Annotated in this window: 39 protein-coding genes and 1 pseudogene (2 of these 40 running past the window's edge); 21 read left to right on the top strand and 19 right to left on the bottom strand. The window is 45.2% G+C overall.

Features of this window, described 5'->3' with window-relative positions:
• The 5 genes from AC3CH4_RS08555 to AC3CH4_RS08535 form a co-directional block, all read right to left on the bottom strand.
• Nucleotides 1-153, bottom strand: the 5' end (the start) of a protein-coding gene (locus AC3CH4_RS08555; protein WP_488542815.1) for an ABC transporter permease. Its footprint begins 1,002 nt before the window's first position; the window shows 153 of its 1,155 coding nt (coding positions 1-153); its start codon is at nucleotides 151-153; the stop codon falls past the left edge of the window.
• The gene (locus AC3CH4_RS08550) at nucleotides 150-1,520 is read right to left on the bottom strand and encodes an ABC transporter permease (RefSeq protein WP_488542814.1); all 1,371 of its coding nucleotides are present in this window, start codon (nucleotides 1,518-1,520) and stop codon (nucleotides 150-152) included. Before AC3CH4_RS08550 ends, AC3CH4_RS08555 begins: the two co-directional genes overlap by 4 nt.
• Before the next feature lie 7 nt (nucleotides 1,521-1,527).
• Nucleotides 1,528-2,502, bottom strand: a complete 975-nt coding sequence (locus AC3CH4_RS08545; protein ID WP_004733580.1) for an HlyD family secretion protein — start codon at nucleotides 2,500-2,502, stop codon at nucleotides 1,528-1,530.
• Between the two features lie 3 nt (nucleotides 2,503-2,505).
• Nucleotides 2,506-3,960: a TolC family protein gene (locus tag AC3CH4_RS08540; RefSeq protein ID WP_473575489.1), complete on the bottom strand. Its 1,455-nt coding sequence runs from the start codon at nucleotides 3,958-3,960 to the stop codon at nucleotides 2,506-2,508.
• A 215-nt stretch (nucleotides 3,961-4,175) separates the two neighbouring features.
• A complete protein-coding gene (locus AC3CH4_RS08535; protein WP_004733582.1) occupies nucleotides 4,176-4,403 on the bottom strand; it encodes a hypothetical protein in 228 nt (75 codons plus the stop codon).
• A 617-nt stretch (nucleotides 4,404-5,020) separates the two neighbouring features.
• On the opposite strand from AC3CH4_RS08535, the gene AC3CH4_RS08530 reads away from it, so the two are divergent.
• From AC3CH4_RS08530 to gnd, 5 genes are all read left to right on the top strand, one after another.
• Complete coding sequence (locus AC3CH4_RS08530; protein ID WP_488542813.1) at nucleotides 5,021-6,673, top strand: sensor histidine kinase; 1,653 nt, start codon at nucleotides 5,021-5,023, stop codon at nucleotides 6,671-6,673.
• Between the two features lie 69 nt (nucleotides 6,674-6,742).
• Nucleotides 6,743-7,438 (top strand): response regulator, encoded by a 696-nt coding sequence (locus AC3CH4_RS08525; protein ID WP_004733584.1) that lies wholly within the window; start codon nucleotides 6,743-6,745, stop codon nucleotides 7,436-7,438.
• Between the two features lie 437 nt (nucleotides 7,439-7,875).
• Entirely contained in the window at nucleotides 7,876-9,378 is a 1,503-nt protein-coding gene (gene zwf / locus AC3CH4_RS08520; protein ID WP_181257720.1) for a glucose-6-phosphate dehydrogenase, read from the top strand.
• The gene (gene pgl, locus AC3CH4_RS08515; protein ID WP_012603788.1) at nucleotides 9,375-10,091 is read left to right on the top strand and encodes a 6-phosphogluconolactonase; all 717 of its coding nucleotides are present in this window, start codon (nucleotides 9,375-9,377) and stop codon (nucleotides 10,089-10,091) included. The genes zwf and pgl overlap by 4 nt, the downstream gene beginning before the upstream one ends.
• Nucleotides 10,092-10,120: 29 nt before the next feature.
• Nucleotides 10,121-11,569, top strand: a complete 1,449-nt coding sequence (gene gnd / locus AC3CH4_RS08510; protein WP_004733587.1) for a decarboxylating NADP(+)-dependent phosphogluconate dehydrogenase — start codon at nucleotides 10,121-10,123, stop codon at nucleotides 11,567-11,569.
• A gap of 135 nt (nucleotides 11,570-11,704) precedes the next feature.
• Here gnd and AC3CH4_RS08505 read toward each other — a convergent pair whose 3' ends face one another.
• The gene (locus tag AC3CH4_RS08505; RefSeq protein WP_114633608.1) at nucleotides 11,705-12,865 is read right to left on the bottom strand and encodes an HD-GYP domain-containing protein; all 1,161 of its coding nucleotides are present in this window, start codon (nucleotides 12,863-12,865) and stop codon (nucleotides 11,705-11,707) included.
• Between the two features lie 425 nt (nucleotides 12,866-13,290).
• Between AC3CH4_RS08505 and AC3CH4_RS08500 the strand changes: the two genes are divergently transcribed.
• A complete protein-coding gene (locus tag AC3CH4_RS08500; protein ID WP_054547682.1) occupies nucleotides 13,291-13,704 on the top strand; it encodes a VF530 family protein in 414 nt (137 codons plus the stop codon).
• Nucleotides 13,705-13,878: 174 nt separating this feature from the next.
• Here AC3CH4_RS08500 and AC3CH4_RS08495 read toward each other — a convergent pair whose 3' ends face one another.
• The 5 genes from AC3CH4_RS08495 to AC3CH4_RS08475 form a co-directional block, all read right to left on the bottom strand.
• A complete protein-coding gene (locus AC3CH4_RS08495) occupies nucleotides 13,879-14,070 on the bottom strand; it encodes a hypothetical protein (protein ID WP_004733590.1) in 192 nt (63 codons plus the stop codon).
• Between the two features lie 226 nt (nucleotides 14,071-14,296).
• Entirely contained in the window at nucleotides 14,297-15,055 is a 759-nt protein-coding gene (locus AC3CH4_RS08490) for a sulfite exporter TauE/SafE family protein (protein WP_488542812.1), read from the bottom strand.
• A 191-nt stretch (nucleotides 15,056-15,246) separates the two neighbouring features.
• Nucleotides 15,247-16,767, bottom strand: coding sequence for a tripartite tricarboxylate transporter permease (locus AC3CH4_RS08485; RefSeq protein ID WP_004733593.1), 1,521 nt, complete (start codon nucleotides 16,765-16,767; stop codon nucleotides 15,247-15,249).
• A 10-nt stretch (nucleotides 16,768-16,777) separates the two neighbouring features.
• On the bottom strand, nucleotides 16,778-17,278 hold the full coding sequence (locus tag AC3CH4_RS08480; protein ID WP_171308697.1) for a tripartite tricarboxylate transporter TctB family protein: 501 nt from the start codon (nucleotides 17,276-17,278) through the stop codon (nucleotides 16,778-16,780).
• A gap of 245 nt (nucleotides 17,279-17,523) precedes the next feature.
• Nucleotides 17,524-18,495, bottom strand: coding sequence for a tripartite tricarboxylate transporter substrate binding protein (locus AC3CH4_RS08475; protein WP_488524389.1), 972 nt, complete (start codon nucleotides 18,493-18,495; stop codon nucleotides 17,524-17,526).
• A gap of 449 nt (nucleotides 18,496-18,944) precedes the next feature.
• Between AC3CH4_RS08475 and AC3CH4_RS08470 the strand changes: the two genes are divergently transcribed.
• A complete protein-coding gene (locus AC3CH4_RS08470) occupies nucleotides 18,945-22,115 on the top strand; it encodes an HD domain-containing phosphohydrolase (RefSeq protein ID WP_488542811.1) in 3,171 nt (1,056 codons plus the stop codon).
• 31 nt (nucleotides 22,116-22,146) lie between these two features.
• Here the strand turns inward: AC3CH4_RS08470 and AC3CH4_RS08465 are convergent, their stop codons facing one another.
• Nucleotides 22,147-22,911, bottom strand: a complete 765-nt coding sequence (locus AC3CH4_RS08465) for an AraC family transcriptional regulator (protein WP_171308695.1) — start codon at nucleotides 22,909-22,911, stop codon at nucleotides 22,147-22,149.
• A gap of 98 nt (nucleotides 22,912-23,009) precedes the next feature.
• On the opposite strand from AC3CH4_RS08465, the gene AC3CH4_RS08460 reads away from it, so the two are divergent.
• The 11 genes and pseudogenes from AC3CH4_RS08460 (at nucleotide 23,010) to AC3CH4_RS08410 (ending at nucleotide 36,935) form a co-directional block, all read left to right on the top strand.
• Nucleotides 23,010-24,131: a multidrug effflux MFS transporter gene (locus tag AC3CH4_RS08460; RefSeq protein ID WP_488542810.1), complete on the top strand. Its 1,122-nt coding sequence runs from the start codon at nucleotides 23,010-23,012 to the stop codon at nucleotides 24,129-24,131.
• Nucleotides 24,132-24,508: 377 nt separating this feature from the next.
• Complete coding sequence (locus tag AC3CH4_RS08455) at nucleotides 24,509-25,228, top strand: GntR family transcriptional regulator (protein ID WP_054547688.1); 720 nt, start codon at nucleotides 24,509-24,511, stop codon at nucleotides 25,226-25,228.
• Between the two features lie 100 nt (nucleotides 25,229-25,328).
• Entirely contained in the window at nucleotides 25,329-26,225 is an 897-nt protein-coding gene (gene prpB / locus AC3CH4_RS08450; RefSeq protein WP_488542809.1) for a methylisocitrate lyase, read from the top strand.
• A 146-nt stretch (nucleotides 26,226-26,371) separates the two neighbouring features.
• On the top strand, nucleotides 26,372-27,574 hold the full coding sequence (prpC, locus tag AC3CH4_RS08445) for a bifunctional 2-methylcitrate synthase/citrate synthase (protein WP_488542808.1): 1,203 nt from the start codon (nucleotides 26,372-26,374) through the stop codon (nucleotides 27,572-27,574).
• Between the two features lie 101 nt (nucleotides 27,575-27,675).
• Entirely contained in the window at nucleotides 27,676-30,312 is a 2,637-nt protein-coding gene (acnD, locus tag AC3CH4_RS08440) for a Fe/S-dependent 2-methylisocitrate dehydratase AcnD (RefSeq protein WP_488542807.1), read from the top strand.
• Between the two features lie 9 nt (nucleotides 30,313-30,321).
• The gene (prpF, locus tag AC3CH4_RS08435) at nucleotides 30,322-31,494 is read left to right on the top strand and encodes a 2-methylaconitate cis-trans isomerase PrpF (protein WP_488542806.1); all 1,173 of its coding nucleotides are present in this window, start codon (nucleotides 30,322-30,324) and stop codon (nucleotides 31,492-31,494) included.
• 118 nt (nucleotides 31,495-31,612) lie between these two features.
• Entirely contained in the window at nucleotides 31,613-33,517 is a 1,905-nt protein-coding gene (locus AC3CH4_RS08430) for a propionyl-CoA synthetase (protein WP_488542805.1), read from the top strand.
• A gap of 147 nt (nucleotides 33,518-33,664) precedes the next feature.
• Complete coding sequence (locus AC3CH4_RS08425) at nucleotides 33,665-34,111, top strand: hypothetical protein (protein WP_488542804.1); 447 nt, start codon at nucleotides 33,665-33,667, stop codon at nucleotides 34,109-34,111.
• A 238-nt stretch (nucleotides 34,112-34,349) separates the two neighbouring features.
• Nucleotides 34,350-34,751 carry a YMGG-like glycine zipper-containing protein gene (locus AC3CH4_RS08420; protein WP_488542803.1) on the top strand — a complete coding sequence of 134 codons (402 nt, stop codon included), beginning with the start codon at nucleotides 34,350-34,352 and terminating at the stop codon, nucleotides 34,749-34,751.
• A gap of 221 nt (nucleotides 34,752-34,972) precedes the next feature.
• Nucleotides 34,973-35,452: a GNAT family N-acetyltransferase gene (locus AC3CH4_RS08415; RefSeq protein WP_488542802.1), complete on the top strand. Its 480-nt coding sequence runs from the start codon at nucleotides 34,973-34,975 to the stop codon at nucleotides 35,450-35,452.
• A 71-nt stretch (nucleotides 35,453-35,523) separates the two neighbouring features.
• Nucleotides 35,524-36,935: pseudogene (locus AC3CH4_RS08410) on the top strand (NUDIX domain-containing protein).
• Nucleotides 36,936-37,036: 101 nt separating this feature from the next.
• On the opposite strand, the gene AC3CH4_RS08405 reads toward AC3CH4_RS08410, so the two are convergent.
• Nucleotides 37,037-37,846, bottom strand: coding sequence for a Cof-type HAD-IIB family hydrolase (locus tag AC3CH4_RS08405; RefSeq protein WP_488542801.1), 810 nt, complete (start codon nucleotides 37,844-37,846; stop codon nucleotides 37,037-37,039).
• Nucleotides 37,847-38,030: 184 nt separating this feature from the next.
• Between AC3CH4_RS08405 and queE the strand changes: the two genes are divergently transcribed.
• Together queE and queC are read left to right on the top strand one after the other, a co-directional pair.
• Nucleotides 38,031-38,699: a 7-carboxy-7-deazaguanine synthase QueE gene (queE, locus tag AC3CH4_RS08400; protein WP_488542800.1), complete on the top strand. Its 669-nt coding sequence runs from the start codon at nucleotides 38,031-38,033 to the stop codon at nucleotides 38,697-38,699.
• Nucleotides 38,700-38,759: 60 nt separating this feature from the next.
• On the top strand, nucleotides 38,760-39,455 hold the full coding sequence (gene queC / locus AC3CH4_RS08395; protein ID WP_488542799.1) for a 7-cyano-7-deazaguanine synthase QueC: 696 nt from the start codon (nucleotides 38,760-38,762) through the stop codon (nucleotides 39,453-39,455).
• A gap of 7 nt (nucleotides 39,456-39,462) precedes the next feature.
• Here queC and AC3CH4_RS08390 read toward each other — a convergent pair whose 3' ends face one another.
• The 4 genes from AC3CH4_RS08390 to AC3CH4_RS08375 all read right to left on the bottom strand — a co-directional run bounded on the left by AC3CH4_RS08390 (nucleotide 39,463) and on the right by AC3CH4_RS08375 (nucleotide 43,980).
• Nucleotides 39,463-41,448, bottom strand: a complete 1,986-nt coding sequence (locus AC3CH4_RS08390; RefSeq protein WP_488542798.1) for a tetratricopeptide repeat-containing diguanylate cyclase — start codon at nucleotides 41,446-41,448, stop codon at nucleotides 39,463-39,465.
• 162 nt (nucleotides 41,449-41,610) lie between these two features.
• A complete protein-coding gene (locus AC3CH4_RS08385) occupies nucleotides 41,611-41,961 on the bottom strand; it encodes a DUF2750 domain-containing protein (RefSeq protein WP_004733613.1) in 351 nt (116 codons plus the stop codon).
• A 136-nt stretch (nucleotides 41,962-42,097) separates the two neighbouring features.
• Nucleotides 42,098-42,715: an OmpA family protein gene (locus AC3CH4_RS08380; protein ID WP_488542797.1), complete on the bottom strand. Its 618-nt coding sequence runs from the start codon at nucleotides 42,713-42,715 to the stop codon at nucleotides 42,098-42,100.
• Nucleotides 42,715-43,980, bottom strand: coding sequence for a TolC family outer membrane protein (locus AC3CH4_RS08375; RefSeq protein WP_032554927.1), 1,266 nt, complete (start codon nucleotides 43,978-43,980; stop codon nucleotides 42,715-42,717). Before AC3CH4_RS08375 ends, AC3CH4_RS08380 begins: the two co-directional genes overlap by 1 nt.
• Before the next feature lie 444 nt (nucleotides 43,981-44,424).
• Here AC3CH4_RS08375 and AC3CH4_RS08370 point away from each other — a divergent pair, with 444 nt between their 5' ends.
• Nucleotides 44,425-55,842: an Ig-like domain-containing protein gene (locus AC3CH4_RS08370; RefSeq protein WP_488542796.1), complete on the top strand. Its 11,418-nt coding sequence runs from the start codon at nucleotides 44,425-44,427 to the stop codon at nucleotides 55,840-55,842.
• A 72-nt stretch (nucleotides 55,843-55,914) separates the two neighbouring features.
• On the opposite strand, the gene AC3CH4_RS08365 is transcribed toward AC3CH4_RS08370, so the two are convergent.
• Nucleotides 55,915-57,108, bottom strand: a complete 1,194-nt coding sequence (locus tag AC3CH4_RS08365) for a class I SAM-dependent methyltransferase (protein WP_488542795.1) — start codon at nucleotides 57,106-57,108, stop codon at nucleotides 55,915-55,917.
• A gap of 129 nt (nucleotides 57,109-57,237) precedes the next feature.
• A protein-coding gene (locus tag AC3CH4_RS08360) for a methyl-accepting chemotaxis protein (RefSeq protein WP_488542794.1) crosses the window boundary here: on the bottom strand, nucleotides 57,238-57,671 show its 3' portion. The gene runs 970 nt beyond the window's last position; the window shows 434 of its 1,404 coding nt (coding positions 971-1,404); its start codon lies beyond the right edge, outside the window — the gene reads right to left on this strand; it ends in the stop codon at nucleotides 57,238-57,240.

The raw sequence follows: 57,671 nt of genomic DNA, 5'->3' as shown, positions 1-57,671 counted from the left end.
TACCGAGGCTCTAAGCTGCTGAGGAACTTGGTGCGCGTAAGGCAATGGATACAAGAATGAATAGAAGACCACACCACCAAATACCGTAAGAAGTACAACAGGGTTACGCAGTACCGCTAACAGTTCTTGCTTGAGCAGTTGAGTAAAGCTCATCGTTTTACTCCTTGTGGTGCTGATTGTTCAGATTTCTCTTGTTGTGTTGAAGGTGTTGCTTTTGCAGATAGGGCTGCTTGGGCTGTTAGATCCGTTTGTGCAGACAGATTCGATTGCGCCAAGTGTTTCTTAATCAACAACATCACCACGAAAGCAGGAATCGCATACCAAAACATTGAGGAGAGGCTGATAAGCGACTGTGCCGCGCTCGCGCCATAACTTGATTGTGCTGTTTGTACTTCGATGTAGTGACTCACGGGCAATAAGCTTCTCCAGATTTGCGCTGCTGTGTTCATGTCGGTTACTGGAAAGGTAATCCCCATGAACGCAAAGCTTGGTGCTGTAAAGGCGCCAGCGAAACTCATCGCCCTTGCAGGATCAAGCGTTAAGAAGAAAAATAAACAACCCATGATGATACAACTGATGACGGTAAGCAGTTGGGCGACAGTCAGTGCCACAAAACTGCCGTTAAACGGCCAGTCTAAGAGGACATAGAACCAAAAGCTAAACGCGATACCAAACATCAAAAACAAGACAAGGTAGGGCGCTAGTGTTGATGTTAGTGATTTCATCGGGGCGTTGGATAACCAAGCATGAAGACCACGAGCTCTAACGTTCGCCGTCAAAACCAATATCGTGCCCACCACAATCATGATCTGCCATAGTGCAGGAATAACCGCAGACACCAAGAACTGAGCATAACTGGTGTTCTTGTTGAACAGTGGCGTGATCTGGCTTTGCACTGTTACTGCTTGGCCTAATGCTGATTGCACCGTGGTATCACCGTGTGATAACTGCTTAACGACCTCAAGTTGCGCGTTAAAAGTCCCCTGAGCCTGCAACAACGCTGAATTCACTAGCTTACCTATCAAGATAAATTGGCTGTTGTAGAACACAGACACTTGCGGATTCAATCCGAGCAGAAGGTCTCGGTCAAAATGCCTTGGTATCACAACATAACCGTAGATATCGCGTTCAATCATCGCTTTCGCCGCTTCACTCGCCGAGCTGTATTTCTGAGTGACTTGCAGCGTTGGTGATGCATCAACAAGACGTGTGAACTGCTGCGAAATTTGGCTGTGTTCCAAGTCAACAACCGCAACCGGTAAGTCACGAGCGATCCCTTGCGAAAAAATCAGCCAAATACTGGCAGCAAGAAGCAAAGGTATCCAAGTTAGGCAAGACAACAACCATTTGTCTTTGCGGACAATCGCCCACTGCCTAAGCAAGGTATTCTTCGCTCTATGATGCTCAATTGATTGCGAGCCTCTAGATTGTGAGCCTGTAGATTGTGAGGCTGTAGATTGCGAGCCTCTAGATTGCGAGGCTGTAGATCGCGAGCCTATCGATCGAAAGTTAGCAGACATACGTCACCTAAAGCTCAACCACAAGGCTCATGCCCATACGCAGTGTTTCGCTAGTATTAACAGGGTGCGCTTCTACTTCAAAAGTACGTAAGTCGAAGCCTTGTGCTGCATCTGTTGAACGCCAAGTCGCGAAATCACCCATTACGGCGATGTGAGTCACTTGGAAAGTTAATGATTTATCCAGAGCCGGTAGGTACGCTTCAAACTGGCTGCCTTTCTCGAAATGCTTAAGCATATCTTCACGCACATTGAGCACGGCCCATGCATCCTTGGTGTCGATAACAGTCACAACAGGGAAACCTTGTGGTGCGAGCTCACCGCTGCTTAATAGCACCTGAGACACTTCGCCATTAAACCAACTGTGGATCTGTGTGTCTTTTGCGTAAGCTTCAACTTCCGCCACCGCACCTGCCGCCATTAATGCTTTTTGAGCGGCTGCCACTTTGGTTTCGTCACGAGCGCCTTCTCGTGCTAATTGATACATTTGGAACGCAGCACTTTCGGTGTACTTCGCCGCTTGCCACTGTGTTTTTGCTTCATCGCGTTTTTGCTCGGCAACGACACCATCGTTGTAAAGGTTGTTTACACGTTGGTAGGTTTTGTCCATAAGATCGGCTGCCGCTTTTGCTTTCAACCATTGGTCTTTAGCGGCTTGGATTTGCTGAGTACGGGCACCATTCTCTGCTTGTTTTGCTAATGCGCCAGCAGCTTTTTGACCTGCTTTTGCTTGTTCTAGCTTCGCGTCAATCTCAGGGCTAAGAAGAGAAAAGATCAATTCGCCTTTTTCAACTGAATCGCCTTTACGCACGAATATTTCATCAATTCTGCCAGGTACTTTCGATGAGATGCTGTATTGCTGCGCATCGATTTGACCTTGAAGCTTAACCGGCTGAGGTTGGTAAGCTTGGTAGAAACTGTATCCGACCCAGCCAATAACGCCGATACCAACTAAAGATAGAAGAAGGGGCTTAATAGGTTTCATGAATTATCCTTTTGACTGGCTATCGGTGTCTGTTTTTGAGTCGAAGTCAGACGGAACAGAAGAGGTTAAGTAACTCGAGTAAGCATTCATTTCGCTAGTTAGCGCTAATAGCTTGTTCAGAGAGATTAGGTATTTGAATCGCGCAGCAGATTGCTGGGTTTTGATGCTCGCAAGGTAGAGCTCTGCATCAACCACTTCTAGCGAGTTCGAAAGTCCTTGAGTGAAGGCTTTTTTACGGAGTAATAGGTTTTCTTGAGCCAAAGCCAAGCTTGAGTTGAGGCCTTGAACCTCTTCAATTGCTTGGTTTGCTTCAAGGTAAGTCTTCTGTACCAACACGGTTAAGTCTTGCTTAGCTTGCGACTTCAGGAATTGAACCTGTGATACCGCGCTGTGAGCGGCGGCTACTTTGTCTGAACGGCCAGAAGTATCAAGCAGCGGTACATTCACACCAATGCCAACTAACCAATCGGGTTTCATTTCGCTGGCTAGAGAGTCATCTTCATACAGGCTGTAATCACCGTAAAGGTATACCTCTGGATAGTATTTACCTTTCTCAGCTTTAATTAAGCTGCTTGCTTGTTTCTCTTTTGCATCAAGAATCTTAAGGCCGGGATAGGTCATGAGTGTTTGGTCAATGAACACATCCATATGAGGCAGGTTCTTATTGATAAACAGTTGCTCTGAGGGTTCTACACTTTGGCTCTGACCAAGGATTTGAGTCAGCGCTAATTGAGCAATCTTAAGATCGTTTTGAGCTTTAGTTCGCTCGACAACCGCTTTGTCTAGTGACGCATCCGCTTGCAAGCGTTCTACTCGTGCGATTTGCCCTTGTTGTTCAAGCTTGATGGCGAAATCACGATGCTGAGTTAAGCCAGCTTCAACGGCTTGACGCGTTTTCACGACGTCTTCCGCTAAGATCACCGAGAAGTAATATTTACTTAAGTCTTCGTAGCGAGCTTGTCTTTCCATCAACAGCTGGCTTTGCGCTTCTTCGCTTTTACCTTCAGCTGCATTTTGCGCAGCGGTAATTCGCCCGCCAGTGAAGATAGGCCAAACCGCGCGAATGGAAGAGCTAAAGATGTCTTGTTCTGTAATCGTTGAGGTAACGCCGCCAAGCCCACTTAATATAGGCTGAAGAATACCTCCAACTGCGCCTAAGTTTGGCACGCCACTTAAGCTGTCAGTGAACTGTTCGCCATTAATCGTCACGTCACTATCAAGGTGCGTGTAGTTAGCCCCTAAGGTGATAGAAGGCAAGTTGAGGCTACTCGTTGAGTTCTGAAGGTGTTGATAACGTTCAACGTTTGCTTGTTGAGCCGCAAGTGAGTTGTTGTTTTCTTGTAATATTTGCCACGCTTCAGAAAAAGTGAGCGGAGCTGCATAGCCTGGCGAAGCCATAGTGCCGAGAAGCATGCTGGCGATCGCAAGGTATCGAAATTTTGGTTTGGTCATCTGCATTAAATACCAATTAGAGTATTAACTCTAATGTTAACAGGGCAATAGTCATTTGTCTTGATTAGATTCTCTCACACTTAGAGAAAGTCTCATAACTCGTTAACCAAGTGTAAATAGGATTGAGTGATGAAGATATCAGAGATAAATGAAACTTAAAAAGCACGCATAAGCGTGCTTTTTAAGTTCAGTATAGAAGCGTTTTTACAAAATGAAGCGGCTTATTTAAAGCCAGGACAATGGTGATCGGCGCGCCACACCAATTGTCTTGAACCTTGCATTGTTTGTAATAAATCTCTGCCCGACATTTGCGGGAACGCTAACAATACCTTGAGATCGAGAGGGGAGGTACCGTCTTTCTCATAGGCTCTTACGTGAGTAAAAGTCGATTGCAAGTGTTTGAACAGCATGGTCTTAGTAAGACAAATTCCAAAATTATCGCGTTTCATTGCCTGGTTTCCTTTTCAACAATGTTTATACGTTATGTTTTTAATCCTGTTTCTATTGGACGTTGCCACTGATCGATACTTCCTGCTCATCAATGTTTTATTATTGGGCGCTGCTTTATCAGGCACCTCTGAGTTGTCATGCTGGCCTATAGTGTGAATAGAGATGTATGAATGAGGTTAGGTTGATAACCTGTTTGTTCAACAATCCTAGCGGCGAGCGTGCAACGTTTCGTTATAGATACGTCCAGTGAGCGAAGAGTTGTTGTCTTTTTGTTAACCGAAATTTCGATTTAAAGCAGAGTCTGAAAATCATGACTGATGGCTTGGCAACAATAAACTTCTTCATATGCAACTATTATAATTGTATTTATTTTAAACAACCTAAAAAACACCTAAAAGCTTAGTGATCTAGCTCAATATTTATTCGTTTATTTTGATTTTTAAGCTAATCCGTTCTAAAAGCGAACGATTAATCGAGGTGAACAACGTAAAGGATTATCAATTAATAATCTGCTCAATTATTTAGTTGAGTAACAGTCACAAATTCGCGTACGTAGAAAGGTCATCTAATTAACTTGGTGTTAACATTGCTCGTCTTACACTAGGGACGGTGGAATATGAAATGGAGTAGTATCAGCTTCCGTAAAAGGCTGCTGATTATCATGACGGTCACTGGTCTTGTTGAACTTTTGATACTTTCAGCGGCTGGTTTTTATTATATCAAACAATCTCAAGAGCAAGAGATGGGTTTGAAAGCGTTAGGTGTTGCTGAATTTCTGTCTGAATCGCCACTTGTCACCAGCATTATTCAAGAAAATGGAACGATGGGCCCTAATGGCGCTCCCTACGTTCTGTCTGAAGAAACTCAAGTTAAATTTCGAAACCTTACCCAGCTCATTGGCGCGGCGTTTATCGTTGTGGGAGATGATAAAGGTATCCGCCTGATTCACCCTTATGATGACAGGCTTGGTAAACCAATGCGCGGTGGTGATAACCAAAAAGCACTGGTGTTGGGTGAATCTTATGTGTCGACGGCCAAAGGATCACTTGGCTTCTCTGTCCGTGGGAAATCCGCGGTTAAAGACCCACAAGGCACTGTCATTGGCGTGGTGTCGGTTGGCTATTTGTTGGACTCGTTACAAGACCGAATCGAACCTTATTTAGCCTTTTTGATTGTGATGGCGTTGCTGGTGGTTGCGGTCAACGCTTTGATTTCAAGCTATGTGTCTCGTCGCTTTCAACGCGCTATTTTAGGCTTTGAACCCGAAGAGAACGGCCGACTGTATGTCGAGTTAGATGTGACTATGAGTACCGTGAAAGAAGGTATTCTGAGTATCGATAAGCACGGAATTTTACGTTCTATTAATAAGAGTGCCTGCGATATTTTGTCTATCGATAGAGAGTCTGCACTAAACCAGCAGCGCCTTTCAGATGTATTGGCCGGCAGTGATTTAGAGCAACTGTTATCCACTGGTGAAACCGATCACGACGTCGAGCTGTACCTGAACAATAAGCGAATCGTTGCCAACCGCAGCCCAATTATCGTGGCGGGTGAAGTCGTTGGGGCGGTATCCAGCTTTCGATTGCGAGATGAAATCAACGACTTAACAGACCAGCTCTCACAAACCAAAGAGTATGCTGATTTACTCCGTTCACAAACCCATGAGCATCAAAACAAGCTCAACACCATTAGTGGCTTGATCCAGATGGGCGAGTTGGATTCAGTACAGCAGCTGATTGGCCAAGAAACAGCACACTATCAAAGCTTGATCGAGTTCTTGCGTGAAACCGTTAAAGACCCGCTCATTGCAGGTATGCTCTTGGGGAAAACGGAGCGTGCGAGAGAAATAGGCTTAGAGCTCAAAGTCGAAGAAGGCTCAAGGCTTGAAGCATTGCCTAGCTGGCTGAACGCGGATGACGTTGTCACAATTCTTGGTAACCTGATAGATAACGCCTTTGATGCCACTATGACGGCTATTAAGCAAGAGGGTCAAATTACTCCAGCGCGTCGAGTTATTGAAGTTTCAATCAGTGATTTTGGTAATGAAATTATCGTAGAAGTAGAAGACAAAGGGTGTGGTTTGCCGAAAGACTTGGCGACGAAAGCACTCACCGAAAAAGGCGTATCAAGCAAAGCGAAACAGAATCGCGGCGTCGGTTTGTATTTAATAAAGCAACTGGCAGACCGATATCAAGGACAGCTTGAAATGGTCGACAACCACGATTTTGGTACGCGAATGACGGTTTATCTGCCAAAAGAAGCACAATAATAATTAAGCGCGAAGTGATCGAGTGAAGATCATCGTGACGGAAAAAGCATGGTTAAAGGAAGAACATAAATGAGCGCAATCACGAGAGTCATGGTCATTGAAGATGATATTGCGATTGCAGAGCTACACCATCGTTATTTAGAACAGATGGGTGGCTTTGATGTGGTGGGGATTGCGACCACGCAGTCTGAAGCGTTAATGCAATTAGACATATTAAAGCCTGACTTGGTTTTGTTGGATGTGTATCTGCCGGATGGATGCGGGCTTGATATTTTGAACCACGTTCGTGGTAGTAATCAGGGTTGTGATGTGATTTTGATTACTGCTGCGCGAGACGTCGATACCTTGCAACAGGCAATGCGCGGTGGAGTCGTGGACTATCTGCTGAAACCTGTGATGTTTCCTCGCTTAGAAGCGGCGCTGAAAAAATATCAATCGCAGCTGCAAGAGTTTGAAAGTGTGTCTGATTTGAACCAAGGTTTGGTCGATAAGATGCTGCAAGCCAACGCGAAAGCGGACTCAGGAAAAGTGTCAACATTACCCAAAGGAATTGATGGCGTAACGCTTGATAAAATTAGAGCCATTTTTCAACAAGCCGACATTGCTGATATTACAGCAGATGAAGCAGGTGAACGGATTGGAGCGAGTCGAACCACCGCTCGACGCTATTTGGAATTTCTAATCACGACTGGCGAGTTAGTGGCTGACTTAAATTACGGGTCAGTAGGCCGCCCAGAACGCTGCTACAACAAAGCTAGAAGATAGATTTAGCGACAACAAGTCACAAAGACAAACGCGATGCTGTCAAATAAATATAAAGCCAGTTGAATAGGCTGGTTTTGCCTTTCTCTCCATTTCCTATTATTCACTCCACCGACCAGATACCGTTCTTTCTTGACTACAATGTTTGAGAATACCGATTTGCTTCACTCTCGGGCTCGGCTAACTGAGCTATCGATTAGAATTTGTTCGAAATGAGTCAATATTTAATCGATTGCTTTCACAGTGGTTGATGTAAATCAAATACTCATAGACAATACTGTCCCGAATAGAGGTGATAGCTTTCACCCTCGTTTACCAAACGCATTCTCAAGTGTAATAGGCACTCGCTATTGATGTAATAGCCAAGACCTATTATCTATTTTCGTATGTCGCTGATACCTTTGGCGAATACTAAAAACCTTGTTTTTATAGGAAAGATGATGGTAATACCTGAAAACAGCAGCATCGTTATTTTTGGTGCATCGGGAGATCTAACTTACCGCAAGTTAATTCCTGCTTTGTACCACCTGTATGCTAGCAATCAACTACCAAAATCCTTTGCGATTCTTGGAGTGAGCCGTACTGAGTACAGCGATGAGTCTTACCGTGAGAAGCTGAAGAAGTCTCTTCAGGAAATGGAAAAAACTGAGCCAGAGACGCTGAATGCATTTATTGAACATCTGCATTACCAAGCGATCAACACTTCAGATGTAGACGACTACGCTCGTTTAGCACAACGTCTAGACAAGCTTGAGCAAGACTACCAATTCGAAAACCATAACACATTGTTCTACTTGGCAACCCCGCCAAGCCTATACGGTGTGATTCCAGCAAACCTTGCTGCGCATGGCCTGAACGATGAAAAGAACGGCTGGCGTCGTCTGATCATCGAGAAACCATTTGGTTACGACTTAGCATCAGCTCAAGCGTTAGATGAAGAGATCCATCATCACTTCCAAGAACACCAGATCTACCGTATCGACCATTACCTTGGTAAAGAGACGGTACAAAACCTTCTAGTGCTTCGTTTCTCAAACGCGATGTTTGAACCACTGTGGAACCGTAACTTTATTGAATACGTTGAAATCACAGGTGCTGAGTTCCTTGGCGTTGAAGAGCGCGGCGGATACTACGACGGTTCTGGCGCAGTTCGTGACATGTTCCAAAACCACCTGCTGCAAGTTCTAGCAATGGTTGGCATGGAGCCACCAGCTCAAATCAATGCGGATTCAATTCGTGACGAAGTGGTTAAAGTACTTCAGTGTCTGAAACCACTGGAAGAAGACGACCTGCGTAAAGATTTAGTATTAGGTCAATACACAGCATCAGACGTTCGTGGTCAGCATTTGCCTGGTTACCGTGAAGAGCATGGTGTCGCAGATGACTCTCGTACTGAAACGTACATCGGCTTGAAAGCTCATATCAACAACTGGCGTTGGAATGGGGTTCCTTTCTACGTACGTACAGGTAAACGTTTACCAACGCGCGTAACTGAAATCGTGATTCACTTTAAGAACACGCCACACCCAGTGTTTGGTCAAGATGCACCAGAGAACAAGCTGATTATCCGTATCCAACCGGATGAAGGTATTCAGATGAGCTTTGGTTTGAAAGAGCCAGGTGCAGGTTTCAAAGCAAAAGAAGTGAAAATGAACTTCTCTTACTCTGACTTGCCTGAAACTCAAATGCTAACGGCTTATGAGCGTCTTCTTCTTGATGCACTGAACGGTGATGCGACTCTGTTTGCACGTACCGATGCAGTAGAAGCGTGTTGGAAGTACGTTCAACCAATCTTAGACTTTAAACAAGATCCTCAAGCACTGTTTGGCTATGCTTGTGGTACTTGGGGCCCGCAAGAAGCGGATGAGCTTCTGCAACGTGATGGCCGCGCATGGCGTTTCCCATGTAAAAACCTAACAGACACGGATTACTGCGAACTATGATCAACCACAAGATCTTTGCAACGCCAGAATTGGTCGTTGAAAACCTAGCAAATGAAATGAAAGCATACAGCGAGCAGGGCAAACCTGTTCACATTTCACTGTCTGGTGGCAGCACGCCAAAAATGCTTTTCAAGCTTTTAGCCCAAGCTCCATACGCGGAAGGTATTCAATGGAATAACCTTCACTTCTGGTGGGGCGACGAACGTTGTGTTGCACCTGATGATGCAGAAAGCAACTTCGGCGAAGCGAACGCGCTACTTTTCTCGAACGTGAACCTTCCGGCAGAGAACATCCACCGCATCCGTGGTGAAGATGAGCCTAAAGCAGAAGCAGAGCGTTTCGCAAAAGAGATGGCAGACGTGATTCCAACTGAAAACGGCACGCCTGTATTCGATTGGATTCTGCTAGGTGTTGGCGCAGACGGCCACACAGCTTCACTATTCCCGGGTGTAACTGACTACCAAGATGAGAACCTATCTGTATTAGCTTCTCACCCAGAGTCGGGTCAGATCCGTGTTTCTAAAACAGCGAAAGTTTTAGAAGCAGCAAAACGAATCAGCTACCTAGTGCTTGGCGCAGGTAAAGTCGAGATCGTTAAAGAAATTCATACAACTCCTGCTTCAGAACTGCCTTACCCGGCAGCGAAAATCCAGTCTAAAACTGGCGAAACAGAGTGGTTCCTAGATTCAAATGCAGCAAGTGCTATCGCATAAGTGCGAATAGCCGCAAGGAGATATAAATAATGAAAGGTGATATCGGTGTAATTGGCCTAGCAGTAATGGGTCAGAACCTTATCCTAAACATGAACGACCACGGCTTCAAAGTTGTGGCTCACAACCGTACTGCTGCGAAAGTAGACGAGTTCCTAGAAGGCCCAGCTAAAGGTACTAACATTGTTGGTGCTTACTCTCTAGAAGAGCTAGTTGAGAAGCTAGAAGCGCCACGTAAAGTGATGCTTATGGTTCGTGCTGGTGACGTTGTAGATACGTTCATCGACAAGCTTGTACCACTTCTAGACAAAGGCGACATCATCATTGATGGTGGTAACACTAACTTCCCGGACACTAACCGTCGTGTTGCTGCTCTTCGTGAGAAAGGCATCCACTTCATCGGTACGGGTGTTTCTGGTGGTGAAGAAGGCGCTCGTTTCGGTCCTTCTATCATGCCAGGCGGTTCTCCTGAAGCTTGGGAAGCGGTTAAGCCTATCTTCCAAGGTATCTCTGCGAAAACTGACGCAGGTGAGCCTTGTTGTGATTGGGTTGGTAACGACGGTGCTGGTCACTTCGTTAAGATGGTTCACAATGGCATCGAATACGGTGACATGCAGCTTATCACTGAAGCATACCAGTTCATGAAAGATGGCCTAGGTATGAACCACGACGAAATGCAGGCTGTATTTGCTGACTGGAACAAAACTGAGCTAGACAGCTACCTAGTCGAAATCACTGCTGACATCCTTGGTTACAAAGATGAAGACGGTGAAGCGCTAGTTGAGAAGATCCTAGACACTGCTGGCCAAAAAGGTACGGGCAAATGGACAGGTATCAACGCACTAGACATGGGTATCCCACTGACTCTAATCACTGAGTCTGTATTCTCTCGTTGCCTGTCTGCACTTAAAGATCAACGTGTTGAAGCTGAGAAACTATTCGGCAAGACTGTTGCTCCAGTTGAAGGCGACAAGCAAGAGTGGGTTGATGCAATTCGTCAGGCTCTACTTGCTTCTAAGATCATCTCTTACGCTCAAGGTTTCATGTTAATGCGTGAAGCGTCGAACGAAAACGGCTGGGATCTAAACTACGGTAACGTTGCTCTTATGTGGCGTGGCGGTTGTATCATCCGTTCTGCATTCCTAGGCAACATTCGTGATGCTTACGAAGCGAACCCAGAGATCGCATTCCTAGGTTCAGATGCATACTTCAAAGGCATCCTAGACAACTGCATGGGCGCTTGGCGTAAAGTTGCAGCTAAGTCTATGGAATCTGGCATCCCAATGCCATGTATGACTTCTGCACTAACGTTCCTAGACGGCTATACAACAGCTCGTCTTCCAGCGAACCTTCTACAAGCTCAACGTGACTACTTCGGTGCTCACACTTACGAGCGTACTGACCGTCCACGTGGTGAATTCTTCCACACAAACTGGACTGGTACAGGCGGCGACACTGCTTCTACAACTTACGACGTATAATCGTTAGTTAGAATCAGTAGAGAACAAATTTGTTCTTTCAGCTGCAAACTAGAAAACAAAAGGATGCCTCAGTGGCATCCTTTTTTGTTGGTTTACGTTCTCTTACTTAGGCTTGAATAACAAAGAAGCCATAGTCTAAGCTGTCATTAAGTGCGGCTGAGCATCGTCATTGTATTGCTCCCGAATTGCCATAAAGCCGTCTAGGTTCTGTTTAAGAGCCACAACACACTCTGGGTCGAACATTGAACCGTTCTGCATTTCAATGTATTCCATCACTTCATCGAGTGTCCACGCGTGCTTATAAGCTCTTTTGCTCATCAGCGCATCGAATACATCGGCTAATGTCACTATTCGAGCTTCGAGTGGTATCGCTGTGTTACTCAAAGCATCAGGTAATCCAGAGCCATCAAACCGTTCATGATGGTGGCGCACAATATTCTTAATGAATTGAATCTCTTCACTGCACATCGAGCTGTGGTGGGAAAGGGCAACCACGTCATCAATCATCTCTTCGCCATACAAGGTGTGATTGTTCATGATGTTTCTTTCTTCTTCGTTGAAACGCGCGCTACTGAATAGCACCTTATCTGGAATTCGATATTTTCCTATGTCGTGAAAGGGCGCATACAACCGGATTCGATGAATGAATTGGTGGGTGATTTCTCTTTTGGTGTGCGACAGAGTGCGAGCAATTTTTTCACTGTATTTACCCATGCGAATTAGGTGTTCTTTGGTTTCTGGATCTCGAGCATGACCCATGTTTAAAGCTATCGCTAAAGAGGATTGAAAGTGACGTTGGCGCTCAAACCACTGAACGAAAAGGCTAGAGATGACTTGAGTGAGATAGGCGATATCACACTGAATAGTTTGGTTAGCAAAAAATCCTGTTGATGAAGCATTGATAAATACAAACCCAAGATTACTTTCTTGATGATGAATCGGTGTTGTATAACTGCTTTGATGACCGAGATCGAGCAGGTGAGATATTTGTTTGGTTGAGCTAATGGTGGTGAGGTCGTTGATGATCCGGGTATCTAAAGACTCAGCCATGCGCGACAAAGCCGATTCTGGCGTAAGTTCTTGCTCAACGTAGCGATGTTCGGCTTCTTGGCACAGAGTGTCCGAAACAAAGTAATTCGACGCTCTATTTTCGTTGCATAGCACAACCGAGAGCCTAGACAGAATGGGGTAATGTTCGCGAGCTAGCCGAAAGAGATCATCAACGATGGCGATAATGTCTTTATCTTGGGCGGCTACTCTGCTGATTTTTGAGTAGTCAAACATGGTCAAAGCCAACCTTTATTTATAATTATATCATTGTTTAATATCGTTATTTGTAGGTTTCTATACCACTTCTAACATAGCATCGTGCTGTTAATTAGCAATACTGCGTTCTAATAAATTTATAATTCATTACTTAAATTATGGATATTTCATGCTTCTATCATGGTTTTTGTTAACTTGAACGAATTTGGTCGAAATCTAAGAGAAGCAATAATCGGGAGTACATGGCGGTATTGCACGCGACATTAGGATAGTAAGTGACCATTTTAAAATTAAATTGAAAGATAAATAGGATAACGAGCATGCTTTATGCCATCATAAAGGCATAGATAAGGGCAATGGATGTAATGCCCAAATGATTGAGCTAGATATGGTCAGTGATGACGGTGTTCTAGAGTATATTCAAGGCCTTTAGTTGCCTTGGAAAAGGTAAAGATATGACTGAAGACGAAAGAATTGAACTGCAACAAAACAACCCACTGCACGGCTTAAAGCTAGATACTATGATCACTGAATTAGTGGATCATTACGGTTGGGAAATTTTGGATGCTGCAATGCGCATGAACTGCTTTAACACTAAGCCGACAGTAGCAAGTGCCGTTAAATATTTGAAGAAAACAGAGTGGGCTCGCGAGAAGGTTGAGAATTTCTACCTTTACCGTTTCAAGCGCATGCCTAAAGCTTCTGATATCGAATACCAGATGCCTCCGCGTTCACGTACATTCCGTCATGGGTTAGAACCTCGTGAGCCAATGGAATTGACGGTTGAATCGATTCTAGCATCACAAGCTAAAGCAGCGTCTGCATTTAAAGAGCGCCGCGGCGGTAACGGTCGTAACTTTCGTCGCTAGTAATAGGGCGTCGTTAATAGAAAGGCGTCTGCATTTAAAGAGCGCGTCGTTAGTTTTAACGTCTTTATGTAAAGGCGTAAGTTGAGCATCGTCAGATAGACAAAGCCTTGACTGCAAAATACAAAAGGAGCCTAAGCGCTCCTTTTTTAGTGCGTGTCGCTTTAGTCATTCGTCTTAAGCTTCGCGGTTCTTTCTTTGATTCTTCCAAAGGTCAACGACATAGACAATGGCGCTGATCAGTAGGAATAGCGCTGACACAGAAAACAGAGCGGGCATTTTTAGAATCCACGCGAATGTGGCAGCAAGAAAAGCGACAAAGCAAATGAGTCGACTTGATGACATGACATGACCGAGTTTAATGTTCATAACGCCTCCTAATGAAGTCTCACTTTCGACAGGAGAATTATCCCACCTTTGGCAAAATAAAGGCTAAAAAACAGTCTAAATTGTTATCAAATTTGCTAATTGAAGGACTCGCCTCACATATTTCATCTTGGCTATTTTATGAGCAATAAAATAGCGAAATAGGTATTGAGAGAGTGGAGTCTTTTCGGTCTGTCTTTCATGTTGAAAGCCTTATTGAACTGAACGTCTAGTTAGCATAGAAAAAGTAAGCGGTGATCAAAAAGCTAGCGATGATCACTGTGGTACGAACATATTGTTGAGGAATGCGGCGCGAGACTTTTGCCGAATAGTAACCACCGACCAATGTCCCAAATAAAACGGCCATGCCTGACGGCCAATCAATCGAACCATTCACAACAAAGAACACGATTGCCGCGAGTGATGCACACGCAGACACCAACAATTTGATGCCATTCATTACATTAATGTTGGTGTAACCAGCCAGAGCTAAGTAACTCAACGTTACTATCCCCAAACCTGCGTTAAAGTAACCACCATAGATACACACGACCAAAAGCAATAAAGCGGAAAAGAATATCCCTGCGCTGGTGGCGTGCTTATGTTTTGCTGTTGCTTGCTTAAGCCATTTATTGAGTGTGCCACCAAAGGTAAAAAGCAGAGCGGCGAACAGCAACAACCAAGGGACGGATTGAGTAAATAGCGCTTCTGGCGTGTGTAGTAGTAAAAATGCACCAATGCCGCCGCCAATGATACACAAACCAATGGTCAGTTTTAGTTGCTTAGTACCAGATTGAATTTCGTGGCGTAGAGCGTAGGCTCCGCTCATGTAGCCAGCGCATGAAGCAAAGGTATTGGTCGCGTTGGCTGCTATTGGTGGAACACCAGCAAATAATAGAGCGGGGAAGGTGATGAAGCTGCCGCCGCCCGCAATTGAGTTAAGCACTCCGCCAATCACTCCCGATAAGAATAGAATCAACCAATCCATAGTTTTGAATCCAACGCGTTAAATGATCGTTTACCTTACTTGAATTTGTTATGGATATCAGAGCTGTGCATCTTGAAAGTACGAGTTTGTGAGTTTGCTACCATCTTTAACTGTTGGTTCGAATTTACTAGATAAATGAAAAAAGGAGCCAATGGCTCCTTTCGTTGAGGTTTCGTTGAATTGGTAGAGTTTTACACTTCTACTGGCTTCGATTTAAAGCTTCTAAAGAGTTTTACTAAGATTGGGCTAGATAGTACCAGCACAGCCAGAATAGTGAACGTCATCGTGATTGGTCGTTCCCATAGGAAGCTCAGCTCGCCATCGCTGATCATCAATGCACGTCGTAGGTTCTCTTCCATTAATCCACCAAGGATAAAACCTAGGAGTAATGGGGCAAGTGGGAAGTTAGCTAACCTCAGCGCAATCGCAACCATCGCAACAATGAGCATTACAAAAACATCCATCGTGTTGAAAGACACCAAGTACACGCCTGTGATTGAGAAGAAGATAATCATTGGCAGTAGTACCGTTCTTGGTACCGCGAGCAGTTTAGAGATGTAAGGGATTAAAGGCAGATTCAAGATAACCAGTACGATGTTACCAAAGTACATCGAGATAATTACTGACCAAAATACATCTGGGTGTTCAACAAACAAGCGAGGGCCCGGCTGAATACCGTAAGCGATTAGGGCGCCAAGCATGATTGCGGTAGTACCAGAGCCAGGAATACCAAGCGTCAGTAGCGGAACGAATGAACCACTTGAAGCTGCGTTGTTTGCTGATTCAGGAGCAACAAGACCACGAATACTGCCTTTACCAAACTCTTTCTGTTTGTCTTTTGGCGCAAGACTACGTTCCATACCGTAACTTAAGAACGCAGCGATAGTCGCACCAGCACCGGGTAGAACACCCGTAAAGAAGCCGAGAATTGAAGAGCGAATCGAAACAGGTGCTACTTCTTTGAACTCTTCTTTGGTGATTTTCATGCTACCAATATCAGCCATCTTTTGGCTTTCTTCGCCGCTAGTGTCTTTCTCTGGTTTCAAAATACCCATTAAAGTCTCACCTAAAGCGAAGGTTGCCATTGCAAGAAGTAAGAAGCTAAAGCCATCCATCAGGTCTGTTAGACCAAACGTGAAACGCTCAACACCAACGCCTTTGTCGATACCAACAGTAGATAGCATCAAACCAAGAATGGTCATCATCCATGCCTTGATCACCTGACCTGGGCCCGCAAACGCCGCTACTGCCGATAAACCTAAGAGCATCAATGCGAAGTAGTCTGAAGACTGGAAGCTCAATGAGACGCTTGCTAAAGCCGGAGCCGCAATCAAAAGCATTATTGCCGAAAGCGTGCCGCCAGTGAAAGAAGAGTAAGCCGCGAGTGCCAACGCTTTACCAGCTTGGCCTTTTTGTGCCATCGGGTAGCCATCGAATGCGGTTACTACCGTTGAAGAACAACCCGGAGCGTTGATTAAGATTGATGACGTCGAGCCACCAAATACAGCGCCGTAGTACACACCAGCCATCAAGATTAGGCCAGAAGAAGGATCTAGGCCGTATGTAATCGGGATCATCAACGCGATTGCTGAAATTGGACCGAGTCCCGGTAGCATTCCAATAAAGGTACCAACAAAACAGCCAACAATTACCATCATGATGTTCATTGGCATCACGGCGGTCGAAAGTCCTTGTAAAATTCCGTCTAACATAATGTTATCCCTACCAAAGAGTGAAGATTAAACCAGGCTCTAGGTAGATATCTAAGCCTTGAGTTAATAAAAGAAAGAACGCGATAACGAAAGGAAACGACGCGCCAAATAAGACAGCTTTGCGGCGCTCACCCAGTAGGTAAAAGCCTGCAAGTAAGAAGAAGCTGGTTGCTAAAACAAAGCCAAGATAAGTCAGCCCAACACCGTACAGAGCCATTAACACCAAGAAGCCAACAAGTAGTTTCCAGTTCAGCGGCGTAGTGTCGCATGTGACTTTTTTATCCGGCTGTCCGGTTATAAGCAGGATCAACGAAAGGCCAATGCCGATAAACGTTAGCAGGATAGGTAAGGTTCTTGCTGTGAAGGGTTCGTACTCGTCACCGGGGAACAAAGGAATCAGCGTGGTTTGGTAGCCATAGCATAAACATGCAAGCATAAAGAGCATGGCTCCGATGCGATCCTTCGAAAGCAAAGATTCCTTACTCAGAAATTTGGTTGGTAAGTCCGACATATCCAACTCCATTTGGGGTGGTATAAAAAATAAAAAAGCCGTACATGAGCGAGTCAATGAAATGTCTGGGATCACTAACCAAAGGTAAGCGAATTACGGTACTGGTTTATCAGCCACTTGCGTTTACAACGAATCGGCAAGCGTTAGTAATACGTCTACGAATAAACAAAGGAGTTTGAAGTTAACTCATGTACGGCGAAACAAGGAAAGAGTAAGAGGGCACATAGGCCCTCTATGGTTGTTAGTTATTTCAAGAAACCAAGCTCACGCATTAGGTCGCCCATCTGTTTTTCTTGATCTTCTAGGAAGGCGTAAAAATCTTTGTCAGCTTTGTAGTTGTCGATCCAACCGTTACGGTCACGAACCACTTGCCACTCATCGGTTTTGTACATTTTGCCAAGCGCTACATTCCATTCATCGATCTTCGCTTGGCTTGTGCCCGGTGCTGCAAAGAAACCACGCCAGTTAGCGAATACGGTTTCGTTGCCGTACTCAGTCAGTGTTGGGATGTTAGGTGCAGCGTCAAGACGCTTTGGTGCCGTTACAGCAAGCACTTTCACTTGGCCAGATTTAGACATCTCTAGCACTTCACCAAGGCCAGTAGAAAGAAGCTGTGTTTCGCCAGACAGTAGCGCTGCCATTGCTTTGCCGCCTGCATCGTAGGCGATGTAACGTACTTTCTTAGCGTCGAAACCTTCGCCTTTGAACGCCGCTGCTACCACAAGGTGATCCATGCTGCCACGAGCTGAGCCGCCAGCAATTTTTACTTTACGTGGGTTGGTTTCGAACTCTTTAACGACGTCTTCCCAAGTGTTGTACTTCGAATCAGCAGACGCCACGATTGCACCGTAGTCGGCAATAGTTGCTGCAACGGGTGTCAGGTCTCGGAAAGATTGTGGGAAGATACCCGTTAGTGAACGAACAACGATAGGCGTTGAGTTCACCATCAACGTGTCTTCTTGGCGTTGAGCTGTTTCGATTAGGTGTGCAATGGCTTTACCGCCGCCGCCACCAGACAAGTTTTGGAAAGAGACATTTTCTACGATGTCTGATTTCACCAATACATCACCCGTACCACGAGCTGTCATATCCCAACCGCCACCAGCGCCGCCAGGGATTAGGAAGTGGATTTTTTCTAGGTCAGCAGCAAAAGTGTTGAAAGAAAAGGTTGCTGCGATGATAGAAGCCGCAAGAGTAGGTTTCAGTGCCTTGAACATGGTTCACGTTCCTTATGTAGGGGATCTCTTCAATGGAGAGAAACTTATGTTTTATTTCCAGCTACTAAGCAGATGAGTAGGATATTGCTTAGCAGATGAAGCTAAAGTTAACGATGTGTTAATGAAATGTCTGTAATGCGGCGATATTGAGAATAAAGAACATTGGATTAATATTGTTCATAAAGTTCACGGAGGCGTGGCTATAGGACTCTTCCAGCAATAATAACTAGGTTTTTCTTGAGTTTATGTGAACAATTTTTTGACTGCTGGTCGCTTTATACTGCTGTGTATCATTAAAGAGGGTACTTATTGCGACACAAAGAGTGATATGGAGAGGCGCTCTTTAATATATAGAATAATATGTTGCTAGGTGTGCAGTGCTACTGTAATAATATGATTATAGCTGGCACGTTACATTTCTGAGCTAGTGGTTATTCAAGGATCGAATAATGACAGACAAAAAAATTTCGTTACGATTTACTGTTGGAGGAATGTTTTTACTCGCGACATTTCTTACCGCTGTTGTTGCGGTTTCACTGCAATATTACTTCAGTAAAAAAATGGCGACTGAGAATACCCTATCAAAGTTGACGATGGTGTCCCAAGAGCTGAGTAACTATATCGGCGCGGTTGATTCTGACGCAGCCAATACCGCGCGTTTACTTTCTTCAGTGAAACGTTCTATAAGTAACAAAATATCTAAAGAAGAGTCGCGTACTATTCTTTCAGAAGCAATTAAAGATAACCCTCTCTTTTATAGTATTTACATTGGCTCGTCTAATGAAAACTTCTTCCAAATTATTAATCTAGAATCTGCCCCTGTCGTTAGAGAAAAAATCGGTGCACAACAAACGGACCGTTGGGTTGTGGTTGAGATTCATAATATAGGGGAGGAGCGCGTCCGTACGACGAAATATTTTGACCAAGAGTTTACGCTAAGAAACTCAACTACGGAGCAGAGCAACTACCTTCCAACGACCAGGCCTTGGTATGTTTCTGCTAATGTTCAGTCGATCGAAAAAACTCAGCCATATCTTTTCCAGCATTTACAAATTACCGGGCAAACTTATTCTTTAGCGTTTGATTCAAAAATAGAATCTGAAGTTCAACATGTGATTGGTATTGATATTGTGTTGTCTTCTTTGGCTAGCAAACTATCAAGTACGGCGCTTGGCTTAGCAGAAGACAGTAAGGTTGAGTCTTTCTTATATTCGAAATCGGGTAATATTATTGCGTCTAACCTCAAGGTTAACAATCAGGAATCGGAGTTTGATGTACCAACATTGATGCTATCGTCTGAGCAGCAAGCCTTGGTTAACGATACCCCTCCGCTGTTAGTGTCTAATCAAAATGATTGGGGGCCGATGGACTTTTCAGTGGCGGGAAAACCAAACGGCTATGCGATAGACCTTCTTAAAATGATTGGTGAGATGACAGGGATCAAGTTTGAATTTGTTAACGGTTTCTCTTGGGGCGAGCTTGTCAGTAAGTTTCAAGAAGGAAGTATTGATGGCTTGCAATCGGTTCAAAATTATAAAAATAATGGCATAGATGGCCTATACACGACTCCAATTTATGAATTGCCATTTTCTATCGTGACAAGGGTCGGCGCGAAGGTTGTCACTAATTATGCCGAGCTTGAGGGTAAAAAAGTTGCCATTTTATCTGGGTGGTCAATTATTCCTAAGTTGAGAGAGGATTTTCCGAACATTGATTTAGTTGAATTTGAAAACCTAGAGTCTGCATTTAATTCAATTGAAAGCGAAGAGAACTTTGCTTTCTTAGAGGCAGAACCCGTACTCTCGTTTGCATTAGATAGGTTTTTCCAGCCAGGCCTTGTTGTCAATGGGACTCTAGAAGATCTAAAACAGAACTATTCAAACCAATTCCATTTGGTGCTGCAGAGCAAGCATAAACAATTGCTTCCAATCATTGATCAAGCTATCAGCAAGTTAAGTGGTGAACAACTTGATGCCTTAGCGAAAAAGTGGCTGCATGATACCGGCTTTAATACGAATACGACGGTTCCTTATACTGAACTTTATGATTTGACTAAGGAAGCAACGGTTGAAGGCAGTATGGTAAGGGTAGAGTTGAATGGCGAGATCAAACATCTCTATTTAAAGAAAATAGACACGGGCGAACACTACTCTGAGTATTTTGCGGTATTGATTCCCGAATCTGAAGTCTTCAGTACAGTCAATAAACGTCTAGCAACCTCTGTTGGTGTAACGGTGTTACTGATGAGTTTGACGTTGCCTATTGCTTGGGCTTTTGGTGCGCCGATAGTGCATCCAATTCGCCAATTAGAGGAAGAGACTCATAAGGTTAAGCTGCGTGATTATGACAACGTGACGATTCTTGATACTCGAATCAAAGAAGTGTGGGAATTATCTGTTGCCGTAAAAGATATGGCTATGGAGATTAAACGACATGAACAGATGCAAGAGGCGTTTGTTGAGTCGTTTATCAAGCTCATCGCTCAAGCGATCGATGATAAGTCCGCTTATACGGCAGGGCATTGTAATCGTGTACCAGAACTCGGCTTGATGTTGGCTGACGCGGCTGAACAATCACAATCTGAGCACTTCAAAGACTTTGAGTTTAAAAATGATGACGAACGCCGTGAGTTTAGAATTGCGGCTTGGCTTCATGATTGTGGCAAGATCACGACACCGGAACACATCGTCGATAAAGGTACGAAGCTAGAAGCGAACTACAACCGAATCCACGAGGTGAGAACTCGTTTTGAAGTACTTTGGCGTGATGCGGAAATCACTGCTTTGAGAAAACAACTTGAAGGTACTCTATCAACGCAACTGATAGCCGATGAGCTTGCGGCAACGAAACAGCAGCTACAAGATGACTTTGCCTTTATCGCGATATCAAACGTTGGTGGTGAGTTCATGAGTGACGACAAAGTTGCTCGTATTCGTTCGATAGCTGAGACGACTTGGATGCGTAATTTTGATGACCAACTTGGTCTATCACCGATAGAAGCCTTGAATCGAGAATCGAGTTCAAGCTTGCCAGCGACAGAGCTGCTGTTAAGTGATAAGCCTGAACATATAGTGAAAAGAGATAGGCCGTTAGAGTTCGACCCGAAACATCAAATCAAAATGGATGTGCCGGAGCACCTATACAACTTAGGCGAAGTCTACAATCTGAGCATTGCACGTGGCACGTTAACTGCTGAAGACCGATTCAAGATAAATGAGCATATGCTTGGCACGATTAAGATGCTTGAGAACCTGCCATTCCCGAAAGAACTAAGCCGTGTTCCTCGCTATGCTTCGACGCACCATGAAACACTCAAAGGCACGGGATATCCAAGGAGGTTGACTGGCGACGATCTTTCAATTCCAGAACGTATTCTCGTGATCTCCGATATTTTTGAGGCGCTAACTGCTGCGGATAGGCCGTACAAGAAAGCGAAGCCGATTAGTGTTGCTGTCGATATCATGTACAAAATGGCGTTGGACGAGCATCTCGATATAGAACTGTTTAGGTTGTTCCTAACTAGCGGGACACATATCCGTTATGCCGAAACATATTTAAAACCGGAACAGATCGATCATATAGACCTATCAAAATATGTAGTTGAAGGCGTCGCTGCTTAACTTTGCCAGAAAGCATGAATGGCTGTTGACCTCACTTCATGTAATGAGTTGGGGTTTCTCCGGTGTGTTGCTTAAAGAAATGAATAAACGCACTGTCACTGGAGAACTCTAACTCGTGGGCAACCACAGAGACACTCTTTTTTTCTGACAATTGCTCAATGGCACTTAACAGCCTCCATTGTTGACGCCAAGCTTGGTAAGGCATCCCCGTTTCTTTGATGAATAATCGGCTAACGGTCTTGCTGCTTGCTCCAATATGCTTGGCCATTTCATTGAGTGGTTGAGGTAACTGTGTTCCTAGTTTTACTTTTTCTAACCACAACGCTAATCGTTTATCTTTGGGTAAAGGTAGCGTTAGCTCGTTCCTTTCTGCGTAAGAAAGTTCCTCGCAACACAACGCCAATGTGTTGTGTTGCTCTTCACTAGGTTTATCCCAATCCCAAAAAGCCATTCGTTCGATCAACTCCTTTAGTAGTGGTGTGACGTTAAGAATACTTAACTCTTCAGGCAAGTTTTTAATACGATGAGGATCAAAATAAAGCGAGCGATAGGCCACGACATTGGTCATGGTTGCACAATGCTCAATTCCCGCGGGTATCCAGGCAACTTTGGTGGGCGGCAACACACAATGCATTCCGTCGAGGGTAATACTGATGCAACCATGTGGTGCAAATAACAATTGTGCACGGTTGTGTGTATGCATACCAGAATCGTGCCTGCCGACTTGGGCGGCAATGCCGACAAAGGGATAGGGCATTCCATCAACATAAAAAGGTGTGTTGTCATCGATCAACATGATTTGTCCTTATTTTGATGTTTGTTGTTCTACTGTTGGTATTTGAACATAAATGAAATCCATATACTTCTCTTATTCCAGTTTTAGAAGAGAATAATATGAATAAAAAACCCCATATGGGACTGATCATCGTTTTGCTGATGTTCCCCCAAATTGTTGAAACTATCTACAGCCCAGTATTGCCGCACTTAGTTGATTATTTTGGTGTATCAATGGCAAGTGCAAGTCAAACCTTGTCGATTTACTTTATTGCTTTTGCTATGGGTGTTGTTTTTTGGGGACGAGTTTCTGATCTTGTTGGGCGCAAAAAAGCCATGTTGTGTGGTTTGTTTACTTATGGCGTTGGTTGCCTGTTAGCCATAACGGCAACTCAATTTGATATGGTCATGATTGCGCGGGTTGTTTCAGCTTTTGGGGCGGCGGTAGGTTCAGTTATTGGTCAAACAATATTGCGAGATAGCTATGAAGGCAAAGAGCTAGGGAAAGTGTTTTCGCTAGTAATTGTTGCAGTATCAATCAGCCCTGTTGTTGGTTTAATGTCAGGAGGATTGATTGCTGAATATTTTGGACACTTAGTGGTGTTCAGTTTATTGCTTGTCATGGCTTTTATATTGCTGATCGTATCGGCCTTTTCCTTACCCGAAACGAAACCTGCTGATACTAAAACAGTCAGCTTTATTGGTATTTTCACGGTAATGCTAAAAGATAGAGATATTTGGAAAAGTGCGATTCTTGTGGCTTGCTTTAATGTCATGATGTTTAGCTATTATTCTTTAGCGCCATTTATGTTCAGCCAGTTTGGCTTAAGTTCCATTGAATTTGGTTACAGTGGCGTGATATTAGCGGCAGCATCTGTTTTAGGAAGCTCGATGAATAAACGATTGCTAGTAAAAGAATGGGGTTCCCAACGACTCATTCAGATCGCGGTGTTAATCAGCTTTATTGGGGCTGTTCAGGTGTACTTTTACCAAGACAGCCTTTGGTTTCTTTTAGGTATGGCTGCTGTGGTTGTAGGGTTTGGTATGGCAAGTCCTAATATATTTAGTACGGCGTTGGTCAATTATAAACAGCAAGCTGGTACAGCAGGGGCGGTTCTAGGATTGTTGTATTACTGTTTAATTGGTGGGGGATTAGGGCTTGCTGGTGAGATTGGTAACTTAGGGGTAGTGCTAATAGGAATATCGTTATTGGCAAGCACTATGTTGATGTCTCGTGATTAACCAATTTTGAGAGTGTTAATCTTGTGAATAATAAAGAGAGGCGATCATTGCTTCTTTTTTATTGGTCTAAAGAGCTGATGAGTAGAAATGAATACTATCTCTAAAAGTTGACTGTCAGTTGTCGACACATTGTTTTCGAGCAAATTTGGGGTGGGTAAGGGTTTGAAGCTTGCTCACGATTTAACTTAATGAATAACATCTATTTATTTTCTTTTATGGCTTCGTTTTACTACTTCTCTACCGCTCAATAAAAGTACTACCTTAGTCTAAATTGTCGACAATCTTCTTGATTGTCGACAATTTGATCGTGTATTTTATGTTCATGTTATGAAATTGTTGACAGTTAGGATCGGCAATCAGAAGTGAGCTGCGTGAATATGAATACTGCGATAAAAGATCTCACCTTAAGTGCAAACACGAAAACACGTGTGAGCGACAAAGAAAACACCAAGTCGGAAAATCTGACAGAGTATCTCGTTGAGGCGATTGTTAACGGTGAATTACCACCGGGCAGTAAGATCTCGGAGCCTGAACTGGCTAAACGCTTCGAGGTAAGTCGAGGACCATTACGTGAAGCGATAATGCGTATCGAAGGGCTTGGCCTAATTGAGCGAATTCCTCATGTCGGCGCTCGAGTTATTACTTTTTCGGCAGACAAACTGCTAGAGCTTTACGCGGTGCGAGAGGCATTGGAAGGCATGGCGGCGCGCTTAGCAGCGCGACATATCACACAAGAAGAGCTTATCGGGCTTGAAGGATTATTGTCGACACACTCAAAGCACATCGATGAAGTTGAGGGTTCTTCTTACTTTCATCAACATGGGGATTTCGATTTTCATTACCGCATTATTAAAGCGAGTCGTAACAGCAAACTCATTTCGTTGTTGTGTGACGAGCTTTATCACCTATTACGCATGTATCGCTACCAATCGCCTAGAGCACAGTCTCGACCAAAAGAGGCGCTTGATGAACATAAATACATCCTCCAAGCGATTCGCAACCGTGATGAAGAGCTAGCAGAAATGCTAATGCGACGACACATCTCGGGCAGTCGATTGCTTATAGAACAACAAATTCAATCCAAAGATCTTGATTAAGCGACCATTGGAATCTGTCAGCGGATCAGTGCTGGCGATAACCAAAAGCCGTAAGTCTTAAAGGTTAGCTAGAAATAAACAATTAACAGGGAGCGTCATTATGAAGTTATCAGCAGGGGCTAAGTTCCGACAAGCTGTGCAAGACAACGATCCATTGCAGATTGTCGGTACGGTGAATCCGTATTGCGCGATGATGGCAAAGAACTTGGGGCATCAAGCCATTTACCTATCTGGTGGAGGCATCGCCAATGCGTCTTACGGTTTGCCTGATTTAGGTATCACCACATTGAACGATGTGTTGGTGGATGTTGAACGTATTACCAATGCGTGTGATCTGCCTTTGCTGGTGGATATCGATACGGGATTTGGTGGCGCATTCAATATCGCACGTACCATTCGAGCGATGGAGAAGGCAGGCGCAGCTGCAATTCACATGGAAGACCAAGTCGCTCAGAAACGTTGTGGTCATCGACCAAATAAAGCGATTGTAAGCCAGCAAGAGATGGTCGATAGAGTCAAAGCGGCAACCGATTCTAGAACCGATGACAGCTTTGTGATTATGGCGCGTACCGATGCATTGGCGGTTGAAGGTATTGATAGCGCGATTGAGCGAGCGATAGCTTGTGTTGAAGCGGGCGCAGACATGATCTTCCCTGAAGCGATGAGTCAGCTCGATCAATACGTGAAGTTCTCGGCGGCGTTGAAATCAGCAACGGGTAAGCACGTGCCTATTCTTGCGAACATCACTGAGTTTGGCCAAACGCCACTCTACAACTGTAACGAGTTAGCCCAATCAAGTGTCGACATGGTGCTTTACCCATTGAGTGCATTCCGTGCGATGAACAAAGCGGCAGAGAATGTTTATAAGCACTTGCTAGTTGAAGGCAATCAAGAAGCTCTGTTGGATTCAATGCAAACCCGTAAAGAGCTTTACGAACACCTGAATTACCACGACTACGAAAACAAGCTTGATCAGTTGTTTTCAAGTGAAGGGTAAACCAGTTTCAATTAATCAAAAATCAACTTAATCCAATAACGTGAAATGGTTAGTCGCCATATCCAGTACCGATGATAAAGATCATCGGACATATAAACAGGCAGCACCAAAGAGTGCAGGCGGCTAACACAGAAAAGGAGTTCACCATGTCTGTATCTTTGAGTGATAAAGCAGCTGTCGAAAAGGCTTCAACAGAAAACCAACAACAAAGCGAAAAAACAGCCAGCGCACCTGCAATCGGTGGTGCTGGTCTACGTGGTCAGAGTGCGGGAACTACGGCGCTATGTACCGTAGGCCAGTCAGGAACCGGCTTAACCTACCGTGGTTATGATATTACCGATCTTGCTAATCACGCTCAGTTCGAAGAAGTGGCGCATCTGCTACTAAGGGGTCACTTACCCACTGAAAAAGAGCTCGATGATTACAAAATATTGTTGGTTGGTCTGCGCGGCTTGCCTCAACCTTTGAAAGCAGCACTAGAGCTTATCCCAGCAGACGCTCATCCAATGGATGTGATGAGAACGGGCTGTTCAATGCTAGGTAATCTAGAGCAAGAGTCTGACTTCTCTGAGCAACTGTTCGCGACCGAACGAATGCTCGCGCTTTTCCCTGCCATTATTTGTTATTGGTACCGCTTTAGCCATGATGGCGTGCGAATTGATACTGAAGATCAAAGTGAAGCCTGTCTGGGTGGCTACTTCTTGAAAATGCTAACGGATAAAACACCTAGTGAACTTCATAAGAAGGTGATGCACTGCTCGCTAACCCTTTACGCGGAACATGAGTTTAATGCTTCAACCTTTGCGGCTCGTGTGTGTGCATCAACGTTGTCGGATATTCACTCGTGTGTCACCGCAGCGATTGGTACGTTGCGAGGCCCTTTACATGGCGGAGCAAACGAAGCCGCGATGGAAATGATCCAAGATTGGAAAACCGCCGATGAAGCAGAAACTAACATCATGCAGATGCTTGCTAACAAAGACAAAATCATGGGCTTCGGTCATGCCATTTATCGTGAAAGCGACCCACGAAATGCGCTAATCAAGCGTTGGTCAAAAGAGCTAGCTCAAGAGGTAGGTGATAAACAGCTTTACGCCGTTTCAGAACGTGTTGAAGCGGTTATGAAGCGCGAGAAGGGGCTGTTTTGTAACGCAGATTTTTTCCATGCATCGGCATATCACTTCATGGACATCCCAACCAAACTGTTTACTCCTATCTTCGTGATGAGTCGCCTTACTGGTTGGACTGCCCACGTGTTCGAACAAAGAGAAAACAATCGAATCATTCGTCCAAGTGCAGACTACACCGGCCCTGAGCATCAAGACTGGCTACCAATCCATTTACGTTAGTCCTCTACATCGAGCCGACTTATGTCTTGAGGTGACTTCCGTCTTCATACGACAAGGCCTCAAGAACCAACGAATAGAATTTAACAGATAATGGTGGATGTATGTCTGATGTGAAACTTGAACAAGCTCAGTACCTTGATAAAAATCAGTACCGAAAACTTTTATCCGGTACGCATTTAGAGTATTACGATGCTTGCGAAGCGGTAGAAGCGATATCTCCGGGCAGTTATAAAACCTTGCCTTATACGTCGAGAGTATTGGCAGAGCAATTAGTAAGACGCTGTGATCCTGAAACCCTTGAAGACAGCTTAAAACAGATCATTGAACGCAAGAGTGACCTTGATTTCCCTTGGTATCCTGCGCGTGTGGTGTGTCATGACATTCTTGGTCAAACAGCCCTAGTAGATTTGGCTGGATTAAGAGACGCGATTGCCGACCAAGGCGGAGACCCTGCCAAGGTGAACCCCGTTGTCGAAACCCAACTGATTGTTGATCACTCTTTAGCCGTGGAACATGCAGGCTTTGATAGTGAAGCCTTTGATAAAAACCGTGCGATTGAAGAGCGCAGAAACGAAGACCGTTTTCATTTTATTGAATGGTGTAAAACCGCGTTTAAAAACGTGAGTGTGATTCCTGCGGGTAATGGAATTATGCACCAGATTAACTTGGAGAAAATGTCTCCAGTGATTCAATCTAAAGAAGGCATCGCGTTTCCTGATACCTGTGTCGGCACTGACAGTCATACTCCTCATGTTGATGCTCTGGGTGTTATTGCAATAGGTGTAGGTGGTTTGGAAGCTGAGACGGTGATGCTCGGTCGTCCGTCTATGATGCGTTTGCCAGACATCGTGGGCGTTAAACTGACGGGGCAACGACAAGAAGGGATAACCGCAACGGATATTGTGCTTGCGATTACTGAGTTTCTTCGTAATGAAAGGGTTGTCTCAAGCTACTTGGAATTCTTTGGTGAAGGCGCACGTGCACTGACCATTGGTGACCGCGCAACAATATCAAACATGACTCCAGAATATGGCGCGACTGCGGGTATGTTCTATATCGATGAACAGACCATTCAATATCTCAAGCTTACAGGGCGAGAGCCTGAACAGGTTGAATTGGTAGAGCGTTACGCCAAGCAAACTGGGCTTTGGGCTGATGACTTAGAGTCCGCTCAATACGAACGTGTGCTTGAGTTTGATTTGTCTAAAGTTGAACGCAACCTTGCAGGGCCATCCAATCCTCATCGCCGTTTACCAACCAGCGAACTTGCCAAGCAAGGGATCAGTCAAGCATCTTGGAAAGAGCAACACGCTGAACAATATTCCGACGACCAAATGCCAGATGGTGCTGTGATCATCGCAGCCATTACCTCTTGTACCAATACCAGTAATCCAAGAAATGTCGTCGCTGCTGCTTTAGTCGCTAAGAAAGCCAATCAGCTTGGATTAGTTCGAAAGCCGTGGGTGAAAACGTCATTTGCGCCAGGTTCTAAAGTTGCCAAGCTCTACCTTGAGTCGGCAGGTTTGCTTCCTGAACTTGAACAATTAGGCTTCGGTATCGTCGGCTATGCGTGCACTACCTGTAACGGAATGAGTGGGGCGTTGGATCCTAAAATCCAACAAGAGATCATAGACCGCGATCTGTATTCAACCGCTGTGTTATCTGGGAACCGAAATTTCGATGGTCGAATCCATCCTTATGCCAAACAAGCGTTTTTAGCGTCACCGCCATTGGTTGTTGCTTATGCCTTAGCGGGTACGATTCGCTTTGATATCGAGAAAGACAGTCTAGGTACAGACAATAACGGCCAACCAATCTATTTAAGTGATTTGTGGCCAAGTGATGCAGAAATTGATGCGGTTGTCGGTGAGCATGTTAAGCCTCAGCAATTCCAACAAACCTACATCAAGATGTTCCAGCCAGACGAGGAACAAGTTACTAGTGAGCCGCTTTATGATTGGCGACCTCAAAGTACCTATATACGCAGACCACCTTATTGGGAAGGTGCTCTTGCGGGAGAGCGAAGCCTTTCAGGGATGAGACCTTTAGCGATTCTGGGTGACAACATCACCACGGATCATCTATCACCTTCAAATGCGATTCTCGCTTCGAGTGCTGCGGGGGAATACCTCACCAAAATGGAAGTTCCGGAAGAGGACTTTAACTCTTACGCGACCCATCGAGGTGATCACTTAACCGCGCAACGAGCAACATTCGCCAACCCTAAGCTGTTTAACGAAATGGTGAGGGACGCTGGAGAAGTCGTGCAAGGTTCATTAGCAAGGGTTGAACCCGAAGGTCAAGTTACGCGAATGTGGGAAGCGATAGAAACCTACATGAACCGTAAACAGCCTTTGATTGTCGTGGCGGGGGCCGATTATGGCCAAGGTTCATCACGTGACTGGGCAGCCAAAGGTGTGCGCTTAGCGGGTGTTGAAGTAATTGTGGCAGAAGGGTTTGAGCGAATTCACAGAACCAACTTGGTTGGCATGGGCGTACTGCCTCTGCAATTCAAAGCGGGGACCAATCGCAACACCTTAGAATTGGACGGTACCGAGCTTTACGACGTTTATGGTGACATCCAAGCAGGTTCTGATTTGGCTCTAGTCATTACTCGTAAAAACGGTGAAAAGCTTGATGTTCCCGTGACCTGTCGACTAGACACTGCAGACGAAGTGAACGTGTACAGCGCTGGTGGTGTATTGCAGCGTTTTGCCAAAGACTTTCTTGCACAGTAGGAGCTTGATATGACAAACAAACAGATCAAAGTGCCTGCAACTTATATGCGAGGAGGCACGAGCAAAGGGGTTTTCTTCAATCTAAGTGATTTACCTCAATCAGCGCAAGTTGCTGGAGAAGCGAGAGATACATTGTTGTTGAGAGTGATTGGCAGTCCAGACACTTATGGTAAACAAACCGATGGTATGGGTGGTGCAACATCGAGTACCAGTAAAACCGTGATTGTTTCGAAAAGCAGTAAAGCCGATCACGATGTTGATTACCTATTCGGCCAAGTGGCGATAGATAAGCCGTTTGTGGATTGGAGTGGTAACTGTGGGAACTTGTCTGCAGCGGTCGGTCCGTTCGCTATTCATAGTGGCTTGGTTGACTTGACTCGTATCCCTGAAAACGGTGTTGTTGAGGTGCGAGTATGGCAAGTGAATATCCAGAAAACCATTATTGTTCATGTGCCTATCACCAATGGTGAAGTCCAAGAGTTAGGTGACTTTGAGCTTGATGGTGTGACTTTTCCTGCCGCTGAGATCCAAGTCGATTTTCTTGACCCTGCCGATGCGAGTGGTTCGATGTTCCCTACAGGGAGTGTTGTCGATTTTTTAGATGTTCCCGAATTGGGTTGCATCAAAGCAACATATATCAATGCAGGGATACCAACCATTTTTGTTGATGCTGAATCGGTGGGTTATCAAGGTACAGAGCTTCAATCTGATATCAATAGTGATGTCAAAGCTTTGGCTCTGTTTGAATCCATACGAGCACATGGTGCAGTAGCGATGGGTCTTATTGATTCTTTAGAACAAGCTGAATCACGTCAACATACACCTAAAGTCGCGTTTGTTGCTAAGCCTCAAGCGTACCAAGCCTCTAGTGGTAAATCGGTTGCTGCCGAAGATACCGACCTTCTGGTGCGTGCTTTGTCTATGGGACAACTTCATCACGCCATGATGGGAACGGCTGCGGTTGCGATTGCTTCTGCTGCAAGTGTTCCTGGAACTCTTGTTAATTTGGCTGCTGGTGAAGGCCAACGTGAATCGGTGACCTTTGGCCACCCGTCAGGAACCTTAAAGGTAGGTGCGAAAGCGTTGCAGACCGAAAGTGGGTGGAAAGTTGAGAGGGCGATTATGAGTCGTAGTGCCCGAGTGATCATGGAAGGTGCCATCCGTGTGCCTTTTCCTAAGTAAAGCGATTGTCGTGAACGGTTAAATATTCACGAACACAACGCTGAGAAAAGAGTGCACCCAAGTGACACTGCTAAAAGCTAGTCGCTTGGACAAATGGATAAAGCATGGAGGAGGCACTATGTCTGCTACGAATCAAATGAACAGAAAAACAGACTATATCACCGAGTACCAATGGGCTAGGGAAGACCCTAATTCGTTTTGGGAAACACAATCACAAGCAATAGATTGGTTTGAACCACCAAAAACGATATTACAAACTGACGATAACGGTATTGAGCGCTGGTTTCCTGATGGGGTAATGAATACGTGCTGGTTGGCGCTTGATTATCATTGTGAAAATGGGCGAGGTGACAATACCGCGCTGATTTACGATTCTCCAGTTACAGGAAATCAATCCTCATACACTTACAAACAACTGCGTGACCAAGTGGCAAAAGTCGCGGGGATGTTAGCAACGCAAGGTGTTACCAAAGGCGACCGTGTGGTGATTTATATGCCAATGATTCCTGAAGCTGCCATGGCAATGCTAGCCTGTGCACGACTAGGCGCGGTTCACTCCGTGGTGTTTGGTGGGTTTGCTCCTCATGAGCTTGCCGTTCGAATTGAAGATGCCGAGCCGAAGGTGTTGATTACAGCGTCTTGTGGAGTCGAGATAAACAAGGTTCTACCATATAAGCCAATGGTTGACAGAGCGATCATGGACAGCCGTTGGAAACCAGAAAAAGTCGTGGTATTCCAAAGAGAGCAGTCTCTAGCCGAATTGAACAATGAACGTGATGTACTTTGGCAACAAGCGGTTAGCGATGCATTACCTCATGTATGTGTGCCTGTTCTAGCTACTGATCCACTATACATATTGTATACATCAGGGACGACGGGTAAGCCAAAAGGCGTAGTGCGTGATAATGGTGGTCACGCGGTAGCGATGAAATACTCGATGAGCACTATCTACGATATGCCGCAAGATGGTGTGTTTTGGGCAGCTTCTGATGTCGGTTGGGTCGTGGGGCATTCCTATATTGTGTATGCGCCACTGATTCACGGTTGCACCTCTATTCTGTTTGAAGGCAAGCCGGTAAGAACACCCGATCCAGGCGCATTCTGGCGTGTTTGTGAAGAATACAATGTTGATGTGCTGTTTTCTGCCCCAACAGCGTTTAGAGCAATCAAGAAAGAAGATCCTGAAGGTGAGTTGCTCACCAAGTATGACTTATCATCGCTCAAGTCGATTTTTATGGCGGGAGAGCGTTTGGACCCGCCAACATTGGATTGGGTTGAATCTCATACCAATAAACCGGTTATCGACCACTGGTGGCAAACCGAAACGGGTTGGGCTATTTCTGCCAATCCAACAGGGCTTGAATCTTTGCCTGTAAAAGCGGGTTCTTCAACCAAGCCAGTACCCGGTTACCAAGTGGAGATCCTCAATGAATTGGGTGAAATCGCACAAACGAATCAACAAGGGTTTGTGGCACTTAAACGACCATTACCGCCTGGTTGCTTACCTACGGTATGGCGCAATCATGATCGGTTTGAATCCGGCTATTTGAGTCAGTTCCCGGGCTATTATGTTTCTGGGGATGGTGGCTATCTTGATGAAGATGGGTATCTATTTATCATGGGTCGTATCGACGATGTGATAAACGTAGCGGGACACCGTCTGTCGACCGGAGAAATGGAAGAGATAGTGGGTGGTCACCCAGCCATTGCAGAATGTGCGGTAGTCGGTATTCACGATGACTTAAAAGGGCAGCTACCTCTTGGTTTAGTTGTGCTGAAAGATGGCGTAAAAGTCGATGGCATTGAGTTGCAAGCGGAGTTGGTTGGCAAGGTTCGCAATGAGATTGGCGCGGTCGCCTGTTTTAAGCAAGCCTTGGTTGTTGAGAGGTTACCTAAGACACGTTCAGGTAAGATCTTACGCAGAACTATCCGACAGATCGCAGAAGGTGAGCAATATGTGGTGCCTTCGACGATTGACGACCCTACCAGCTTAACTGAAATTGCTGAAAAGCTAGGTAAATAGACGTCGTAGTTTAGGAAGTATCATTTTCGGCTTGTTGATTTATACATAAGCCAGCGTGATGGTTTACCTAAACTCTACTTTATTCATCCGCTTATCCATTACGTTTACTATGACCTCATTATGAATCCCACATATTGAGGTCTTTTTATGCGAGCTTACTTTTTGTTGATTGCTTTACTGGTCAGTGGTGCTGCTAGTGCCAGTATTTCAAAGGATGAAGCGAGTAGAGCGTTGTTAGAGCCTTTGAGCCATCCCAAGGTATTTAAATGTGTATCCAAGACTGGCGTCGATCTCTATCAAGCCGTGTTTGATATTGGTGTCGGGTATGATGCTGATCCAATTAACTCGAAGATGATCGTCAATTCAAGAAAAGGTCGCTACGAATATCAAATCTTAGGTGCGATAAGGTCTGAAAGAGCCGGTGAAATTGTCGTGTTAACTCGTCATGTGGGAGACGGTGTTAAAGTTGCCGCAATGATTGACGACGAAAATGGCAAAATACTGGGGATCGGCGATAAAAATCATTATCGAGATTGCGGTGTTAGGCCACCACCTAGCGCAGAAAATATGCAAAACTTTTGGTCCAAAGGCTAAGAGTGGCATCTGAAAGAGAAGAATTATAGAGAAAGATCGATTGAGGCGACCTTATTGGTCGCCCTTTTTGTTTGTCAGGATAAAGTGAGCTCAAAGATATATATCAATAAGCACTTATGCGATGGTTGAATGATACATAACTGAACATGATGTATTGTCTAAACGTGGCTTTATTTATCTCATTCACGGTTCTGCTTAAGATGGCTCTACTCCAAACGAAGAACTAAGCGAGACTCTTATGAAATTCACTAAACCTTTTCTTTTAGCGACACTGATTGTGACTCTTTCTGGTTGCGCATCACCAGCAATGGATAACGAAAATGAAAACGCAGCGCGTAATCGTGGTGCTATTGGTGGTGCTTTATTAGGAGCGACGGCTGGAGCGCTGACCGGAGACGCGAGCTTAGCGGTTAAGGGCGCTGCATTAGGTGGTGTGACCGGTGGTGTTGCTGGTTCAATGAAAGATACGGATGATGCGAGAAACGCACAACGAACCCAAGTCACTGCGGATGGTCTAGCGCAAGACAATCGCACCGATGCAGAAAAGCGAGTTGCTGAAGTAGAGGCTGAAATTAAGCTTATTGAACTAGAACAACAGCTTGCTGAACTCAAAGAAGAGAAAGAGGACAACGGTGCATAAAGCTAAAGCTAAAGCTACAACTAAAGCTACAACTAAAGCTAAAGCCTAGCCATTCGTTTAATTCAAAATCATTCAAACAGAATGGCCACGTAATGTGGCCGTTTTTGTATCTAAAATACGCACTTCAAACAATGAATTAATTCAATAACTTGTATAGATACTCACGCCAAGTAAACTAGACTCAGTTTAGATATTAATTTGGTTTGAGAAGCGCAATAGTCATGAATGTCACCTTAAGGGCTGCAAAGCATACGGATTTGGAACAACTTAACGAGTTAATGTTCGATCTCCACCATCATCACCACCTTGCTAGCCCAGAGCACTTTAAAACGGCAGAAGAGATTGAGCAGGAAAAAAGCATTGCACGTTACTTGGATGATCCAGAATGCTTGGTTTATGTGGCATTAAAAGGTGAGCTCATTGTTGGCTTTATCTCCGGACATTTTTGTGAGCTTATCTCAACGGTGAGTAAACCGGTGCCGATGGGGAGTGTCGATGAACTGTTTGTCTTGCCTGATTATCGAAAAGAATCGATTGCTGAAAAGTTGTTTGGCAAAGTTGAAGCGACTTTTGATGATTATGGGGTTGAACAAGTCTTTGTAGAGGTTTGGGACTTTAATTCGCCTGCCAAGGACTTCTATCAAAAAATGGGGTTCACACCTCACATTCAATGGATGAGGAAGGCTTTGCACAAAACGTAGACAGCGATTTTGTGCATGTTTGATTACACTAGAGCAGTCTTTAACTTTTTCTCTTATTTTAGGTAAATTCGTTGGTTATTCGATATTTATTAGTTTTCATATTGTCTCTTTTGAGTACTACTTCCGCTTGGGCGAGCAACACTTTGCCCGATCATATCGCGGGCGCTTTGTGTGTAGTACGTGCTGATAACCAAATCGTATTGGTTGATGAATTGATCACGGGGCAATTGTCTCTACCGGGAGGCACTGTGGTTTCTGGTGAGCCGCCAGCGGTCGCAGCGCAACGAGAAACTTGGGAAGAGGCGGGCTTGTCCGTGACGGTCGGTGATGTGTTGGGATATACCGACAGTGCCGTTGTGTATGATTGTGTCTCTGACTCTGAAGTGATCAGTTACCAAGCTCGAAATGAGTTAGGTGGCTTTGAGCTACCAATCTGGTTTGCTCCTCATTATGGTGTGGAAGTCAGTCGCGCGATGTTATTGCCACCTACGGAGTTGCAAGCCAATCAATACCGTTACCCAGAGCAATGGTCTGAGATTAACGAGCTGTTTTTATCCGCGACGGACCAACCGGTGACGTATGTGACTGAGCTGGTGGGTGCGGCACCCAAAGTTCATCAAGTTGAATTAAATTGGATTGTGTCGCTCCAAAACGCGTTCGATAAGATGCCAAGCATGTTTGCGAATGCTGTGCTTTTGACAGACTTGTTAGCGAAGCCATGGGTTTTCATCGTGATATTGCCGCTAATTGCTTGGCATTTTGGGCGTAATTTCTCATTGAAGTTTGGCTTCACTTTAATCTCGGTGACGTTGCTTACTTTAATCGCACACCAAGGCTTTGGTTTTCCGCGTCCACACGCTTACTTGCCAACGTTGAAACTGGTGATGAGCAGTGGGTATAGCTTTCCAAGTCTGCTGGCTGCCTTGTGGGTGAGTTTAACTTTGTTAGTCTTTTGGAAACTAAAGCGCCTATTAGATCAAAAATCGATTTTGATAGTGCTCGCTGGCCTACTGTGGATCATGCTATTTAAGTCTTACTCAGGCAGTGCGTTCTTTAGTGATGTGGTAATGGGAGGCGTATTGGGCGCGTTAACGACTTGGCACATCGTGAGATTAGATACGAAACCTGATGTTGATATTAGTGCTTTACTGAGTTCTAAAGGTGTCTGGTGGGCATTGTGCTTACTTTCCATCGTTCTCACGGTGATATGGCCACTGCCGACATTCTCATTCTGGGTCGCTATTTTGATGACGATTGCATGCCTAGTGACGTTAACAGACTCGAAACCTTTGGTCGGTCAGTTCTCATTCAAGATTGTATTTGGAGTGATGGCGATGTTGTTAGCGGGGAACCTGCTGATTAGCTGGGCAGGAGTTTTGTCTCATTCAGTGGCATCGCTTCATTTATTGTTGAGACCTTACGTTTCCCAATCTTGATACTGTTTGGCGTCGTGGCGTTTCGTCTGCCATGGAAAAGAGAGTAGGCGAACCGACTAACTTAAAATCCCCAAAAGGCTGTGCAGTGCACAGCCTTTGTCATTTCTGCAACAAGCAAAAAGTAAACTTCAATAAAGCTTGTTGAGCTTTACGAGTTGAAGATAAACTTTTCAATTGCGACTGCAACACCGTGCTTGTCGTTGCTCGCTGTAATGTGGTCGGCTAGCTTCTTGGTTTCTTCCATTGCATTGTCCATCGCAATGCCAAGGCCAGCGTATTCAAGCATATGGTGATCATTTTCAGCATCGCCCATGCAGATCACTTCTTCCGCTTTAATGCCTAAATGTTTAGCTATTGCTTCAATGCCGACACCCTTGTTTGAATTAGGGTTTAGGAACTCTAAGAAGAATGGTGCACTTTGCACGATAGTAAACTGGGTCTTAAGCTCTTGTGGCAACTTGTTGATGATTTCGGTGAGCTTACTTGGTTCGGCGACAATCATTGTTTTGATAATTTCGTGGTCGTCTTCTAGTTGAGAAAAGTCGAACTCGGTAATCTCTAAGCCGTTAATACGCGCTTCAATTGCCGTGTACTCATTGTTTTCGGGCGTTATTAAGCCATGAACCTTACTGAATGCATGAACATAACCACCAAGCTGTTCAGCTAGTGCTGCGATCTCTTTCGCGGCTTTACCATTGCTAATTTCACTATGAATGAGTTCTTTTGTAGCGACGTTTTGAACCATAGAGCCGTTGTAGAAGAGCACAAAGTCATCTTCACCGTTGATTGAAAGCTCGTCTAACTTACTCTGCATGCCTTCTAAAGGACGACCAGAAGCCAGAACCACTTTGACACCTGCAGCACGTGCTTTGGCAATCGCGTCTTTGTTCTCTTGAGAAATTACTTTATCACTGTTGAGCAGTGTGCCATCCATATCAAGAGCAATCAGTTTGTACATGTTGTTCCTTACTAAAAATTAAAAGCTAACGAAATCTAATGGGCGAAAGGATAAGGGAACTTGAAAGTTCAGGCTAGGGCTTTGATCAACTCATTTATCAGTACTCATTTGTTTGACCAAAAGGGGCAAGTGCTTTAAGGTCTGCGGTTGATTAATTTCATCAAATGATAGAGCTGAGGGTAAGTTGTACAAGATTAATGAAATGTTTGAAACCATCCAGGGCGAGGGCGTATTTACCGGCGTTCCTGCTGTTTTTGTTCGACTGCAAATTTGCCCTGTAGGCTGTTCTTGGTGTGATACCAAACAGACTTGGGAAGCGTTGCCGGAAGATGAAACGAGCCTTGGCGATATTATGGTTAAGACAGAGGATTCACCGACTTGGTCTGCAATCGATGCGCAAGGAATCGTGAATGAATATATCAAGCAAGGTTACACCGCGAAGCACATTGTGATTACTGGTGGTGAGCCGTGCATTTATGATCTTGTCCCTCTTACTGAAGCATTTGAGCAGCACGGTTGTCGCTGTCAGATTGAGACCAGCGGAACCTCCGAAGTAAAAGCCACACCGGACACTTGGGTTACGGTGTCACCAAAAGTCGCAATGAAAGCCAAATTGGATATCCTTGATAGCGCACTCGTTCGTGCGAATGAAATCAAGCACCCTGTTGGTACAGGTAAAGATATCGAGCAACTAGATGCTCTTATTGCTAGAGCCGATGTTCCTAAAAATACAGTCATTGCACTTCAACCTATTAGCCAAAAAGAACGTGCAACGCAACTGTGTATTGATACCTGTATTGAACGTAACTGGCGTTTATCTATTCAAACTCACAAATATTTGAGCATCGCATAGGTTGCATTTGTTTACTGGCCTAGATAAGTCGCTAGTAGAAGATTCTCGTAAGGATTTAAGATGAAAAAAGCAGTCGTAGTATTCAGTGGTGGTCAAGACTCAACAACGTGTCTTGTTCAAGCTTTAAAAGAGTATGATGAAGTTCATGCGATTACGTTTGACTATGGTCAGCGCCATAGACTCGAGATTGAAGTGGCTGAGTCGTTGTCAAAAGAGCTTGGTGTGAAAGCGCACAAAGTGATGGATGTGACTCTGTTGAATGAACTGGCTATCAGCTCTCTGACTCGTGACGATATTCCTGTGTCTCATGAGCTACAAGAGAATGGACTACCAAACTCTTTTGTTCCTGGTCGTAATATTCTGTTCTTAACTTTGGCGGGTATTTATGCTTACCAAATCGGTGCAAATACCATAATCACGGGCGTGTGTGAAACTGATTTCTCAGGTTACCCTGATTGTCGTAATGACTTTGTGAAAGCGATGAACTCTGCGCTTGTACAAGGTATGGACAAGCCGCTTGATATTAAAACACCGTTAATGTGGCTCAACAAAGCTGAAACATGGGCGTTGGCAGACCAGTACTCAGCACTTGAGCTTGTTCGAAATAAAACACTGACTTGTTACAATGGCATTGTCGGGGATGGTTGTGGCGATTGCCCAGCGTGTGAACTGCGTAAAGTTGGCCTTAACGATTACCTAGGTGATCGCGAGGGTATTATGGCTGAGTTGGTTCGCAAACAGACTGAGAATAAATAACCTCAGGTCAATCAATTGGTTCGTTGTAAGCATCAATGATGCAGTTTCGGCCGTTGCTCTTTGCTTGATAAAGTGCTTGGTCAAGCACCGAGTACAAGTCATCAAAGTCACTTAATGCGTTTGAGGTTGCTAGATAAGCAAAACTCGCGGTTACATTAAGTGGCTTTTTGCTTTCTGTTAAGAAGACGGTGCTTGATATGGCGTAATGTAGCTCTTCGACGCGCTCTCGCACGTCTACAGGCTTGGTATTGGTTAGCATGATGAGAAATTCTTCGCCTCCTAAGCGACCAAACAATTCGTCATTCATTAAGTGTTTTCGTATTTGCTGACTAATATGGACGAGCGCTCTATCACCGGTAGGGTGTCCATGTTCATCATTGATCTTCTTGAATCTATCCAGATCGAGCAGAACGAGGACATGTTGCTTGTCCGTTCCTTTACAGCGTCTGACTCTTTTGATTCTTCGTATGATCTCGGTCCGGCCATACGCTTTCGTCATAGCATCGATGGAAGCTTTTGCGCGAATCGTTTTGTTTGCTAATACCGTAAAGCTTGCGGCGCACAGCAACAGAATAACAATGACGTTGTACAACCATCTTTGATGTTCCATTTTTTCAATTTGAACGCGGTCGAGCTTTGTCTGATTTATCAGGAAAGAATTTTCCAATTCTTGCTCATATTTAGCGTGGGTCAGGTCTAGTGCTTCAAAAGCCAACCTGTTATCGATATCGCGTGTTTCAATTTGTATAGATGAGTATCGCTGGTAGAAATAGAAAGCTTGTTGGTAATCGCTGAGCGCTTGATGAAGCTCGGAAAGTTGCAGGAGTGACTGAGCGATGTATTTGTGTCTTGTGACTTGCTCGGATACTTCTAGAGCTTGCTGAGCATAATTGAGCGCCTCGCTTGTCAGCTTTTGTTCTTCGAACATATCGCTTATCGCCAAGTAAGCGTTAATACGAATGACGTCGTTACTCAATTCATTCGAAGCTGACAGAGAGTTGACTAAGTAACCTCTTGCCAAATCATAGTCTCTAATTTGAGTGTAAGCTTTTCCTAAGCCAAGACTTGTTAGTGCGATACCGTAGCTATGCGACGATGAGCTCAGCAGTGTTCTTGCTGTTTGAAAGTGGTTAATTGCTAAGTCACTTTGCTCTTGGTTAAGGTAGAGATCTGCAAGGCTATGGTGCACTTGTGCTTTCATCAAATCAGAAGCACTTTCTCTTAGTGTGAGTGCTTCTTTGAGGTACTCTGCCGATTTTTTATATTGCTTTAACTCTTTGAGCAAATTACCCACATCGTTATAGATCCCCGAAATGTCATGTCCTTGTGGAAACACGTTTATTAGTGATAGGTAGGTATCTAGCGCGGCTTGATAGTCACTGCGGAAATGGTGATTGTTGGCGATGACTCGATAAGTACCAAACTTTGGTAACACAGGGTCCGCGATGTTATGTAAATCTGATTGAAGTGCAGAACAATAATAGTTAGCTTGATGATATTTAGCTTGCTCGTTAAGAGAGCGGCATAGCTGATATTTTAGTAGGGCTTTTCCAGTCAAATCACTGCGTGATTGCATCTTCGCCAATAGTGTCAGAAAGCTTTGTTGCGCTTCTTCATATTGGCCTTGGCCATCTTTCATCAAAGCAGAAATAAACGTTTGTTCAATCGCTTGGTACTCACTGTCGTTTGAAGCGATTCCATAGAACGGTTGATCTCGGTGGCTCATGTATTGGTATAACAAAGATGAAAGGTAAAGCTTATCCCCATAGACGGTTGAGCCAATGTAACGGGTTTGCAGCATGTTTAACGCACGCGATGGGGAATGAGTTATAGTCGAGAGATAGAGTGTATTCCAATCAGCATTTGGAGTCGTGTTTGAATCCAAATTGGATGAGTTGAAAGGAGAGTCCTGGTGACGATCTTGTGTTGATACTTGGCCATGAGAATAAAAGCTAATGAACAGTAGAAGGGCAATAAAAACAGAGTGAGTCACAAGAAACGATCTATCAGATAAAGAACGATATTCTATTATTATTTTGATGTTGCTTCAAATTTTGAATGGTATGGGTAGGAGGTTATGCGAAGTAAGTCTCCAATTTATTGATATTTATCAGAGGTGTATCGGTCGTACTGTTCGCACGACCGATATCGGAAATTAGATGTATAATTTCGCTAGGTCAGAAGGCTCAAGTTCTTTGCCTTCTAATGTTGCATTCCAGTTAATACCAACAAGAACGCCGTCTTCAGCTAGAGTCAGTAACCAATCTTCTACAAAGATATCTAGTGGAATTTCTAATACTTCGAAGTCAGCCCACTCTTCAACGTTGTGAGTCTGAGCATCTTCTTTTGAAGACCAAAAAGGCATCACTTCGCTGCTTTCGAATTCACTTGAGTCACATGCTAGCCAACCTTCTTCATTGCGAAGGCCCCATACCAGTTTAGTTTCTTGTGTTTCAGAAACGAAAAGTTCTAGATTTGCTTGAGTATCAGCTGTTAGTTTGCTCATGGATTAATTCTCTATGTTGATAACGACGCAAGATTAACATTATAGACGGCTTAGGTACATGCTATTCAAGGAATTATCACCATACTGAAACGTTAACTAAAGATCACGTTTCAGTATGGTAAGCGCAGGATAGAGCCTACTTTTTTATTTTGGTGAAGATGTGCCACTCTTCTTTGATGTTGCCTTTAAATCCAACAACGGAAGCGACAACTTTTCGATGTAGTGCGTGATTAACTTGGCTGTCATCACTGCTGAATTCAGAGTCGCCATGACCCACGATATTGACTCGAGATGGTTGAATACCATTACTGATAAGGGCACGTCTTACGTGGGATGCTCGCTCTTTTGACAGTTTTAAATTGTGTTTGGCATTGCCGACTTTGCTGGCATAACCTTGTAACTCAATCGATGTACCCTCGTAACGCTTCAAAAACGCAGCCATCTGGCGTATCTGCCCTAGGAAAACAGGGTTAATTTCCGTAGAGTTATTAGCAAAGAGTATGTGGAGCTCTTTCTTTTCTGACGATTCAAAATATGAACCACAACCGTCGTTATCGATCTCTGCACCAATTTGCGTATCGGGACATAGATCTCGCGCGTTAATTACGCCGTCATTATCATCATCTTCGAGATCATAAATTTGCGTGATGTCTGGAAGAGCTCGATATTCAAATTCTTCATTGCTTGTTTCAGCTAAAACGTTGGCAGAGGCAATCATGAGACAAAGCGGAAATACAGTCTTTATCAGCTTCATTAGTATTCTACCTTTTCATTCCATTCTTGAGGGGTTTCGACGCGTAATCCAGTTAACAGGTTTCCTGTTGCATTCATTACTCGGTATTTCGCGTATTGTTCGTCGTATTTGGCATCCAGATAGCCCTTGCGGGCTTCGAATAGTTCGTTCTCGGTGTTAAGCAAATCGAGAAGGGTACGTTTACCGATGCGGTATTGTTTCTCATAAGAGATAACGGTGTCTGATGCCGAGTCTACGTGATCTGACAAGAACTCTTTTTGTTGAACGGTTAAATCAAGGGCACTCCAAGAAAGGCGTAAACTTTCTTCTACGTTTCGGAACGTACTTTCACGAAGGTCTTTCGCTTTGTTTAGTTGATAAGCGGCACTTTCTGCACGGTCTTGGTCTGAACCGCCGTTGTAAAGGTTGTATCTTAAACGAACCATCGCAGAAAACTCGTCACTGCTGCCTGGAGTGCCACCGGCATCATCGCGCCAGGTTTGAGCGGCTTCAAAAGAAACCGTTGGGTAGTTGGTGCTCTTAGATTGCTTGTATTGAAATTTCGCTGAGTCTACATCGGCTTGTGCAATCTTAATTACTGGGTGCTGATTAAACGCTTTTGCTAATGCGCCATCAACCGTGTAAGGGATAGCGCCTGCATCTGCGCGAGGGAAGGTTAACCCTAACGGAGATTGACCCACAAGCCTTTTGAATTGTGTATGAGTGTCAAAAAGGTTGTTTTGCGCCGCAAGTAAATTACCGTGCGCTTTAGCAATACGTGCTTCTACCTGTGACATATCTGCCGTTGAGCCAATACCTGACTCAACACGCTTGCGAATATCGCTGTATATTTTTTTGTGGGTTGCGAGGTTGTTTTCAGAGAGTGAAAGCACTTCATAGGCTTTTACCGCATCGAGATAAACTTTGGTCACTTCTAATGCGATATCTTGAGCATTAGATATCAATTGATAACGCACTGATTCTGCATCAGCCGCGGTACGGTCAATATCATTCGATGTATTAGCCCCATCCCAGATAAGCTGAGTTAGCGTAATTGTCGCTTCTTTCCGAGTCAGATCGGTCGTGCTTGAGTTAGTTGCTAGATCGGTATGCTCGTAACCAATGCCTCCATCCAAATCTATACTTGGACGATAAGCACCACCAGAAGCATCATTAAGATATCGCTTACTGACATATTCATTATAAGCACTTTTGATTTCAGGATTACTTTCTAAAGTGAAGGCAACGGCTTGCTCTAGGGTTTGTGCTGTCGTCGGTAAGCTCATACTTATAGCTAACCCTAATGTTGTCTTTTGAAGCCTATTCAATGTGCATCTCCCTAAAATTAGCTCGCATCTAAGTCTTGAATTTGTGCTGTTATATACGAAATTTAGATGAACCGCCAAAAAAATTACGATCGCTAAGCTGGCGTTCGCAAATGGTTGTCAAAATGTTAACCGATCAGCGTGCGTTTATGGTGTTTTTAGACACGTCAATCTTACGTTTTTAAATCTACTATTTTCCGCAAACACAATAACTTATATTACTGGTGTGAGCACTAAGATTGTTATGCGATGTGATCACCGTCATTAGCTTGTCACTCAAGTTGTTAAATACTAGATTCATAACTAGGAATTATATGACTTTAAGTGTTATATTTTAACTAATATTATAAATATAATGTCACTATTTTGACGTTAATGACAAGAAATGCTTTTTTAGGGGTTTATATGGACATGACAACATTGAATTTGGGTGGTGCATTAGCACTTGGCCAGCGCATTGTTATCTCGGTAGATGGTACGATTAAAGTCTTAGAAGACGGCCAACCACTACAAGCAGGGGATGTCGTTCTTGAATCTCAGAACGGGTCCAATGAACCTCAGGTATCGGCAAAACGCTTCTCATCAGAAGAAGGCGAAATTGAGCTCGACCAAGATATTGCGAATATCTTTGCCGCATTAGAAGAAGGTCAAGACCCGACCGAGCTAGGTGAGGAATTCGCTACCGCTGCTGGTCAAAATGGTTCAAGTTTGGCTTCTAGCGGAACTATTGAACGTGATGGTGAAGAAACCATTCCTGGTACAGAGTTCGTTACTACGGGTTTCGAATCATTGGGCTTATCTCGCACTCAAAGCCTAAGCCTACTTGACGCTTATCGTTCATTGACTGAAGCAGCAACGCCTTTAAACAGCAACCCATCTTTTGTTGACTCAAACAATGCTGAAGCTAGTGACGTCGTCACCTTTACGACAGATGAAGATACACCTGTTAATGGTGTTCTAAATGCCCTTGACGAAGACAGTGATGCTTTGACGTTCTCGCTTTCTCAATCCCCAAACAATGGCTCAGTTGTTCTAAATAACGACGGTAGTTGGACGTACACACCAGATAATGACTTCAACGGCAATGATAGTTTCTCAGTCGTGGTTTCAGATGGTCAAGGTGGCACTGATACGATCACTGTGAATGTTGGCGTTACCCCAGTTAATGATGCGCCAACGCTGGTTGATGGTAATGGCGACCCACTTGGCGACAGCGTGGCGGTAACCACCGATGAAGACACACCAGTGAGCGGCTCACTGTCCGCATCAGATGACGATAACGACTCGTTAAGCTTCTCAAAAGGCAGCGATCCGTCTAATGGGTCAGTGACTGTTGATGAAAACGGCAACTGGACCTACACACCAAACGAAGATTACAACGGCAGCGACAGCTTCACGGTTATTGTCTCTGACGGCCAGGGCGGGACTGATACGCTGACAGTGAATGTGGGTGTGAATCCAGTCAACGATGCACCAATCCTGGTTGATGGTAATAGCGACCCACTCGGTGACAGTGTTGCAGTCACGACTGACGAAGATACGCCAGTTAGCGGTTCTCTTTCTGCATCAGACGACGATAACGACTCGCTAAGCTTCTCAAAAGGCAGCGATCCGTCTAATGGGTCAGTGACTGTTGATGAAAACGGCAACTGGAGCTACACACCAAACGAAGATTACAACGGCAGCGACAGCTTCACGGTTATTGTCTCTGACGGCCAGGGCGGGACTGATACACTGACAGTGAATGTGGGTGTGAATCCAGTCAACGATGCACCAATCCTGGTTGATGGTAATGGCGACCCACTCGGTGACAGTGTTGCAGTCACGACTGACGAAGATACGCCAGTTAGCGGTTCTCTTTCTGCATCAGATGGTGACAATGACTCACTAAGCTTCTCAAAAGGCAGCGATCCGTCTAATGGGTCAGTGACTGTTGATGAAAACGGCAACTGGAGCTACACACCAAACGAAGACTACAACGGCAGTGACAGCTTCACGGTCGTTGTGTCTGATGGCAAAGGCGGAACTGATACGCTGACGGTAAGTGTGGGTGTGAATCCAGTCAACGATGCACCAACGCTGGTTGATGGCAATGGCGATCCACTTGGCGACAGCGTGGCGGTAACCACCGATGAAGACACGCCAGTGAGCGGCTCACTGTCCGCATCAGACGACGATAACGACTCATTAAGCTTCTCTAAAGGCAGTGATCCATCTAATGGTTCAGTGACAGTTGATGAAAACGGCAACTGGACCTACACACCAAACGAAGACTACAACGGCAGTGACAGCTTCATGGTCATTGTCTCTGACGGCCAGGGCGGGACTGATACGCTGACAGTGAATGTGGGTGTGAATCCAGTCAACGATGCACCAATCCTGGTTGATGGTAATAGCGACCCACTCGGTGACAGTGTTGCAGTCACGACTGACGAAGATACGCCAGTTAGCGGTTCTCTTTCTGCATCAGATGGTGACAATGACTCACTAAGCTTCTCAAAAGGCAGCGATCCATCGAATGGGTCAGTGACAGTTGATGAAAACGGCAACTGGACCTACACACCAAACGAAGACTACAACGGCAGCGACAGCTTCACGGTTATCGTCTCTGACGGTCAAGGTGGTACGGATACGCTGATAGTGAATGTGGGAGTGAATCCAGTCAACGATGCTCCAACCCTAATTGATGATAATGGCGATCCACTCGGTGACAGTGTTGCAGTCACGACTGACGAAGATACGCCAGTTAGCGGTTCTCTTTCTGCATCAGATGGTGACAATGACTCACTAAGCTTCTCAAAAGGCAGCGATCCATCGAATGGTTCAGTGACAGTTGATGAAAACGGCAACTGGACCTACACACCAAACGAAGACTACAACGGCAGTGACAGCTTCACGGTCGTTGTGTCTGATGGCAAAGGCGGAACTGATACGCTGACGGTAAGTGTGGGTGTGAATCCAGTCAACGATGCCCCAGTTGCGGCGGCGAATGTTGAGACAGGCACGACCGAAGGTGGTGAAGAGATTCGTGGCACCGTGACGGCAACTGATGTGGATGGCGACACTCTGACTTACAGCGTGTCTGGTGAAACGCCAGCAGGTTTCACGTTGACAGGAAATACTTGGACGTTCAATCCAACGAATGATGCTTACGATTCACTAGCAGTCGGCGAGACGACAGACGTTGAAACGACAGTCTTAGTAGACGATGGCAACGGTGGTACCGACATCCAAAAGATCACCATCACAGTGACGGGCACCAACGACTTGCCAACGGCAAACGTTGATACGGACGTTGTGAATGAAAACAACAGCGTGACAGTGGATGTGCTGGCGAACGATACCGACTTAGATGACGGTGCGACACTGACACTTGATACCGTGGCGTCAGACAAAGGCACGGTGAGCATCGTTGATGGCAAGTTGGTCTTTACGGCCACGGCGGCAGACTTCGATCACCTAGCCAATGGCGTGGAAGAAGAAGTGGTCGTGACGTACACCATGAGTGACGAAACGGGCACGCCAATCACCTCGACGGCCACCATCACAGTGACGGGCACCAACGACTTGCCAACGGCAAACGTTGATACGGACGTTGTGAATGAAAACAACAGCGTGACAGTGGATGTGCTGGCGAACGATACCGACTTAGATGACGGTGCGACACTGACACTTGATACCGTGGCGTCAGACAAAGGCACGGTGAGCATCGTTGATGGCAAGTTGGTCTTTACGGCCACGGCGGCAGACTTCGATCACCTAGCCAATGGCGTGGAAGAAGAAGTGGTCGTGACGTACACCATGAGTGACGAAACGGGCACGCCAATCACCTCGACGGCCACCATCACAGTGACGGGCACCAACGACTTGCCAACGGCAAACGTTGATACGGACGTTGTGAATGAAAACAACAGCGTGACAGTGGATGTGCTGGCGAACGATACCGACTTAGATGACGGTGCGACACTGACACTTGATACCGTGGCGTCAGACAAAGGCACGGTGAGCATCGTTGATGGCAAGTTGGTCTTTACGGCCACGGCGGCAGACTTCGATCACCTAGCCAATGGCGTGGAAGAAGAAGTGGTCGTGACATACACCATGAGTGACGAAACGGGCACGCCAATCACCTCGACGGCCACCATCACAGTGACGGGCACCAACGACTTGCCAACGGCAAACGTTGATACGGACGTTGTGAATGAAAACAACAGCGTGACAGTGGATGTGCTGGCGAACGATACCGACTTAGATGACGGTGCGACACTGACACTTGATACCGTGGCGTCAGACAAAGGCACGGTGAGCATCGTTGATGGCAAGTTGGTCTTTACGGCCACGGCGGCAGACTTCGATCACCTAGCCAATGGCGTGGAAGAAGAAGTGGTCGTGACGTACACCATGAGTGACGAAACGGGCACGCCAATCACCTCGACGGCCACCATCACAGTGACGGGCACCAACGACTTGCCAACGGCAAACGTTGATACGGACGTTGTGAATGAAAACAACAGCGTGACAGTGGATGTGCTGGCGAACGATACCGACTTAGATGACGGTGCGACACTGACACTTGATACCGTGGCGTCAGACAAAGGCACGGTGAGCATCGTTGATGGCAAGTTGGTCTTTACGGCCACGGCGGCAGACTTCGATCACCTAGCCAATGGCGTGGAAGAAGAAGTGGTCGTGACGTACACCATGAGTGACGAAACGGGCACGCCAATCACCTCGACGGCCACCATCACAGTGACGGGCACCAACGACTTGCCAACGGCAAACGTTGATACGGACGTTGTGAATGAAAACAACAGCGTGACAGTGGATGTGCTGGCGAACGATACCGACTTAGATGACGGTGCGACACTGACACTTGATACCGTGGCGTCAGACAAAGGCACGGTGAGCATCGTTGATGGCAAGTTGGTCTTTACGGCCACGGCGGCAGACTTCGATCACCTAGCCAATGGCGTGGAAGAAGAAGTGGTCGTGACGTACACCATGAGTGACGAAACGGGCACGCCAATCACCTCGACGGCCACCATCACAGTGACGGGCACCAACGACTTGCCAACGGCAAACGTTGATACGGACGTTGTGAATGAAAACAACAGCGTGACAGTGGATGTGCTGGCGAACGATACCGACTTAGATGACGGTGCGACACTGACACTTGATACCGTGGCGTCAGACAAAGGCACGGTGAGCATCGTTGATGGCAAGTTGGTCTTTACGGCCACGGCGGCAGACTTCGATCACCTAGCCAATGGCGTGGAAGAAGAAGTGGTCGTGACGTACACCATGAGTGACGAAACGGGCACGCCAATCACCTCGACGGCCACCATCACAGTGACGGGCACCAACGACTTGCCAACGGCAAACGTTGATACGGACGTTGTGAATGAAAACAACAGCGTGACAGTGGATGTGCTGGCGAACGATACCGACTTAGATGACGGTGCGACACTGACACTTGATACCGTGGCGTCAGACAAAGGCACGGTGAGCATCGTTGATGGCAAGTTGGTCTTTACGGCCACGGCGGCAGACTTCGATCACCTAGCCAATGGCGTGGAAGAAGAAGTGGTCGTGACGTACACCATGAGTGACGAAACGGGCACGCCAATCACCTCGACGGCCACCATCACAGTGACGGGCACCAACGACTTGCCAACGGCAAACGTTGATACGGACGTTGTGAATGAAAACAACAGCGTGACAGTGGATGTGCTGGCGAACGATACCGACTTAGATGACGGTGCGACACTGACACTTGATACCGTGGCGTCAGACAAAGGCACGGTGAGCATCGTTGATGGCAAGTTGGTCTTTACGGCCACGGCGGCAGACTTCGATCACCTAGCCAATGGCGTGGAAGAAGAAGTGGTCGTGACGTACACCATGAGTGACGAAACGGGCACGCCAATCACCTCGACGGCCACCATCACAGTGACGGGCACCAACGACTTGCCAACGGCAAACGTTGATACGGACGTTGTGAATGAAAACAACAGCGTGACAGTGGATGTGCTGGCGAACGATACCGACTTAGATGACGGTGCGACACTGACACTTGATACCGTGGCGTCAGACAAAGGCACGGTGAGCATCGTTGATGGCAAGTTGGTCTTTACGGCCACGGCGGCAGACTTCGATCACCTAGCCAATGGCGTGGAAGAAGAAGTGGTCGTGACGTACACCATGAGTGACGAAACGGGCACGCCAATCACCTCGACGGCCACCATCACAGTGACGGGCACCAACGACTTGCCAACGGCAAACGTTGATACGGACGTTGTGAATGAAAACAACAGCGTGACAGTGGATGTGCTGGCGAACGATACCGACTTAGATGACGGTGCGACACTGACACTTGATACCGTGGCGTCAGACAAAGGCACGGTGAGCATCGTTGATGGCAAGTTGGTCTTTACGGCCACGGCGGCAGACTTCGATCACCTAGCCAATGGCGTGGAAGAAGAAGTGGTCGTGACGTACACCATGAGTGACGAAACGGGCACGCCAATCACCTCGACGGCCACCATCACAGTGACGGGCACCAACGACTTGCCAACGGCAAACGTTGATACGGACGTTGTGAATGAAAACAACAGCGTGACAGTGGATGTGCTGGCGAACGATACCGACTTAGATGACGGTGCGACACTGACACTTGATACCGTGGCGTCAGACAAAGGCACGGTGAGCATCGTTGATGGCAAGTTGGTCTTTACGGCCACGGCGGCAGACTTCGATCACCTAGCCAATGGCGTGGAAGAAGAAGTGGTCGTGACGTACACCATGAGTGACGAAACGGGCACGCCAATCACCTCGACGGCCACCATCACAGTGACGGGCACCAACGACTTGCCAACGGCAAACGTTGATACGGACGTTGTGAATGAAAACAACAGCGTGACAGTGGATGTGCTGGCGAACGATACCGACTTAGATGACGGTGCGACACTGACACTTGATACCGTGGCGTCAGACAAAGGCACGGTGAGCATCGTTGATGGCAAGTTGGTCTTTACGGCCACGGCGGCAGACTTCGATCACCTAGCCAATGGCGTGGAAGAAGAAGTGGTCGTGACGTACACCATGAGTGACGAAACGGGCACGCCAATCACCTCGACGGCCACCATCACAGTGACGGGCACCAACGACTTGCCAACGGCCCTTGATTTTTCGGTAACCCTAGACAACCAAGACGAAGCGTTCTTCACATTTGATGGTGGCCAATCGGGCAGTCAAGATAACGTAGGCGATGTAGAAGATGATGCTTCCGGAGCGTCAGTTGATGTGAAGATTCTTGAAGAGCCTCTATTCGGTAACCTTTACGACGTTAGTGGTGGCGGCAAAGTACTGATTGAAGCTGGAGATATAATCAGTAGTGATGCTCAAGTCGAATATGAACAAGATCCCAACGCGGTAGATAAACTTGATTTCGTAGCTAGTACTTTCGCAAACCAAGTTAATAATGGATCCAGCAGCGTAAGTTATCTACAAGGGAGCGTAATCATAAGTTCTGGTATTTACGACGGTAGCTCCCCAACCGACGCTAATGTAGTCGATACAAACTCTTATTTGGTTTACGACAGTCAAAACCAAGAGGATGGCTTTGGTGTCTCAACTAATGCGAATTCAACTAGCGGAGAGTTGGATGTAGTTAACGGTGGCAATCAGGAATATATCTCTGTTGATTATTCTCAATCTGGTGCAACCATTACAGAAGCCAATATTGATTTTGGTAGTGTATTCGGAAATTATAATGCCGGAAATACTGCTGGAGGTCGTATTAATGTCCTCGCGCTTGATTCAGACGGTAATGTAGTTGGTACTTTCTATTTTGATAGTGACGAAACTGGCGATCATGCTCTTTCTATCGACAATAATGGTAATGCTACTGTTAATGTCTCTGTTCCTGATGGATTTACTGAGTTGCGAGTTTTCACTACGCAAGACGGTTCAGATGACCCCGATAAGAACTCAAATATTACATTGAAAGGAGTCGATGTAGTCAGTGCGGAACTTACTGAAGAAATAGATTATAAATCGGTAGACTCAGGAGGTCTGCTGAGTGACGAAACTGCTCAGTTAACAATTACAGATAATTCGGCGGGACAATCTCCCGTTGCACAAGACGATACAGTATCTATGTTCGGTGGCCTATCTGGTTACTATTACGGCTCTAATGATAGTATTAACGGTAATATAGACTCTGTTCAAGACGCATTAAATGTCATATCAAGCCAAGATGCAGATCTTACGTTTGAAGCTAGAGACATTAATTACACCCTGAATGGAAATACTAATGGCTTAAGTTCACAGGCTCAATTTGAAGACTTCTTGAACAGTGATGCTTCATCGTTAGAAGGTTCTGTTGCTGATCACACAGATGGTGTCATTAAGATGAGCGGCTCTATTTATCTAGAGCAAGGGGACTTTGCATTTAAAGTTACAGCAGATGATGGTTATACCATTCTGATTGATGGTGTTGCGGTGGCAACGGTCGACCAAAATCAATCTTCTACAACAACCCTTCATGATTCATTTACTATCGATAGTTCGGGTTACCACTCAATTGAAGTCGTTTATTGGGACCAAGGTGGTGCTGCTAATCTAGATATTAATTTGGGTACTGTAGATGGTAATGGTAATTACAACAATGGTGAGCACGATTTAAACGACTTCCCATTGATTGGCGATGTTCTATCTGTACGAGAGGGTGAATCTTTGACTGTAGACTCGTCACTTCTTGTTGCTAATGATTATGATCCAAATACAGGTGATAGTTTTACTATTGTCGCCGATGGGTTTAGTTCGGCTGATGGAACTGTGTCATATGATCAGAACAGTGGTGAAATAACCTTCACGCCAAACAGTAATGTAACGGGTAGTGCGTCATTTACGTATACAATCGTTGATAGCTCTGGTCTTACTGATACGGCAGTTGTTACTACATCAGTTACTCCAATTAGTAATGGGCTAGTTGTTTCTGCAGACTTAGCTGCGTTGAGTTCTGGAGTCTCAGATGATGTCTTAAGCTTTGTATCTCAAGTGCAAAGTACAGGCCAGGCTAGTTATAATAATAGTTTGTATGGCGATGGAGCCAACATTGTTACTGATGGAACACAGGTGGCTGGTACTAACTTAGGCGATCTTATCGAATATGGATCTGGAACCCATTATTTAGCAAACGGTGGTGAAGGTAACGATATATTACTGGGTGGATCGTCCGTTAACGACATAATTGATGGTGGTGCCGGAGACGATATTTTGGTAGGTAGTGCCCTTGATGGTGGTTCGATAGAGCTTCGAGGCGACTCGATATCTGACAGTGGAGACGATATTTTAGTATCTCAGAACTCTGACCGTACAACGGCCTATCGTGGTTTAGATGGAACAGACGTAGCGTATTTGCCTGCCTCTTCTTCCGAACTTGAATATGTTTCTGGTAATGGTCAACCTTGGGACTTCCGCTTAATAAAAGACGTAGATGGTGATCCAGATAACAATATCTTGGCGAATCATGATTTTTATGGCCTTGAAACGTTATATCTACAGGATGGTAAGTTTGATGTGTCAGACGGTCAATTGACTAAGGTTTCTGAGGTATTTGAGTTAAGCATCGATATCGACTTATATGATAACGACGGTAGCGAGCAAGTAACTTCACTCGTGATTAGCGACGTACCAAGTGATGTAGTTTTATCTATAGGTACTAAGCAAGCAGATGGTACTTGGGTTATTGAGCCTAGTGAACTTGATAGCGAAGGTAAGCTGACTGTGATTGTTGAAGCGCCTGTAAATACTACACCAGTACTAACGGTTACCGCCGGCGCTCAAGAAGTTGATGATCAAGGTCATGCATTAGATTCAGAAATGTACGCAGATACTCAAACCGGAACGATCTTTACGGCAAGTGAAAGCACGAATGGCGATAATACAATTATTGGTTTTGATGGTGATGATGTATTGCTAGGTGATACTGGTGGTGTAGTTGATAACTCTGTTGCACCAACCAACTACAATATTGCTTTAGTAGTCGATACTTCAGGCAGTATGAGAGACGCACTCAATAACAACAGTAGCCAATCTAAGTTAGCCGTGGTTAAAGCTTCACTCATTGCTATGTTGGCAGATATTGCGTCTCATCCCGGTATTATTAATTTGGCGTTAATTGGTTTCGAGGCGAGCGCGAGTATAGAAATAGACTTGCATAACTTAGAAGAGTCAGACTTAGAGCAGACAGTTAACTCAGCGATCAATGATTTGACTGCGGATGGCGCAACTAACTACGAGGCTGCTTTTGATTCAGCTAAAGATTGGTTTGCTGATGATGATCAACCGTCGAGTTATGAAAACTTAACGTTCTTCTTAACTGATGGGAAACCAACTGTGTCGAACAGTTCAAACAACAGCGGCTCTACCACCCAGTTTGATGAGTTTGCTGACTCTGTTACTGCTTTCGATGAGCTAGCGGATGTATCAAAAGTTAGAACGATAGGTATCGGAGATGGTATTGATTCTGAAATATTAGAACACTTCGTTAGTGATAATGGTTCTTCGTACACGTATTCATCAACTACAACGCAACTTGCAAACTTTAGCTCTAGTACAGGTGAATCTTGGAGCCTTGAGAACTTTGCGGTTTCCGGTGGCACAGCAGTACTGACTAGCTCAAGCATCTTGCTAACCGATACGGGTGACATTAATAGCTCAGCTTCAATGACCAGCCCTGAGTTTGTTGTTGCTAGCGGCGAAGCGTCAGTACTGACATTCGACGCATCACAGGGTAGCTATTTCGGTGGCGGCGATACGTTTGGGTGGAGTGTTCAGAAATTTGATGAACAAGCTCAAGCATGGGTAAGTGTCTCATCTGGAAGTAGTACTGGCTCGATTGAAACAGATCTACTTCATGAAGGTAAGTACCAGTTAGTACTCTCTGTTTATGAAGATCAAAGCGGTTACACGGCAGACGTATACTTAGACAACTTTGCAATCAAGACAGTAACAAGTACGACAGGCGACGTTGAAATCGTTCAGTCAAGTCAAGGCTTAGATGCTGCACTTGAGGAAGGTAGCAACGAAATCACGCTACTGCCTGTAGGTAGTGATGATCTAAGCGGCGGTGCCGGTAACGATATTTTGTTTGGTGATGTTATCAATACTGATAACTTGCCATGGGATGATAATGGCCTTGTTCGTCCAGATGCGTTAGCTGATGGTTCGGGTATGGAAGCTCTAACAACGTTCTTACAGATGTTGAATGGTGCAGAACCTACAGACATGGAAATCTACGAATATGTTAAAGATAACCATGAGTTGTTTAACGCAGACAGTGATACGCGTGGTGGCGATGATACCATTACCGGTGGATTAGGTGATGACATTCTCTATGGTCAAGGTGGTGAAGATACGCTTATCGGTGGATTAGGTGACGATATCTTAGTTGGAGGTGACGGCGATGACCTGTTCCAATGGGTTGATGAACCGTTCCAAGGTGATGTTGATACGATTACTGATTTCGCTTTAGGTGAAGACCACCTAGATATTTCACAATTATTGCCAACGGAAAATTCAATGTCTGATCTTCTTGAGCATATCACTATTGAGAAAGTCGATAACGGGGGCGGTGATAAGGATTTGGTTATTACTATTTCTGAAGATGCGAATAGTGGAGGTCAAACACAAACGATTGTACTTGATAATACGGGGAATCAGTTTGACTCTGTGAATGCTCAAGGTGATGGCAGCGTGATAAGCAGTGATTTGAGCAACTTGGTTAATCAACTCTTTGTGAACTTACCAGACCAATAACAAAAAAGGGCCGAAAGGCCCTTTTTTAATACGTCTGTTTTGCTATAAAAGCTAGATTCTAAAGCACAAAAATTAAAGTACCTTACAAGCAAAACCTTTTAGGTAGAAACCTTCAGGGTAAGCTGTATCGATCAAGTGATCAGCAGCTTGCTCGAAGCGTTCAACAAACTTCACTGTTCTGCCCGCATCTAGAGCGGCATCAGCAATGATCTTTTGGAATAAGTCAGCCCCCATCAAACCTGAGCAAGAGTAGGTGAGTAGTGTTCCACCTGGCTTCAGGATTTGCATTGCTAGCATGTTAACGTCTTTGTAGCCGTTAGCGCCTGAAGTTAGGTTGTTTTTGCTTGAAACAAACTTTGGTGGATCCATGATCACTACGTCAAACTTAGTGCCCTGGTCACGGTATTCGCGAAGTAGTTTGAATACGTCAGCGTTTAGGAATACAGCACGCTTTTTCGAGATATCAAACTCGTTAAGTTCAGCGTTGAACTTAGCAGTATCAAGAGCGAGTTGAGATACGTCTGCGTTGATCACACGCTTCGCGTCGCCTTTAAGTGCGTAAAGGCCAAAGCCACCGGTGTATGAGAAACAGTTAAGGACATCTTTGCCTTTAACGTACTTCATAGATTCTTTGCGACTATCACGTTGGTCCATGTAGAAGCCCGTTTTGTGGCCTTCCATAATGTTCACGCTGATCTTCACGCCGTTTTCTTCAATCACTACTGACTTAGGCGGCTCTTCGCCATGCAGTACGCCGACGGTTTGCTCTAAACCTTCTTTTTTACGAACAGCTACGTCAGAGCGTTCGTAAATATTACATTCAGGGAAGCATTCAACTAAAGCTTCAACGATAACGCTTTTGTTGAATTCCGCGCCAGCACTCAGTAGTTGGCAAACTAAGAAGTCTTGGTACTTGTCGATAGTAATACCTGGCAGGCCGTCAGATTCAGCCGCTGTTAATCGGTACCCCGTTAGGCCGTCACGTTCGATGATATCGTCACGTAGTGATTGTGCGTCTTTAAATCTTTTGATGAAAAACGCTTTATTGATTTCTTCTTTTTCAAATGTCCAAACACGAGCGCGAATTTGAGATTCTGGTGAGTAAGCTGCCTTTGCGAGCCACTGACCATTTTGAGCATATATGTCTACAGTTTCACCTTGTTGTGGTTCGCCTTCGACCTTATCGATACCGCGTGAAAATACCCAAGGGTGTTTACGGCGTAGTGATTTATCTCGGCCTTTAGCTAGATGAATTGAAGGAGTCATAATTTACTCTGTTTGTTGAATTTGAAGGAGGGGTATTGTCGGGGAAGTACAAGGGAAAAGCAAATAAGAAAGGGCTGCAGAAGCAGCCCTAGCAATGATTAATTAACACATAGTGGTTAGATGTCAGTATTAAGCTTTAAGACCTGTCAGCAAACCTTCCATCATATCGCTTTGCTTACGAAGTTGGTCAACATTTACATTACTCTTACTGATCATTTCACAGATGCTGTCTGATTGATGACGAATCTCTTCAACACTTTGTGCAATGTTGTCAGCAACAACACCTTGCTCTTCAGCAGCAGTAGCAATTTGAGTGCTGCTATCAGAAATAGATTGGTTCTTTTCAGCTAACGATCCAATCTCAACGTTTACTTCCGACATCAATGTTTGACCTTCGTTAGCATTGCTAACAGTCACTTCCATCAATTTTGTCAGTGATTGGCTGTTACGTTGTAATGATTCGATCATGCTCTGGATTTCAACCGTTGCTTGTTGAGTACGGCCGGCAAGGGCACGGACTTCATCGGCAACAACAGCAAATCCACGACCTTGCTCGCCAGCAC

Source organism: Vibrio sp. QJM3NY_26 (assembly GCF_057786005.1).
This window is presented reverse-complemented; position numbering and strand designations above follow the sequence as displayed.

Coding starts and splice junctions, on each gene's coding strand:
- AC3CH4_RS08550 (WP_488542814.1), bottom strand. CDS start 1,520: ATGTCTGCTAACTTTCGATCGATAGGCTCGCGATCTACAGCCTCGCAA.
- AC3CH4_RS08545 (WP_004733580.1), bottom strand. CDS start 2,502: ATGAAACCTATTAAGCCCCTTCTTCTATCTTTAGTTGGTATCGGCGTT.
- AC3CH4_RS08540 (WP_473575489.1), bottom strand. CDS start 3,960: ATGCAGATGACCAAACCAAAATTTCGATACCTTGCGATCGCCAGCATG.
- AC3CH4_RS08535 (WP_004733582.1), bottom strand. CDS start 4,403: ATGAAACGCGATAATTTTGGAATTTGTCTTACTAAGACCATGCTGTTC.
- AC3CH4_RS08530 (WP_488542813.1), top strand. CDS start 5,021: ATGAAATGGAGTAGTATCAGCTTCCGTAAAAGGCTGCTGATTATCATG.
- AC3CH4_RS08525 (WP_004733584.1), top strand. CDS start 6,743: ATGAGCGCAATCACGAGAGTCATGGTCATTGAAGATGATATTGCGATT.
- zwf (WP_181257720.1), top strand. CDS start 7,876: ATGGTAATACCTGAAAACAGCAGCATCGTTATTTTTGGTGCATCGGGA.
- pgl (WP_012603788.1), top strand. CDS start 9,375: ATGATCAACCACAAGATCTTTGCAACGCCAGAATTGGTCGTTGAAAAC.
- gnd (WP_004733587.1), top strand. CDS start 10,121: ATGAAAGGTGATATCGGTGTAATTGGCCTAGCAGTAATGGGTCAGAAC.
- AC3CH4_RS08500 (WP_054547682.1), top strand. CDS start 13,291: ATGACTGAAGACGAAAGAATTGAACTGCAACAAAACAACCCACTGCAC.
- AC3CH4_RS08495 (WP_004733590.1), bottom strand. CDS start 14,070: ATGAACATTAAACTCGGTCATGTCATGTCATCAAGTCGACTCATTTGC.
- AC3CH4_RS08490 (WP_488542812.1), bottom strand. CDS start 15,055: ATGGATTGGTTGATTCTATTCTTATCGGGAGTGATTGGCGGAGTGCTT.
- AC3CH4_RS08485 (WP_004733593.1), bottom strand. CDS start 16,767: ATGTTAGACGGAATTTTACAAGGACTTTCGACCGCCGTGATGCCAATG.
- AC3CH4_RS08480 (WP_171308697.1), bottom strand. CDS start 17,278: ATGTCGGACTTACCAACCAAATTTCTGAGTAAGGAATCTTTGCTTTCG.
- AC3CH4_RS08475 (WP_488524389.1), bottom strand. CDS start 18,495: ATGTTCAAGGCACTGAAACCTACTCTTGCGGCTTCTATCATCGCAGCA.
- AC3CH4_RS08470 (WP_488542811.1), top strand. CDS start 18,945: ATGACAGACAAAAAAATTTCGTTACGATTTACTGTTGGAGGAATGTTT.
- AC3CH4_RS08465 (WP_171308695.1), bottom strand. CDS start 22,911: ATGTTGATCGATGACAACACACCTTTTTATGTTGATGGAATGCCCTAT.
- AC3CH4_RS08460 (WP_488542810.1), top strand. CDS start 23,010: ATGAATAAAAAACCCCATATGGGACTGATCATCGTTTTGCTGATGTTC.
- AC3CH4_RS08455 (WP_054547688.1), top strand. CDS start 24,509: ATGAATACTGCGATAAAAGATCTCACCTTAAGTGCAAACACGAAAACA.
- prpB (WP_488542809.1), top strand. CDS start 25,329: ATGAAGTTATCAGCAGGGGCTAAGTTCCGACAAGCTGTGCAAGACAAC.
- prpC (WP_488542808.1), top strand. CDS start 26,372: ATGTCTGTATCTTTGAGTGATAAAGCAGCTGTCGAAAAGGCTTCAACA.
- acnD (WP_488542807.1), top strand. CDS start 27,676: ATGTCTGATGTGAAACTTGAACAAGCTCAGTACCTTGATAAAAATCAG.
- prpF (WP_488542806.1), top strand. CDS start 30,322: ATGACAAACAAACAGATCAAAGTGCCTGCAACTTATATGCGAGGAGGC.
- AC3CH4_RS08430 (WP_488542805.1), top strand. CDS start 31,613: ATGTCTGCTACGAATCAAATGAACAGAAAAACAGACTATATCACCGAG.
- AC3CH4_RS08425 (WP_488542804.1), top strand. CDS start 33,665: ATGCGAGCTTACTTTTTGTTGATTGCTTTACTGGTCAGTGGTGCTGCT.
- AC3CH4_RS08420 (WP_488542803.1), top strand. CDS start 34,350: ATGAAATTCACTAAACCTTTTCTTTTAGCGACACTGATTGTGACTCTT.
- AC3CH4_RS08415 (WP_488542802.1), top strand. CDS start 34,973: ATGAATGTCACCTTAAGGGCTGCAAAGCATACGGATTTGGAACAACTT.
- AC3CH4_RS08405 (WP_488542801.1), bottom strand. CDS start 37,846: ATGTACAAACTGATTGCTCTTGATATGGATGGCACACTGCTCAACAGT.
- queC (WP_488542799.1), top strand. CDS start 38,760: ATGAAAAAAGCAGTCGTAGTATTCAGTGGTGGTCAAGACTCAACAACG.
- AC3CH4_RS08385 (WP_004733613.1), bottom strand. CDS start 41,961: ATGAGCAAACTAACAGCTGATACTCAAGCAAATCTAGAACTTTTCGTT.
- AC3CH4_RS08380 (WP_488542797.1), bottom strand. CDS start 42,715: ATGAAGCTGATAAAGACTGTATTTCCGCTTTGTCTCATGATTGCCTCT.
- AC3CH4_RS08375 (WP_032554927.1), bottom strand. CDS start 43,980: ATGAGCTTACCGACGACAGCACAAACCCTAGAGCAAGCCGTTGCCTTC.
- AC3CH4_RS08370 (WP_488542796.1), top strand. CDS start 44,425: ATGGACATGACAACATTGAATTTGGGTGGTGCATTAGCACTTGGCCAG.
- AC3CH4_RS08365 (WP_488542795.1), bottom strand. CDS start 57,108: ATGACTCCTTCAATTCATCTAGCTAAAGGCCGAGATAAATCACTACGC.